Annotated in this window: 52 protein-coding genes and 4 pseudogenes (1 of these 56 cut by a window edge); 33 read left to right on the top strand and 23 right to left on the bottom strand. The window is 67.4% G+C overall.

All coding sequences use genetic code 11. The features are described from left to right. Positions 1-97: 97 nt before the first annotated feature. The 4 genes from ACYVD0_RS11170 to ACYVD0_RS11185 all read right to left on the bottom strand — a co-directional run bounded on the left by ACYVD0_RS11170 (position 98) and on the right by ACYVD0_RS11185 (position 3,679). Positions 98-643: a tetratricopeptide repeat protein gene (locus tag ACYVD0_RS11170; protein ID WP_460426883.1), complete on the bottom strand. Its 546-nt coding sequence runs from the start codon at positions 641-643 to the stop codon at positions 98-100. A 154-nt stretch (positions 644-797) separates the two neighbouring features. Further along, positions 798-2,087, bottom strand: coding sequence for a glutamate-1-semialdehyde 2,1-aminomutase (hemL, locus tag ACYVD0_RS11175; RefSeq protein ID WP_460426884.1), 1,290 nt, complete (start codon positions 2,085-2,087; stop codon positions 798-800). 59 nt (positions 2,088-2,146) lie between these two features. Beyond that, positions 2,147-2,776: a thiamine phosphate synthase gene (thiE, locus tag ACYVD0_RS11180; protein WP_460426885.1), complete on the bottom strand. Its 630-nt coding sequence runs from the start codon at positions 2,774-2,776 to the stop codon at positions 2,147-2,149. A gap of 105 nt (positions 2,777-2,881) precedes the next feature. Beyond that, positions 2,882-3,679, bottom strand: a complete 798-nt coding sequence (locus ACYVD0_RS11185) for a hydroxymethylpyrimidine/phosphomethylpyrimidine kinase (protein WP_460426886.1) — start codon at positions 3,677-3,679, stop codon at positions 2,882-2,884. A 112-nt stretch (positions 3,680-3,791) separates the two neighbouring features. Between ACYVD0_RS11185 and ACYVD0_RS11190 the strand changes: the two genes are divergently transcribed. After that, entirely contained in the window at positions 3,792-5,441 is a 1,650-nt protein-coding gene (locus tag ACYVD0_RS11190) for an acyl-CoA dehydrogenase family protein (RefSeq protein ID WP_460426887.1), read from the top strand. Positions 5,442-5,448: 7 nt separating this feature from the next. Here the strand turns inward: ACYVD0_RS11190 and ACYVD0_RS11195 are convergent, their stop codons facing one another. The 8 genes from ACYVD0_RS11195 to ACYVD0_RS11230 all read right to left on the bottom strand — a co-directional run bounded on the left by ACYVD0_RS11195 (position 5,449) and on the right by ACYVD0_RS11230 (position 15,369). Beyond that, on the bottom strand, positions 5,449-6,633 hold the full coding sequence (locus tag ACYVD0_RS11195) for a type III PLP-dependent enzyme (RefSeq protein WP_460426888.1): 1,185 nt from the start codon (positions 6,631-6,633) through the stop codon (positions 5,449-5,451). Further along, positions 6,630-8,393, bottom strand: a complete 1,764-nt coding sequence (locus ACYVD0_RS11200; protein WP_460426889.1) for an IucA/IucC family protein — start codon at positions 8,391-8,393, stop codon at positions 6,630-6,632. Before ACYVD0_RS11200 ends, ACYVD0_RS11195 begins: the two co-directional genes overlap by 4 nt. Continuing rightward, the gene (locus ACYVD0_RS11205) at positions 8,390-9,532 is read right to left on the bottom strand and encodes an MFS transporter (protein WP_460426890.1); all 1,143 of its coding nucleotides are present in this window, start codon (positions 9,530-9,532) and stop codon (positions 8,390-8,392) included. The genes ACYVD0_RS11200 and ACYVD0_RS11205 overlap by 4 nt, the downstream gene beginning before the upstream one ends. Continuing rightward, positions 9,517-11,295, bottom strand: coding sequence for an IucA/IucC family siderophore biosynthesis protein (locus ACYVD0_RS11210; RefSeq protein ID WP_460426891.1), 1,779 nt, complete (start codon positions 11,293-11,295; stop codon positions 9,517-9,519). The genes ACYVD0_RS11205 and ACYVD0_RS11210 overlap by 16 nt, the downstream gene beginning before the upstream one ends. Further along, complete coding sequence (locus ACYVD0_RS11215; protein ID WP_460426892.1) at positions 11,292-12,491, bottom strand: ATP-grasp domain-containing protein; 1,200 nt, start codon at positions 12,489-12,491, stop codon at positions 11,292-11,294. Before ACYVD0_RS11215 ends, ACYVD0_RS11210 begins: the two co-directional genes overlap by 4 nt. A gap of 77 nt (positions 12,492-12,568) precedes the next feature. Further along, positions 12,569-13,132 carry a TonB-dependent receptor domain-containing protein gene (locus ACYVD0_RS11220; RefSeq protein ID WP_460426944.1) on the bottom strand — a complete coding sequence of 188 codons (564 nt, stop codon included), beginning with the start codon at positions 13,130-13,132 and terminating at the stop codon, positions 12,569-12,571. Next, positions 13,056-14,678, bottom strand: coding sequence for a TonB-dependent receptor family protein (locus ACYVD0_RS11225; protein WP_460426893.1), 1,623 nt, complete (start codon positions 14,676-14,678; stop codon positions 13,056-13,058). Before ACYVD0_RS11225 ends, ACYVD0_RS11220 begins: the two co-directional genes overlap by 77 nt. Positions 14,679-14,685: 7 nt before the next feature. Then, positions 14,686-15,369, bottom strand: a complete 684-nt coding sequence (locus tag ACYVD0_RS11230; protein WP_460426894.1) for an HpcH/HpaI aldolase family protein — start codon at positions 15,367-15,369, stop codon at positions 14,686-14,688. 253 nt (positions 15,370-15,622) lie between these two features. On the opposite strand from ACYVD0_RS11230, the pseudogene ACYVD0_RS11235 reads away from it, so the two are divergent. From ACYVD0_RS11235 to ACYVD0_RS11250, 4 genes and pseudogenes are all read left to right on the top strand, one after another. Beyond that, positions 15,623-16,029 (top strand): annotated as a pseudogene (locus tag ACYVD0_RS11235) (AMP nucleosidase); the annotation flags it as partial. Between the two features lie 126 nt (positions 16,030-16,155). Next, positions 16,156-16,986: a hypothetical protein gene (locus tag ACYVD0_RS11240; RefSeq protein WP_460426895.1), complete on the top strand. Its 831-nt coding sequence runs from the start codon at positions 16,156-16,158 to the stop codon at positions 16,984-16,986. Then, on the top strand, positions 16,958-17,188 hold the full coding sequence (locus tag ACYVD0_RS11245) for a hypothetical protein (RefSeq protein WP_460426896.1): 231 nt from the start codon (positions 16,958-16,960) through the stop codon (positions 17,186-17,188). The genes ACYVD0_RS11240 and ACYVD0_RS11245 overlap by 29 nt, the downstream gene beginning before the upstream one ends. A 772-nt stretch (positions 17,189-17,960) precedes the next feature. Beyond that, positions 17,961-18,350: pseudogene (locus tag ACYVD0_RS11250) on the top strand (acyl-CoA dehydrogenase family protein); the annotation flags it as partial. Between the two features lie 567 nt (positions 18,351-18,917). Here ACYVD0_RS11250 and ACYVD0_RS11255 read toward each other — a convergent pair. Then, on the bottom strand, positions 18,918-21,668 hold the full coding sequence (locus ACYVD0_RS11255) for a sensor histidine kinase family protein (protein ID WP_460426897.1): 2,751 nt from the start codon (positions 21,666-21,668) through the stop codon (positions 18,918-18,920). Positions 21,669-21,991: 323 nt separating this feature from the next. Here ACYVD0_RS11255 and cysM point away from each other — a divergent pair, with 323 nt between their 5' ends. The 13 genes and pseudogenes from cysM (at position 21,992) to mazG (ending at position 35,361) form a co-directional block, all read left to right on the top strand. After that, positions 21,992-22,891, top strand: coding sequence for a cysteine synthase CysM (gene cysM / locus ACYVD0_RS11260; RefSeq protein ID WP_460426898.1), 900 nt, complete (start codon positions 21,992-21,994; stop codon positions 22,889-22,891). Positions 22,892-22,938: 47 nt separating this feature from the next. Continuing rightward, positions 22,939-24,303, top strand: coding sequence for a 23S rRNA (uracil(1939)-C(5))-methyltransferase RlmD (rlmD, locus tag ACYVD0_RS11265; RefSeq protein ID WP_460426899.1), 1,365 nt, complete (start codon positions 22,939-22,941; stop codon positions 24,301-24,303). Positions 24,304-24,417: 114 nt separating this feature from the next. Further along, positions 24,418-26,667, top strand: coding sequence for a RelA/SpoT family protein (relA, locus tag ACYVD0_RS11270; RefSeq protein ID WP_460426900.1), 2,250 nt, complete (start codon positions 24,418-24,420; stop codon positions 26,665-26,667). A gap of 91 nt (positions 26,668-26,758) precedes the next feature. Then, on the top strand, positions 26,759-27,460 hold the full coding sequence (locus ACYVD0_RS11275; protein ID WP_460426901.1) for a response regulator transcription factor: 702 nt from the start codon (positions 26,759-26,761) through the stop codon (positions 27,458-27,460). After that, complete coding sequence (locus ACYVD0_RS11280) at positions 27,461-28,786, top strand: HAMP domain-containing sensor histidine kinase (RefSeq protein ID WP_460426902.1); 1,326 nt, start codon at positions 27,461-27,463, stop codon at positions 28,784-28,786. A 190-nt stretch (positions 28,787-28,976) separates the two neighbouring features. Next, positions 28,977-31,235: a TonB-dependent siderophore receptor gene (locus ACYVD0_RS11285; RefSeq protein ID WP_460426903.1), complete on the top strand. Its 2,259-nt coding sequence runs from the start codon at positions 28,977-28,979 to the stop codon at positions 31,233-31,235. 24 nt (positions 31,236-31,259) lie between these two features. Beyond that, positions 31,260-31,397: a hypothetical protein gene (locus ACYVD0_RS11290; RefSeq protein ID WP_460426904.1), complete on the top strand. Its 138-nt coding sequence runs from the start codon at positions 31,260-31,262 to the stop codon at positions 31,395-31,397. Positions 31,398-31,421: 24 nt separating this feature from the next. Beyond that, a pseudogene (locus tag ACYVD0_RS11295) lies at positions 31,422-31,514 on the top strand (hypothetical protein); the annotation flags it as partial. A 160-nt stretch (positions 31,515-31,674) separates the two neighbouring features. Next, entirely contained in the window at positions 31,675-32,763 is a 1,089-nt protein-coding gene (locus tag ACYVD0_RS11300) for a methyltransferase regulatory domain-containing protein (RefSeq protein ID WP_460426905.1), read from the top strand. A gap of 49 nt (positions 32,764-32,812) precedes the next feature. Continuing rightward, complete coding sequence (locus tag ACYVD0_RS11305; RefSeq protein WP_460426906.1) at positions 32,813-33,121, top strand: iron transporter; 309 nt, start codon at positions 32,813-32,815, stop codon at positions 33,119-33,121. Further along, a pseudogene (locus ACYVD0_RS11310) lies at positions 33,121-34,112 on the top strand (PepSY domain-containing protein). Before ACYVD0_RS11305 ends, ACYVD0_RS11310 begins: the two are co-directional and overlap by 1 nt. Then, positions 34,106-34,558 carry a DUF3325 domain-containing protein gene (locus ACYVD0_RS11315; RefSeq protein ID WP_460426907.1) on the top strand — a complete coding sequence of 151 codons (453 nt, stop codon included), beginning with the start codon at positions 34,106-34,108 and terminating at the stop codon, positions 34,556-34,558. Before ACYVD0_RS11310 ends, ACYVD0_RS11315 begins: the two are co-directional and overlap by 7 nt. Then, on the top strand, positions 34,528-35,361 hold the full coding sequence (mazG, locus tag ACYVD0_RS11320) for a nucleoside triphosphate pyrophosphohydrolase (protein ID WP_460426908.1): 834 nt from the start codon (positions 34,528-34,530) through the stop codon (positions 35,359-35,361). The genes ACYVD0_RS11315 and mazG overlap by 31 nt, the downstream gene beginning before the upstream one ends. Before the next feature lie 4 nt (positions 35,362-35,365). Here mazG and ACYVD0_RS11325 read toward each other — a convergent pair whose 3' ends face one another. Further along, positions 35,366-36,298 carry an aspartyl/asparaginyl beta-hydroxylase domain-containing protein gene (locus tag ACYVD0_RS11325; RefSeq protein WP_460426909.1) on the bottom strand — a complete coding sequence of 311 codons (933 nt, stop codon included), beginning with the start codon at positions 36,296-36,298 and terminating at the stop codon, positions 35,366-35,368. Positions 36,299-36,545: 247 nt separating this feature from the next. On the opposite strand from ACYVD0_RS11325, the gene ACYVD0_RS11330 reads away from it, so the two are divergent. Further along, entirely contained in the window at positions 36,546-37,085 is a 540-nt protein-coding gene (locus tag ACYVD0_RS11330; protein ID WP_460426910.1) for a DUF2058 domain-containing protein, read from the top strand. Between the two features lie 236 nt (positions 37,086-37,321). Here ACYVD0_RS11330 and ACYVD0_RS11335 read toward each other — a convergent pair whose 3' ends face one another. From ACYVD0_RS11335 to purM, 3 genes are read right to left on the bottom strand one after another with little or no spacing between them, the layout of a single operon-like run. Beyond that, on the bottom strand, positions 37,322-38,038 hold the full coding sequence (locus ACYVD0_RS11335; protein WP_460426911.1) for a DUF3108 domain-containing protein: 717 nt from the start codon (positions 38,036-38,038) through the stop codon (positions 37,322-37,324). Between the two features lie 13 nt (positions 38,039-38,051). Further along, the gene (purN, locus tag ACYVD0_RS11340) at positions 38,052-38,699 is read right to left on the bottom strand and encodes a phosphoribosylglycinamide formyltransferase (protein ID WP_460426912.1); all 648 of its coding nucleotides are present in this window, start codon (positions 38,697-38,699) and stop codon (positions 38,052-38,054) included. Further along, a complete protein-coding gene (gene purM, locus ACYVD0_RS11345) occupies positions 38,699-39,754 on the bottom strand; it encodes a phosphoribosylformylglycinamidine cyclo-ligase (RefSeq protein WP_460426913.1) in 1,056 nt (351 codons plus the stop codon). The genes purN and purM overlap by 1 nt, the downstream gene beginning before the upstream one ends. A 232-nt stretch (positions 39,755-39,986) precedes the next feature. Between purM and ACYVD0_RS11350 the strand changes: the two genes are divergently transcribed. The 4 genes from ACYVD0_RS11350 to hda are packed head-to-tail and all read left to right on the top strand — an operon-like array spanning position 39,987 to position 43,391. Then, on the top strand, positions 39,987-40,991 hold the full coding sequence (locus tag ACYVD0_RS11350) for a DUF2066 domain-containing protein (protein WP_460426914.1): 1,005 nt from the start codon (positions 39,987-39,989) through the stop codon (positions 40,989-40,991). A 47-nt stretch (positions 40,992-41,038) separates the two neighbouring features. Next, on the top strand, positions 41,039-41,587 hold the full coding sequence (locus tag ACYVD0_RS11355) for a CDP-alcohol phosphatidyltransferase family protein (RefSeq protein ID WP_460426915.1): 549 nt from the start codon (positions 41,039-41,041) through the stop codon (positions 41,585-41,587). Then, positions 41,584-42,690, top strand: a complete 1,107-nt coding sequence (locus ACYVD0_RS11360) for an AI-2E family transporter (protein WP_460426916.1) — start codon at positions 41,584-41,586, stop codon at positions 42,688-42,690. Before ACYVD0_RS11355 ends, ACYVD0_RS11360 begins: the two co-directional genes overlap by 4 nt. Then, positions 42,687-43,391, top strand: coding sequence for a DnaA regulatory inactivator Hda (gene hda / locus ACYVD0_RS11365; RefSeq protein WP_460426917.1), 705 nt, complete (start codon positions 42,687-42,689; stop codon positions 43,389-43,391). The genes ACYVD0_RS11360 and hda overlap by 4 nt, the downstream gene beginning before the upstream one ends. 84 nt (positions 43,392-43,475) lie before the next feature. Here hda and ACYVD0_RS11370 read toward each other — a convergent pair whose 3' ends face one another. The 3 genes from ACYVD0_RS11370 to arsC are packed head-to-tail and all read right to left on the bottom strand — an operon-like array spanning position 43,476 to position 44,831. Further along, positions 43,476-43,883, bottom strand: a complete 408-nt coding sequence (locus ACYVD0_RS11370) for a DUF2069 domain-containing protein (protein ID WP_460426918.1) — start codon at positions 43,881-43,883, stop codon at positions 43,476-43,478. A gap of 1 nt (position 43,884) precedes the next feature. Next, positions 43,885-44,481, bottom strand: a complete 597-nt coding sequence (gene wrbA, locus ACYVD0_RS11375) for an NADPH-dependent FMN reductase family protein (protein WP_460426919.1) — start codon at positions 44,479-44,481, stop codon at positions 43,885-43,887. After that, on the bottom strand, positions 44,478-44,831 hold the full coding sequence (gene arsC, locus ACYVD0_RS11380) for an arsenate reductase family protein (protein ID WP_460426920.1): 354 nt from the start codon (positions 44,829-44,831) through the stop codon (positions 44,478-44,480). Before arsC ends, wrbA begins: the two co-directional genes overlap by 4 nt. A gap of 96 nt (positions 44,832-44,927) precedes the next feature. Here arsC and ACYVD0_RS11385 point away from each other — a divergent pair, with 96 nt between their 5' ends. From ACYVD0_RS11385 to ACYVD0_RS11395, 3 genes are all read left to right on the top strand, one after another. After that, a complete protein-coding gene (locus tag ACYVD0_RS11385; RefSeq protein ID WP_460426921.1) occupies positions 44,928-46,154 on the top strand; it encodes a YihY/virulence factor BrkB family protein in 1,227 nt (408 codons plus the stop codon). A 113-nt stretch (positions 46,155-46,267) separates the two neighbouring features. Further along, on the top strand, positions 46,268-46,738 hold the full coding sequence (locus ACYVD0_RS11390) for a TlpA disulfide reductase family protein (protein ID WP_460426922.1): 471 nt from the start codon (positions 46,268-46,270) through the stop codon (positions 46,736-46,738). 1 nt (position 46,739) lies between these two features. Further along, positions 46,740-47,015, top strand: coding sequence for an acylphosphatase (locus tag ACYVD0_RS11395; protein ID WP_460426923.1), 276 nt, complete (start codon positions 46,740-46,742; stop codon positions 47,013-47,015). Between the two features lie 13 nt (positions 47,016-47,028). On the opposite strand, the gene ACYVD0_RS11400 is transcribed toward ACYVD0_RS11395, so the two are convergent. The 3 genes from ACYVD0_RS11400 to ACYVD0_RS11410 are packed head-to-tail and all read right to left on the bottom strand — an operon-like array spanning position 47,029 to position 50,281. Next, positions 47,029-47,598, bottom strand: coding sequence for a lytic transglycosylase domain-containing protein (locus ACYVD0_RS11400; protein WP_460426924.1), 570 nt, complete (start codon positions 47,596-47,598; stop codon positions 47,029-47,031). 10 nt (positions 47,599-47,608) lie between these two features. Continuing rightward, positions 47,609-48,556 (bottom strand): hypothetical protein, encoded by a 948-nt coding sequence (locus tag ACYVD0_RS11405; RefSeq protein ID WP_460426925.1) that lies wholly within the window; start codon positions 48,554-48,556, stop codon positions 47,609-47,611. 9 nt (positions 48,557-48,565) lie between these two features. Further along, positions 48,566-50,281: a proline--tRNA ligase gene (locus tag ACYVD0_RS11410; protein WP_460426926.1), complete on the bottom strand. Its 1,716-nt coding sequence runs from the start codon at positions 50,279-50,281 to the stop codon at positions 48,566-48,568. A gap of 131 nt (positions 50,282-50,412) precedes the next feature. Between ACYVD0_RS11410 and ACYVD0_RS11415 the strand changes: the two genes are divergently transcribed. The 7 genes in view from ACYVD0_RS11415 to ybgC are tightly spaced (at most 55 nt apart) and all read left to right on the top strand, a layout consistent with a single transcriptional unit that may run on beyond the window. Beyond that, the gene (locus ACYVD0_RS11415) at positions 50,413-50,610 is read left to right on the top strand and encodes an FmdB family zinc ribbon protein (RefSeq protein ID WP_460426927.1); all 198 of its coding nucleotides are present in this window, start codon (positions 50,413-50,415) and stop codon (positions 50,608-50,610) included. Positions 50,611-50,653: 43 nt separating this feature from the next. Continuing rightward, positions 50,654-52,429 carry an aspartate--tRNA ligase family protein gene (aspS, locus tag ACYVD0_RS11420; RefSeq protein ID WP_460426928.1) on the top strand — a complete coding sequence of 592 codons (1,776 nt, stop codon included), beginning with the start codon at positions 50,654-50,656 and terminating at the stop codon, positions 52,427-52,429. Positions 52,430-52,480: 51 nt separating this feature from the next. Next, on the top strand, positions 52,481-53,230 hold the full coding sequence (locus ACYVD0_RS11425; RefSeq protein ID WP_460426929.1) for a YebC/PmpR family DNA-binding transcriptional regulator: 750 nt from the start codon (positions 52,481-52,483) through the stop codon (positions 53,228-53,230). A gap of 55 nt (positions 53,231-53,285) precedes the next feature. Continuing rightward, positions 53,286-53,810 carry a crossover junction endodeoxyribonuclease RuvC gene (gene ruvC / locus ACYVD0_RS11430; RefSeq protein WP_460426930.1) on the top strand — a complete coding sequence of 175 codons (525 nt, stop codon included), beginning with the start codon at positions 53,286-53,288 and terminating at the stop codon, positions 53,808-53,810. Between the two features lie 16 nt (positions 53,811-53,826). Continuing rightward, a complete protein-coding gene (gene ruvA, locus ACYVD0_RS11435) occupies positions 53,827-54,432 on the top strand; it encodes a Holliday junction ATP-dependent DNA helicase RuvA (protein ID WP_460426931.1) in 606 nt (201 codons plus the stop codon). Further along, entirely contained in the window at positions 54,433-55,491 is a 1,059-nt protein-coding gene (gene ruvB, locus ACYVD0_RS11440; protein ID WP_460426932.1) for a Holliday junction branch migration DNA helicase RuvB, read from the top strand. It abuts the gene before it with no gap. 52 nt (positions 55,492-55,543) lie between these two features. Continuing rightward, positions 55,544-55,594: the 5' end (the start) of a tol-pal system-associated acyl-CoA thioesterase gene (gene ybgC, locus ACYVD0_RS11445; protein ID WP_460426933.1), read on the top strand. It continues 396 nt past the right edge of the window; 51 of the gene's 447 nt are visible here — the first part of the coding sequence; it begins with the start codon at positions 55,544-55,546; its stop codon lies off the right edge, out of view.

The following is a 55,594-nucleotide window of genomic DNA, read 5'->3' on the forward strand; positions in this document are numbered from 1 at the left end:
TCGATCCGGCACAGATCATTGCCTGGTCATGTTGGCGAAGGGCTCATCAGGCCGGGGCCAGGCGGGCTCATCTCATTTCAAAAATGCAACTGTAGTGCTAGGGCAGCGGCGCGAACGGCGAGCGGCCTTCGAGGGCCTGCAGCTCCATAAGGTAATTGCGGAAGATCTGGCCGAGCACTTGGGTGGCGATTTCCATCTCGTTACGGCTCATCTGTTCGGCGACCAGGTCGGCGCTGTCCAAGGCCTCCTCCGAGCCGTTCACCGCGGCCATCTTCAGCACTATATAGGCCTGCACGTTATTGGCCGGCACCCCCTCGCCACGGAAGAACATCAGCCCCAGACGATGCTGGGCCAGGGCGTGGCCCTGCAGCGAGGCCTGTTCGAACCAGGTCAGCGCGCGGGATAGATCGCGAGGGGTGCGCTTGCCGTCGTAGTAGAACTCGCCCAGCTCGTACTCCGCCTGGAAGTCACCGTTCTGCGCGGCTTGTTCGCAACGCGACAGCGCCGCGGGCAGCTCCTCGGCAGGACTGTCCAGGGCGCAGCTGCCCGGCGCCGGGATCAGCAGGGTGTTCTCCCCCGCCAGGGCCGGCAGGGAGAAGGAAAATAGCAACAGGCAACCCAGGGTCAGGTTACGGCAGGTCATGAAATCGCTGCGCCTCGAGTCGGAGCGGGCGGTCGCCCGGCCGGCAAAGTGTGCCGGCCGCCACATTATGAATAAGCGGCGCCGGCCTTACAAAGCCTTTGCCGCCTTTCCCTACCCCGAAGCCGGCAAACCGCTGAGGACAGCGGTTTGCCGTTCAGCCCTTGGCGAGCGTGGCGAAGGCACGCTCGGCGGCGTCGAGGGTGATCGCTAGCTCGGTCGCGCCGTGGGCGATGGAAGTGAAGCCGGCTTCGAATGCGCTGGGTGCCAGGTACACGCCGCCGTTCAGCATCAGGTGAAAGAAGCGCTTGAAGCGCTCGGCGTCGCTGGCCATCACATCATTAAAAGTGACGATGTCGTCGGCGCCACTGAAGTACAGGCCGAACATACCGCCCGCCTGGGTGGTGACGAAGGGGATGCTGGCGGCATCGGCGCGGTCCTGCAGGCCCTGCAGCAGGTGGTTGGTGTAGTCGGAGAGCTCCTGATGGAAGCCCGGACGGCTGATCAGCCTGAGGGTGGTCAGGCCCGCGGCCATGGCCAGCGGGTTGCCGGAGAGGGTGCCGGCCTGGTAGACGGGCCCCAGCGGGGCGATGTGTTCCATGAGCGCCTGCTTGCCGCCGAAGCAGCCGACCGGCATGCCGCCGCCGACGATCTTGCCGAAGGTGGAGAGATCCGGGGTGATGCCGTAGTGGGCCTGGGCGCCGCCAAGGGCGACGCGGAAGCCGGTCATCACCTCGTCGAAGATCAGCACCACGCCGTGCGCATCGCACAGGGCGCGCAGGCCTTCGAGGAAGCCCGGGGCCGGCGGTACGCAGTTCATGTTGCCGGCCACCGGCTCGACGATGATGCACGCCACGTTCTGGCCGCCCTCGGCGAGGGTCTTCTCGACTGCGGCCAGGTCGTTGTAGGGCAGGGTCAGAGTGTGCTTGGCGAAGTCCGCCGGTACGCCCGCGGAACTGGGCACGCCCTGAGTCAGGGCGCCGGAGCCGGCCTTGACCAGCAGGCTGTCGGAGTGGCCGTGGTAGCAGCCCTCGAACTTGATGATGCTGTCCCGCCCAGTGTAGCCACGGGCCAGGCGGATCGCGCTCATGGTCGCCTCGGTGCCGGAGCTGACCATGCGCACCATGTCCATCGACGGCACCAGCGAGCAGACCAGATCGGCCATCTCGGTTTCCAGGGCGGTCGGCGCGCCGTAGGAGAGGCCGTGCTCCAACTGGCGGCGCACCGCGTCGAGCACCTCGGGATGGCTGTGGCCGAGGATCATCGGGCCCCAGGAGCCGACGTAGTCGACGTAGCGCTTGTCGTCCTCGTCGATGACGTAGGCGCCTTCGGCGTGCTTGAAGAACAGCGGGGTGCCGCCAACGCCGCGGAAGGCGCGCACCGGCGAGTTGACGCCGCCGGGGATGTGCTTCTGGGCGTGGGCGAAGAGGGTTTCGGAACGGGACATGCGTGGGCCTCTGCAAGCTGGGGTGGAGTCCGCGCGGCGTGCTCCACCGTGAGGGGGAATCAGGAGTCGGCGAACAGCTGGCTGAAGGCGCGGGCGCGGCGCTCGACCTCAGTGGCGTTCGCGGCAGCGAACAGCGCATGGATCACCGCGACCATGGTGGCGCCGCGGCGGATCAGCCCGGGGGCGTTGTCCAGGGTCACGCCGCCGATCGCCACCAGGGGCTGGGCGAAGCGCGTGCGGGCCTGCTCCAGCAATTCGGGTGTGGCGGGTGGCGCGCCGGGTTTGGTCGAAGAGTCGAAGAAGCGGCCGAAGGCGAGGTAGCTGGCGCCGTCGGCGGCGGCCTGCTCGGCCAGCGCCAGCTGACCGTGACAGGTGGCGCCGATGATGATCTTGGGACCGAGCAGGGCGCGGGCGGCGGACAGCGAGCCGTCCTGCTGGCCGAGGTGCAGGCCGACGCCCAGGCGCACGGCCAGCTCCAAGTCGTCGTTGATGATCAGCTGTGCGCCATGGCGCAGGCAGAGATCGCGCAGCGCCTCGGCCTCGCGCAGCCGGCGGGCGTCTTCGTTCGACTTGTCGCGGTACTGCAGCAGCCGGGCGCCGCCCTTCAGCACGGCTTCGACGTAAGGCAGGAGCTTGCCGCCCTGCAGCAACTGGCTGTCGGTGATGGCATAGAGACCGCGTAGCTTCATGATGGGTTCGCCTCATCTGCGAATGGCCTGCGGGAGTTGCCGGGGACGGACCGTCCCCGGCCAGAGTCAAGCCGATACGCCCGGCCTTCGCCAGGCGCCGGTGAATCAGTCGCCGAAATCCAGCGGCAGGCGGCGCGGCACGTACTGGCCGCGGCCCGGCGCCTCGGCGTCGCGCAGGGTGCGCCAGGTGTAGTCGAGCGCTGAGCGCACCGCACTGGTCAGCTCTTCGCCGAGGGCCAGGCGGCCGGCCAGGGCGCTGGCCAGGGTGCAGCCGGAGCCGTGGTAGCTGCCCGGCAGGCGCACGCAGGTGAAGGTCTGCCGGCTGCCGTCGCGGGAATACAGGCGGTTGTGCACCTCGCTCTCGTCGCCGTGGCCGCCGGTGATCAGCAGGTGTTCGCACCGCTCGAGCAGCCTGGCGGCGCACTGGTCGGCGCTGCCCTCGGGCAGTTCTGCGAGGATCCGCGCCTCCGGCAGGTTCGGCGTGGCGATGCGGCACAGTGGCAGCAGGCGCTCGCGCAGCGCCTGGCCGACCTCGTCGCGGCCCAGCGCACCGCCGCCGCCGGCACGCAGCACCGGGTCGCAGACCAGCGGCACGCCGGGCAGGCGCCCGACGATCCCGACCACGGTGTCGAGCATCTCCAGTGAGCCGAGCATGCCCAGCTTGATCGCGGCGACCGGCAGGTCGGCGAGCACCGCCTCGGCTTGGGCCAGCACCCAGGCCCGGTCGAGCACGCGGAAGTCGCTGACGTTGCGGGTGTCCTGCACGGTCAGCGCGGTGACTGTCGGCGCGGCGTGGCAGCCCTGGGCGAGCAGGGCCTCGATGTCCGCCTGCAGGCCGGCGCCGCCACAGGGATCGTGGCCGGACAGGCAGAGGACGACGGGACGAAAGTTCGGCATGTTCATGGCGTGCGAGCTTACCACTAATCGCCCGGGCCGAGCCCCCGTCGGATGCATCCGACGCGCCGCGCCCCGCATGCTTCACTCAACGAGGCAACCGCCGCCGAGGAATGCCGCCATGCAGCTGCACCAGTACGCCGAAACCCACGAGGTGACCAACCAGGTACCGCCCCTGGACGGCGCCAATCTCTACCGCATCGACCGGCCGCTGCAGGAATGGCTGCGCCTCTACGACGGCGACTGGGCGGACGGGCAGCTGGAGGCCTACGGCGCGCTGGCCGGCGGGCCGCTGCTGGCGGCGGGCTTTCTGGCCAACGAGCACCGCCCGCTCTTTCGCAGCCACGATCGCTATGGGCACCGCATCGATCTGGTGGACTTCCACCCCGCCTATCACGAGCTGATGGCCACGGCCATCGCCCACGGCCTGCCGGCGCTGCCCTGGCGCGAACCGCGCCCCGGCGCCCAGGTCGCCCGCGCCGGGCTGATGTACCTGCACAACCAGGTGGAGGCCGGTACAGCCTGCCCCCTGACCATGACCTTCGCCAGCGTGGCGGCGCTCCGGCAGCAGCCGGAGATCGCCGAGCGCTGGCTGCCCAAGGTGCTGGCCGGCAAATACGATCCGCGCAACCTGCCGATGGAGTGCAAGAGCGGCGTCACCCTCGGCATGGCAATGACCGAGAAGCAGGGCGGCACCGATGTGCGTGCCAATACCACCCGCGCCTGGCCGGTCGGCGCCGCGGGGCCGGGGCAGGCCTACGAGCTGCTCGGCCACAAGTGGTTCTGCTCGGCGCCGATGAGCGACGCTTTCCTCACTCTGGCCTACAGCGACGGCGGGCTGTCCTGCTTTCTGCTGCCGCGCCACCGCCCGGACGGCGGGCGCAACCAGCTCTACATCCAGCGGCTGAAGAACAAGCTGGGCAACTGGTCGAACGCCTCCGCCGAGGTGGAATACCGTGGCGCCCTGGCCTGGATGGTCGGCGAGGAGGGGGGCGGTGTGCGGACCATCCTGGAAATGGTCGGCCTGACCCGCTTCGACTGCATGATCGGCTCCAGTGCGCTGATGCGCCAGGCCCTGAGCCAGGCGCTGCACCACTGCGCACACCGTCTGGTCGGCGGCCAGGTGCTCGTCGAGCACGCGCTGATGCAGAACGTGCTGGCCGACCTGGCTCTGGAGAGCGAGGCTGCGCTGGCCCTCACCCTGCGCCTGGCACGGGCGCTGGACCATGGCGAGGAGGAGGGCGAGCGGCGTCTCGTCCGGCTGCTCACCGCCATCGGCAAATATTGGATCTGCAAGCGCGCCCCGGAAATGATCGGCGAGGCCGCCGAGTGCCTGGGCGGTGCCGGCTATGTCGAGGAGAGCATCCTGCCGCGACTGTACCGCGAGGCGCCGGTCAACTCCATCTGGGAAGGCTCGGGCAACGTGCAGTGCCTGGATGTGCTGCGCGTCCTCGGCAAGGAGCCGGGAGCGCTGGAGGCATTGTTCGACGAGCTGGACGGGGGCCATGGCGATGCGCGGCTCAGGGCGCGCATCCAATGGCTCAGGAAGGCGCTGGCCGACCGCGCCGAGATCCACTACTGTGCCCGCCGGTTGGTCGAGGAGCTGGCCGTGACCCTGCAGGCCGGGCTGCTGCTGGAGGCCGGCAACGCAGCGGTGTCGGATGCCTTCATCCATAGCCGGCTGGGCGAGGGTGGCCGGGTCTACGGCACCCTGCCGCGCGGCCTGGACGTGGCGGGACTGCTGGCGCGCAGCGCGCCGCAGCTGGCGTAGTCGGCGTTCAGGGTTCGAGGAACAGCATCTGCGGCGGCTCGTGCATCAAAAAGTGCTGGTGCGAGATGTTCCAGGCGTAGGCGCCGGCCAGGGTGAACACCAGCAGGTCGCCGACCGCCAGGGCGGCCACCGTCTGCTGGCGGGCCCGCACGTCCTTGGGCGTGCACAGCTGGCCGACCAGGGTCACCGGCTGGTTCTCCAGCTCCGCCGGGCGCTCGCCGCGCACCACCACGAAGGGATGGTCGTGGCCCTGGGCCGCCGGGGTGCGGAAGTGGTGGGTGCCGCCGCGGGCCACGGCGAAGTACTGGCCGTGGTTGCGCTTGATGTCCAGCACCTCCATCAGGTAATAGCCGCAGGCGGCGGTGAGGAAGCGGCCGATCTCGAAGCGGATGCGCGTTCCGGCCATGCCTTCCTCGGCGATCAGCGACTTGAGTCCTTCGCAGAAGCCCGGCCAGTCGAAGGAGCGGGCGTGGTCCTGGTAATTGATGCCCATCCCGCCGCCGACGTTGAGCAGTTCGAGGTTCAGGCCGTGGCGCGCGTTCAACTGGCGGAAGCAGCGGAAGTAGCTGCGCATCAGCTGCAGGTGGGCGGCGGTGTCCAACTGGTGGGAGAGCAGATGGAAGTGCAGGCCCTGGAGCTTCAGCCAGGGCTCGCCGGCGAGCAGCGCCAGGGCCTCGTCCAGGGCCTCCTCGTCGAGGCCGAAGGGGGTCGGCTTGCCGCCCATCACCAGTCGGCTGTCCGGCGCCTCGTCGAGCTTGAGGTTGAGCCGCAGCAGCACCGGGGCCGGTCGGCCGTGCGCCTGGGCGACGGCCGCCAGGCGGCGCAGCTCGCCCAGGCTCTCCACATGGAAGGCGGCGATCCGGCAGTCCATGGCAGCGGCCAGCTCGCTGTCCAGCTTGCCGGGGCCGCCGAAGATCAGCGGCTTGTCGGGATGGCGCTCGTAGAGCCAGCGCAGCTCGCCACCGGAGGCTGCCTCGAAGCCATCCACCCAGGGCGCCAGGGTGCGCAGGACCGGCGCCTCGGGGTTGGCCTTGGCGGCGTAGAACAGCTCGCAGTTGGCCGGCAGCGCCGCGCGCAGGGCGCGCGCATGGCGCTTCAGCGCCGCCAGATTGTAAAGGTAGGCGCACAGCGGCTCGCCGCGGCGGCGGCGCAGCTCGGCGATGGCTTGGGCGACGGGGGCAGGCAGGCTCATCGGCAGTCTCCACAGGCGGCGGTCAACGGATTGGGCAGGGCGGTGTAGCCGGCCTCGCGATCAGCACGCATCAGGAGGCGGGTCATGAAGTTCTCCTTGCTCGGCAGGGGCGCGCCGGCGCACAGCTCGCGCAGCGCCTGCGGATCGCCGAGTGGCGCACGCTGTGCCTCGAGCAGGCTGGCAATCTCCCGCCACAGGCGCCTTTCCAGCGCCGCGTCGCCGTTGGCCAGGTGAAACACGGCCTCACCGAGGTTGTTGACCAGGGCGCAGTAGGCGAAGCGCTTCCAGGCCTTGTCCGCGTCGTAGTGGAGCGAGGCGCGGGTGCGTTCGTCGAGGTGGACGAGACGGGCTGCCGGCCAATGCTCGGGGACCAGCTTGGTGCCTTCCAGGTCGCGGATCCACACCCGGCAGGGCAGGCCCTGCTCGTCGAAGCCGAGCAGGGTGTTCTGCAGGTGTGGCTCGAGCACCACGCCGTGACGGAACAGGCAGTGCAGCGAGCCGCCCAGCAGCAGCCCGGCATAGGCGCGCAGCCAGCGCACGGCGGCCTCGGCCGGGGCCACGCCGAGCTGCGCCGCGCAGTGCGCGAGGAGCGACTGGCAGGCACTAACCCCATCCAGCGTCCAGGTGAACAGAGCCATGGCGACCCGCGGCTGGTAGCGCTCGCGGCTGGCTTCGTCGAGGTTCTGCCGGTAGAGGATACCGAAGCATTCGGTGACCTCGCGGGCCTCCTCCGGGCTGCCGTAGGCGGACAGGTCCAGGGTGCTGGCGGCCGGCTCGGGCATCAGTGCAAAGCCCGGCTGGCTGTCGTCCAGCTCGGCCATCAGCGGGCTGAGCAGGCGGGTCAGGGCCACCGCACTGTCCAGCTCGTACCAGGCGTTCTTGCGTACGCAGTTGGTCAGCCGCACGTGTATCGAGAATTTCAAAAAATGGCTCAGCTCGGGATGGTATAGGGTGCGCACCGAGGAAGTCGGATAGAGCGCCAGACCCTGCGGGCCGAGGTATTCCACAAGGCCCAGGCGGCGTACCCGCTCGATCAGCGGGTCGGCCAGCACCCGCTGCACTTCCCAGGGATGACAGGGATAGAGGTTGTCGGCCCTGGCGATCTGCGCAAGGAGGCCGCGCGGGTCGTCGCCCAGGTGGCGGATCAGCGCAGGATCGACACGGAACCAGTGCAGCGGGAAGCGTGCGCCGACCTCTGGCGAGCAGGCCAGCAGGTCTGCCTCGGAGACGCCGTCGCGGCTTTTCGGCGTCGGGTGCAGGGCATGGCCCCAGACCTGGCCCTGCTCGGAGCGCAGCAGGCTGTCCGTGTCCTCGTGGTTGGCCGCACGGGCGTGGCGCAGGAAGGTGCGGGTGATGCGCAGGCTGTTGTCGATCTGCTCGAGCAGCTCGCCGTGACGCTCCGGGCCGTTCAGCGGGGCGAGCAGCAGGCGTGCCAGCTCGGCAACGTCCAGCGCCCGCCAGCCTTGGCCGAGTCCCTTGAAATAGGGTGCACTGACGAAGCGGCAGCGCCCGAGCACGCTGGTGCGGTCGGCAAGCAGCGCCAGGCGCGAGCCGTCGGCCAGGCGGATGCCGACCCGCCGGCCCTCCGCCTGGCGCAGGCGCATGGGCAGGTCCTGCGCCAGGCAATCCAGGCAGGCCTCGCCGCGCGGCAGGGCGTATTCGCGCAGGTAGCAGTTGAGCAGGCAGTCGATGGCATGGCGCTGGGCCTCGCCGTCGAGGGCGCGCTCGCGGGGGGAGATGCGATTGGCGACAAGGGTCATGGGTCAGTCTCCGGCGAACGGACGAGAAGGGGGTGGGCCAAGGCCAGCGCGGCGAGCGCGGCCAGGCAGGCGATCAGAAAAGGCAGGGCGCTGCCGTAGTGCTGGCAGGCCAGCCCGGCGACCAGGCCGGCGGCGGTGCCGGCCCACTTGCCGCTGGCGTCATACCAGCCGAACAGGCGCCCGGCGCCGCCCGCGTGGCGGCGCGCGGCGAGGCAGCGGTGCAGGCCGACGAAGCACAGCAGCATGCCCAGTCCGGCGAGCAGGCGCAGGGCGAACAGCAGCTCGGCCGGCAGGCGCAGGAACTGCAGCAGGTTGCCCAGCGCCAGCAGCGCGAGCCCTGCCGGCAGCAGCGGGCCGCTGCGGCGCTGGACCCAGGGCAGGGCGAGCAGGTAGACCAGGTGCGGCAGGCTGTAGAGCAGGCCGATCAGCGCGTCGTTGGCTATCCCTAAGGCTTCGCCGTAGGGCACGAAGTAGGGGAAGGTCACCACCATGGCGAAGCTGAACAGGAACTGCACGGCGAGCAGGCGCAGCAGGTCCGCCGGCAGCTCGCCGCTGGCGGCCTTGTCCCCTGTGGCCGGGACCGAGCGCGGCGCATCGGCCGGCAGCGGCAGGACCAGCAGGAAGGCGACCAGCGGCATCCAGGCCAGGTAGCGGTACAGCTCCAGACCCAGGCCGGCGCTCGCCAGCAGGCCGACCAGCACTGGGCCACTGAGCATCGCCAGGCGCGCCGAGTACTGGGTCAGGTTGAGGGCGCGCGACAGGCCTTCGCCTTCGAACTGGCTCGCCAGGTAGGCGTTCGACGCCGCCATGGCGCCGCCGAAGGTGCCCTGGACGATCAACGCGAGGCTGAGGACCGTGAGGTTCGGGCTGAACCCGGCGAGCAAAAAGCCTGCGGCGAGGCCGGCGTGGGCGCGCAGCAGCGACAGCCGGCAGCCGTGGCGGTCGGCCAGGCGTCCCCAGAGCGGCGCCGCCAGCGCGGTGCACAGGGTCGGCAGCACATAGAGCACGCCGATGCTCCAGGTCGGCGCCGGTTCGCCCAGGTCGGCGAGGATGCGCGGCAGGAACAGCGGCGCACCCAGGGCGGTGAAGGCCGACAGATAATGGCCGAGCAGGACGCTGGCGGTCAGGCGCCGGGACATGGGGCCTCACCCTGCAGGAAGTTCGCCGCGCTGTAGCCATAGAATTTGTTGATGTCGGCCGCGCCGGAGTGCTCCTTGCTGAACAGGCTGCCGGCGCTCAGCAGGTACTTCACCGGCAATTCAGGGCTGTCGAGCAGGAACCGGCGCGCCTCGTCGACCGCCACGCCCTCGCCCGCCAGCGCGTCAAGGCAGGCGCGCAGGCGCTCGCGCAGGCCGGCATAGAGCGCCTCGCGTTCGGCCAGGCCGGCCTCGGCGATGGCTTCCAGGGGCGCGACGATGTTCAACTGCAGGGTGATGGTGCAGAACATCTCCGCCAGCGGTCGCACCTCGTCGACGCGAATCCGCTCGTCGAGCAGCTCGGCCAGGCGTGGCGCCAGGTCCGGGCGGGCCTCGGCGAAGCGCGGCGGCCAGAGGCGCGCGGCGTCGTTGTCCTTCATCAACAGGCGCAGTGGCCGGCCGGACTCGAAGAGCAGCACGGCGTTCTGCTGGTTGGCTTCCAGGGCGATACCGTAGACCAGCCAGAGGCGCAGGTGCACGACGAGCAGCAGGTCGAGATACTGTCGCCACCAGCCCATCAGGTCGCTGCCGTGGAAGCGCTCGACCAGTGCCTCGACCAGCAGCCGGCCGTCGGGCAGGCGGCTGGCCAGGGCGGCGACCGGTACCGGCGTGGCGTTTTCCAGGCCGTCCGGGTAGCGGCGCAGGATATAGGCCAGGTGGCGCTCGCCGGCGGCGTGGCCGCCGTGCTGCTCGTCCACATGCAGGTAGCGGGCGCCAAGCTGGCTGTCGTGCGCGGCGAGGGCTTCGAGGACGGTCTGGAACCAGTGACCATCGTACAGGGTGCTCGGCTTGATCAGCCGCAGGTTGCGCGCGCCCAGGGTGCGTACCAAGAGCGGCAGCTTGATATGGCAATGCGGCTCGGCGACGCACATCAGGGTGCGCACCGAGAGAGTTGGTTCTACCTCGAGCGCGCTCGTGGGCGCGCGCAGGCAGCGTGCCGGCAGGCCATGGGCATCCAGCTCGGGCCAGGTCAGTGGGTGCACCGGCAGCAGCGCATGGCTGTCGGCCAGCGCCGGGGCCAGGCCGACCTCGGCGAAGCTCGGCCAGAAAGCCGGTGGCGGACTGGTGCGTTCGAGGATCGTCTTCGGCACTGCCAGCCAGTTGAGGAGAAAGCGCGGAGCGAACTCCGGGGCATGGGCCTGCAGGGCCGTTGCGTCGAAGCCGCTCTTGGCCCGGGCGGTGGGGTAGAAGGGGTGGTCCAGGTAGCTGGCCAGGCGGTCGATGCCGAGCAGGCGCCGGCCCCAGTCGGCTTCGTCGAGGATTTCACCCAGTCCGGCGGTGTGGCTGGCGAAGGCCTCGCGGCACAGGCGGCGATGCTCCACCGCGCAGTCGGCCTCCTCGGCGTAGGCGGCGAACAGCGCCAGGCTCTCGGCATCCAGGCCCGTGGCCAGGTGCTCGAGCCAGCGGCGGTAGCCCTGCTCCAGATGCACACTATCGCCCTGGCGCCGCAGCCAGCGGTCGCCGACGGCGCTCCATGCCTGCAGCGGCGCGCCGCGGCGCACCGGCAGCCAGAGTTCACCGCTGCCCAGGTGATCGATGCACAGCCAGGTCGGTTCCGGCGGCTGCGGCCAGTGGGCGGCCAGCTCCGCCGGCAGGGCGGCCGGCCGGGCCTGGCCGAGCAGCCCGCGGATGTCCTCGCGCAGGCAGCAGTCGAGGATGCGCTGGCCGATGGCCACGCGGTCGTGACCCGTCATATCGAGGTTCATGCCAGCTCCCAGCGCAGGTCGCTGCGCACGGCGGCGAAGTGCGCCTGCAGCGCGGCCTCGTTTGGGGCGATCAGGCGCAACACGCCCAGGTAGTCCTTGTTCGAGTGGCTCAGGCGGATTTCCTCGCCGACCTCGCGCAGCGCGCAGTAGTCGGTCCAGTGGCCGTCGCCTTCCTCGCGGAAACTGGCGCTGGCTTGGCACAGGCGGCCGCTCTGCGGAGCCACCAGGTAGTGCACCAGGGCTTCGCCGCCACCGCCCCGGTTGTCGGCCAAGGGCTCGCCCAGGTGCAGGGCGAGGATGCGTTCGAACCAGCCCTGCGGCAGCAGGCGGTCGAGGAGGAACTCGCGGCCGTCGCCGATGCTGCGGTAGTTGATCTCCACCAGCACCGGCCCTTCGGCGGTGAGGATGAACTCGCTGTGGCAGACGCCGAAGTTGACGCCGAAGGCGGCCACCTGGGCCAGGGCCGTGCTGCGGTTGGCGCGGCTCAGCGGACCGTTCCAGCGCGCTTCCAGTTCGACGAAGTACGGCGGCGGCGAGAGGGTCACGTCGAAGCCGCCGATGGCCTGCAGGCGCTGGCCGTCGCCGAGGGTCTCCAGGGTGAACAGCGGTCCTTCCATATAGACTTCGAGCAGTAGCGCGCGATTCGGCTGACGCTGCCAGAAGGCCGCGCAGTAGTCGGCCAGTTCGGCGGCATCGCGGCACAGTTGCACGTCCAGGCTGGCGACGCCCTCGCGTGGCTTGGCCACCACCGGAAAGGGCGCGTCCTCCGGCAGCGCCGCGCCGGGGCTCAGCACCTGGAACCAGGGGCCGGGCAGGCCGAGGCGCTGCAGGCGCTCGCGCATCTCCGCCTTGTTCTTCGCCGCATGGCAGACTCGCCAGTCCTTGCCGGGGCAGTCGAAGGCCGCCGCCACCAGGGCGCAGCTGGTCTGCAGGTGATCGCTGTTGGAGAACACTGCCAGCGGGCGCTGGCCATGGGCATGTAGCAGCTCGATCACCGCCAGCGGATTGAAGACGTCGCATTCGAGAATCTCCAGCCCGTCGGCGGCGATATCGGCGTCGGCCAGATGGCGCCAGTGTTCCTGGGCGTGGTCGGTGACGAGCAGCAGCGGATGCCCGCGCCGCTGCGCGGCGGGCAGGAAGCCTTCGCAGACGGCATGGGTGGCGACGTGGCTGAGAATGACGATGGGTCCTTGCATGGTGTTCTCCCGGGCAGGCGCCGCCCTGCCGTAAGGCTGGACGGCGCTGCCTGCATGTGGATGCGGTGTTTTTGGGGTTAGAAGCGGTAGCTGGCGGCGACCGTGACGGCGCGGCCGGGCGCCGGCTGACGGCCCCAGGGGCTGGTGTCCATGCCGCGGAAGTAGTACTCGCGGTCGAACAGGTTGCTGACGCCGACCGAGGTGGTCAGCTCGTTATCGTTGAACTTGAATTTGCGCTCGAGGGAGGTGTTCCAGATCCAGTAGGAGGGCAGCTCGCCGACCGAGGCGCCGGCATCCTCGTAACGGGAGTTGGCCGTGTCCGTATAGGCCTCGCTGACGTACAGGCCGTCCAGGGTGAAGGCCCAGTTGTTGCCGAAGCGGTAGCGACCGTCGATGTTGAACTGGCTCTGGGAGGAGAAGGGTACTTCGTTGCCTTCGTCCTGGCCGGTGCGGATCTTGGCGTCGAGGAAGGCGTAGCTGGCGTGCAGGTCGAGATTGGGCACGGCCGCCGGGGTCCAGAAGACTTCCGTCTCGAAGCCCTGGTGGCGGGTCTTGCCGATGTTTTCAAAGGTGTCGTGGGTACGGTTGTACTCGATCTGATCTTCGAAATCGATGCGGTACAGGTTGAAGTTCAGGCTCAGGTTGGGCTTCGGGGGTGTAGCGGAAGCCGGCCTCGTAGTTCCAGGCGACCTCGGCGCTGACGTCGCCGCCCTTGACGATGGAGGTGATCTGCGGCACGCGTAGCGAGCGCTGGGCATCGGCGAAGAGGAACCACTGGTCGGTGAGCTGGTAGCCGACGCTCAGGCCGGGCAGCCATTCGTCGGTGAGGTTGCCGGTGTCCTTGCCGCTGACCGCGTCCGAATAGTCCATGTGCACGCGCTCGTGGCGAATGCCGGGGGTCACGACCAGGCGGCCGTCGAGCATGCTGATGGCGTTGCTGAGGTACATGGCCCGGCCTTCGGTGTCGAAGTTCCAGTCGCGGATGACGCTGTATTGGCCGGTGGCGAGATTGGTGCGATTGACCTCGAACTCGGTGTCCTCGCGGACCCAACGGCCGCCGAACACCCAGGTCTGGTCGAAGGTGTCGCCGTAGATGCTGAAGCTCACGCGCGGCTCGAGACCCCAGACCTTGAAGTCGCGGGGCGCGTCCTGCAGGGTGGTCGGCTCGGCGTCGGGGGTGAAGGGCAGGCCGATGATGAAGTTGCGGTAGTCGTGGTGGCCGAAGGCGGTGAAGCTGAACTCCACGTCATCGGCGAAGCCGACCTTGCCCAGGTATTGGCTGTAGGTGCCCCAGAGACGGTCGGTGTCGCCCTCGAAGCGATCGATGTGGCGGGTGGAGTCGCGGCGGTCGTGCTCGTAGTCGTCCCGGCTGAGGGCGCCGGCCAGGTCCATGTCGGCATCGTAGCGCTGGATGCCGAAGCTCAGGCTGCGAAATTCGTCGATGTCCCACTGGCCGCGCAGGCGGATGTTCTCCACGTCGGTGTCGGAATGGTCGCGTTCGTAGTGGCCGCTCTTGGCGTTGTACTCGAAGAACAGGCCGAGGTTGTCGGTCACGTGGCCGCCGGTGCTGAAATAAGTGTCGTACAGCTGGTGACCGCCTTCGTAGAAGGTGATGCGCTCGCCGAGGTTGCTTTCCCACTCCCTGGGAATCGGCTTGCTGATGAAGTTGATCACCCCGCCGACGTTGTTCGGGCCGTACTGGACGGCGGCGCCGCCGCGCACGATGTCGATCCGCTCGACGGTCGCCAGGGTCTGCGGGAACAGCGACAGGCTGGTCTGGCCGTAGGGCGCCAGGGACAGCGGAATGCCGTCGGAAAGCACCTGCACCTTGCCGCTGCGGCTCTCGTAGAGGCCGCGCACGGAAATCTGCGGCAGCACGCCGGTGCCGGTCTCGTCGAAGATCTTCACGCCGGGGACGCGCTGCAGGGCGTCGTCCAGGCCGCGCACGCTGGCCTTCTCCAAGTCTTCCGACTTGACCACGCTGCGACTGCCGGCGTAGGTGCGGACTTCCTCATCGGTGGCCTGGCCCAGCACGTCTCCCTTGATGACCGTGGGGGCGAGCGAGACCTTCCCCTCCTTGGAGGTCTCCTTTTCCTGGCGCTCGTCGGCGAGCGCGGGTTGAGCCAGTGCCACGGCCACAGCCAGCAGGCTGAAAGGCCAGTAGAACTGGCGAGTGGTGTTTTTCATGAAATAGTCAGACTTCTGTTGGGGATTGGAAACTGTTCAGGCGGCTCTTCAGGGCATTGAGCAGCAGCCCCCGGTCTTCGCCAGCAAGAAAGCTGCGGATGCCCCGGGCACGCCAGTGGCGCTGTTGCTCCGGGGTGCGGGGATTGGCGCAGAAGGGCACGCCGGCGGTCGCGCAGGCGGCGGCCATGTCCTGCAGCGCCTGCCAGACCCGAGGGTGGGTCGGCTGGGGGCCGAGCTGCAGGTCCAGGGCCAGGTCGAGGGCGCCCTCGAGGATCATGCCGACCCCCGGCAGGGCGAGAATTTCCGGCAGGGCCGCGAGGCCGGCGGCGCTTTCGATCATCGGCACGATGCGTGGCTCGCCGTTGGCCAGCGCGATGTACTCCGGCAAGGCCAGGGCCCCGAAGCCGGTGACCCGCCCGCCGCTGATGCCGCGCCGGCCACGGGGCGGAAAGCAGGCGGCGGCGATGGCACGCTCGACTTCTTCGGCGCTTTCCACCCGCGGCAGCACTATGGCCTCGACGCCGGCGTCCAGGGCCCGACCGATCAGCTTTTCGTCCGCCTCTGGCAGGCGCAGCCAGGGAGCGATGCCGGCGCTTTCGCAGGCGCGCAGGCAGTGCATCAGCTCCTCGCCGGAGCGAAGCAGATGTTCCATGTCGAGGATCACGAAGTGATAGCCGGCCGCGGCGATCATTTCGCAGAGCAGGGGGAGGGCACCGAATTGAGCAAACCAAAGACTTCGTCGCCCTGCCGCAGCCGGGCGAACACAACGGATTGTTGGAGCATATGTATAAATGTATGTGAATCTGTATTAATGAGAATTGTTATTGTTTTTGCTGGATTTCGTCAAGCTTTCAGTTTTGTGCCGCTCGAACGGGACCGCAGGCCGGCTGCCGGAGCGCCTGGCGTGTAAGATAGAACGTGACAAAAAGACAGAAATTCCAATCGTGAATACCGACACCGAAGCCTTTATCGTCGCGGCTACTGCCGAGGAAGCGGTCGACCGTCTCGCTGCCCTGCACCAGCGCGCCACCTCCGCCCTGCGCCAGGCGCTCAAGCGCTACCTGACCGAGCGGGTCGAGCTGGATGCCGCGCAGCGCAGCCTGTTCCGCTACCCGAGCTGCGTCTGACCCATCTGCCGCAAGGCAAGGTGCCCTTCACCGTCCGTGCCTGCGCCAAAGTCCAGGCGCCGGGCGTCTACAGTGTCACCGTGACCCAGCCGCAGGCCTTCCGCCGCTATCTGCTCGATCAGCTGCGGCCGCTGATGAACGACTTCAACGTGCAGGTCGAGGTCGGCGTGGGGATGCAGGACATTCCCTATCCCTATGTGGCTACCGTATGCACACATCTCGCCCTCAATCGGTGAGCCAAGAAGAATGGGGGCGTGTTTGGCAGTGAGGTGACAGGTCAATGGCACAGGTACTGCACGTGGAGTTTGGCGACGCTCGGTTAAAAAACTGCGCAGGCTTTGCACGCGGTAATGGTCGAGCAGCAGAGCGTGTGCCTGCGCCGGTTGGGGCGGGAGCGTAGCGGGGAGGTGCGCTTCGGGCGGCTGCTGCGTAACGAGCGGGTCACCGTGGGCAAGCTGATCGAGGGGGGCTGCGCCGGCGTAGGCCCGCGCACCGCGGGAACTCATGTCCTGCTGATCGAAGACACCAGTGAGCTGAACTACCAGGCTCATGCCCGGCGGGTCCGGGCGCTGGGCACGGTGGACAATGGCGCGGATGTGGGGTTGTTCGTGCATCCGGTGTTGGCGGTGGAGGCCGACCAGGGTGTGTGCCTGGGGCTGGCGCACCTGCACCTGTGGCGGCGCACCCAGCCCAAGGCGGCGAATTATCGGCAGTTGCCGATCGAGCTCAAGGAGAGCCTGCGCTGGATCGAGGCGGCGCAGCGCGGTCGCGCCCAGGTGCCCCAGGCACGTCAGGTGACGGTGGTGGCCGACCGCGAGGCCGACATCTACGAGATGTGGGCACGCCTGCCCGACGAGCGCACGCACTTGCTGATCCGGGCGTGCCGTGATCGCAAGGTGGCCGGCGGTTCGCTGTTCGAGTGGTTGTCGGGCCTGCCCGAGCGAGGTCGCTATGCGGTCGAGCCACCGGCGGTGGCCGGCAAGCGCAGTGCCCATCGGGCGGTGTTGCAGGTGCGCTTTGCCCGCACGCGCATCGTCCGTCCACGGTACTGTTCGGACCGGCACGCTCCGCGCTGGCTGGAGCTGGCGGCTATCGAGGGCGGCCATCGAGGTGCGGGAGGACCCGGCCTCGGTGGTGGGGCAGGAGGCGCCCGTGCACTGGCGGTTGCTGACCACCCATGAGGTCGACGACCTGGCGCAGGCCTGCCAGTGCATCCAGTGGTACTGCCAGCGCTGGCACATCGAGCAGTTGTTTCGCACGCTCGAGCGTCAGGGGCTGGACATCGAGTCCAGCCTGGTCGAAGACGGTGGGAGACTGGAGAAGCTGGAGGTGCTGGCCACCTCGGCGGCCGTGCGCACGCTGCAGCTGACCCTGGCGCGCTAGGGAGGCGGTCCGCGCCCGGCCTCGGACTGCTTCGAGGGCGACGAGATCCGCGTGTTGCAGGACATCGGCCCCCGCCAGGAGGGCCGGACCACCAGGCAGAAAAACCCGCATCCGCCCGGCAGCCTGGCGTGGGCGAGCTGGATCATCGCCCGCCTGGGTGGCTGGAAGGGGTACGCCAGCGAGCGCAAGCCCGGCCCTGTCATCCTGTTCCACGGGTTGCAGACGTTTGCCAACATCCACCGCGGATGGGCTCTGGCCCGCGGGGGTGAAAGATGTGTGCATACGGTAGCCCTATGTGGTGGAGCAGGGCGATGAGCTGGCCGGCTCGGGCGTCACCGCCGCCGAGCTGGCGCGGGTCTTCCCCAGCACCGACCTGGCCGCGGCTTCCGACGATGTCGCCGACGGGCTGCACGCCTGGGCCGGCGCCGTGTCCTTCCCGCTGGCGCTGTTCGACGCGGCACGGGTGGACTTCTCCCTGCGCCGCCTGGTGCACTACACCGGCAGCGACTGGCGCCACATGCAGCCGTGGGTCCTGCTGACCAACTACCACCGCTACGTCGACCAGTTCGTCCGCCACGGGCTCGAATGCCTGCGCAAGGGCGGCCGCTTCGTGCGCCTGGTGCTGCCCGGTAACGTGGTGATCGATCGAGGTATGGCCGAGAGCGAGGCCCAGGCGCTGGTCGAGGGGATGATCTGGCACCGCTACCAGATGCCGGCCTACCACCGGGTCGCCGAAGGCGGCCACGGCATCACCCTGGTGAACATCGGCGTCGGCCCGTCCTGCTTTCTGCTGCCGCGCCACCGCCCGGACGGCGGGCGCAACCAGCTCTACATTCAGCGGCTGAAGAACAAGCTGGGCAACTGGTCGAACGCCTCCGCCGAGGTGGAATACCGCGGCGCCCTGGACTGGATGATCGGCGAGGAGGGGGGCGGTGTGCGGACCATCCTGGAAATGGTCGGCCTGACCCGCTTCGACTGCATGATCGGCTCCAGTGCGCTGATGCGCCAGGCCCTGAGCCAGGCGCTACACCACTGCGCACACCGTCTGGTCGGCGGCCAGGTACTCGTCGAGCACGCGCTGATGCAGAACGTGCTGGCCGACCTAGCTCTGGAGAGCGAGGCTGCGTTGGCCCTCACCCTGCGCCTGGCGTGGGCGCTGGACCATGGCGAGGGTGGCCGGGTCTACGGCACCCTGCCGCGCGGCCTGGACGTGGCGGGACTGCTGGCGCGCAGCGCGCCGCAGCTGGGGTGAGCCCGTTCACGGGGACGTCGGGCGGCAACCCGCCCGGGGCACTCTCCAGCCCACCCCTTTCAAGGTCTTTTGTTTCTTGAAGCCTTGATTACACGGGTGGTGGAGACATGGGCGCGGGTCGTGGCTCCGTCGACCCCCCGGCTTGTCCGCCTTGGGACTGCGCTTGCCGGTGGTGACCTGTTTGGGCAGGATGCGTTGCGCCAGCGCCGCCGATAGAGCCGGGCGATCAGCAGGGCGTCGATCTCCTCGGGCAGGTTGCTCCCCTGATCATAGTCACTCATGAGATGCGCTTTGCCCACGATATCGGCAACAAGCATGATCTTCATGCACCAGGGGCGCATCCCTGAGAGCGGCGATCCGCAGGAGTCTTCGCCAACCCGGGCAGCCCGGAGCTGGCGAGCTTCATCGGCTCGGTGCAGGCCGCCTGAGCGGCCGGCACGGGAAGCCTGGCGATCGGAGGGCGTCTCGGGTCCACTCTCAGGCGCCGAGTTTCGCCTCGCCGGCCAGGCGGAGGATGGCCGCGTCCAGCTCGTCCAGCGCGGTGTCGGCCGCCGGGGCGTGCTGTTTGAGCAGGGTTTCGCTGTGCTGGCAGGCGGCGCGCAGCTGAGGCACGCCGCAATAGCGGGTCGCCCCGTGCAGGCGATGCACCCGTTCGATCAGTGCGGCGCGATCGCCGTCCCTGCGTGCCTGGCGGATCGCCTGGCGGTCGGCATCCAGCGAGGCGAGCAGCATGGTCAGCATGTCGGCGGCCAGGTCGGGTTTGCCGGCGGCCAGGCGCAGGCCCTCCTCGGGATCGAGCACGCTGAGATGACCGATGGCTGCCGGCCGGGCCTCGTCGGCCTGGGTGTCGGGTGAGCGCAGGTGCAGCTTGGTCCATTTGTGCACGATCTGGGCCAGTTGGCGTTCGTTGATCGGCTTGGTCAGGTAATCGTCCATGCCACCCTGCAGCAGGGCACGCCGCTCGTTGGCCAGGGCGTGGGCGGTGAGGGCGATGATCGGCGTGTGGTGGTGCTCCTGCTGTCCGGCCTCCCACTGGCGGATCGCCTTGGTGGCCTGGCGGCCGTCCATGCCAGGCATCTGCACGTCCATGAAGATCAGGTCGAAGCGTTCCCGCTGCGCGGCCTCCACGGCGGCCTGGCCGCTGTCCGCCATGCTGACCGTGGCGCCCATGTCTCCGAGCAGGGTCTGCACCAGTAGCAGATTGGCCGGGTTGTCGTCGACGCAGAGCAGGCGCGGCGAGCGGTTGCCCAGCGGGCCGAGTGCCTGCTGTCCGGCCGGCTGCGGAGCGAGCAGCCCGGCGAGGGCCGCCTGCAGCTTGTCGCGGTGTGCCGGCTTGCTCTGCAGCTGGATCGGCGCCTCTGGCAGGGCCTCCTGGTAAAGCAGCTGTTCGGTGGTGGGGCAGAGCACCAGGCACTTGCAGCCGAGCCGGTCGAGGTCGGCGACGCGCTGGGCCAGCTCCTGGGCGCCGCTGTCTCGGCTGGTCAAGCCGAGCACCGCCAAGCTGATCGGGCGGTTTTCCTGGCGCGCGCCGGCGACGCCGGCCAGCAGGCTGTCCAGCTCGGCGAAGGGCAGCACCTCCAGGCCGCAGTCCTCCAGTTGGTACTGTATCGATTGGCGGGCCAGCTCATGCTGTTCGAGTAGTGCCACTCGGTGGCCGTGCAGGGCGGTCGGTGGTTCGTCCTCGCTGTGATCGTCGAGCGGCAGGGACAGGCGGATCCAGAACTCGGAGCCTTCGCCCGGCACGCTGTTGACGCCGATCTCGCCGCCCATCTGCTCGATCAGGCGTTTGGAGATGACCAGGCCCAGTCCGGTGCCGCCGGCCTGGCGGGTCAGTGAGTTGTCGGCCTGGCTGAAGGCCTGGAACAGCGCGTTCAGGTCCTCCTGGGACAGGCCGATGCCGGTGTCGTGCACGCTGATGCGCAGCTGGGCGAACTCCTCGCCGATCTCCTCGACCATGGCGCGCACGGCGATGGTGCCTTCGCTGGTGAACTTGATGGCATTGCTGATCAGGTTGGTGAGGACCTGCCTGAGCCGCTGGGGGTCGCCGTTCAGCGCCAGGGGCGTGTCGCGGTAGATCAGGCTGACCAGTTCGAGGTGCTTGGCGTGGGCCGCCGGGGCGAGGATGGTGAGGGTGTCCTGGATGAGTTCGCGCAGGTTGAAGGGGGTGTGCTCGAGGACCAGCTTGCCGGCCTCGATCTTTGAGAAGTCGAGGATCTCGTTGATGATGTCGAGCAGGCTGTCGGCGGACTTCTGGATGGTGTTCAGGTAGTCGTGCTGGCGCGGCGACAGTTCGCATTTCTGCAGCAGGTTGGTGAAGCCAATGATGCCGTTCAGCGGGGTGCGGATCTCATGGCTCATGTTGGCGAGGAACTCGGACTTGATCCGGCTCGCCTCCAGGGCCTCGCGGCGCGCCATGTCCAGCTCGATGTTCTGGATCTCGATGGTTTCCAGGTTCTGGCGGACGTCCTCGGTGGCCTGGTCGATGCTGTTCTGCATCTCCTCCTGGGCGTGCTGCATGACCTCGGCCATGCGGTTGATGCCGGCGGACAGTTCGTCCAGCTCGTGGCTGCGCAGGGCGGGCAGGCGGGTTTCCAGATGGCCGTCGCGCAGATGCGACACGCCCTGCTGGATGCGTCGCAGCGGGTCGCTGATCGAGCGTCCCACGCGCAGGGCGAGGAGGGCGCTGACCAGCAGCACGGCAATGATCAGCAGCAGGCTGGCGAGCAGGTTGCGATAGCCCTGCAGCAGGGCGTTGTGGTGCGACACTTCCAGGGCGATCCAGCCGAGCAGGCGGTCGTCCTGGCTGCCGTTGCCGCTGCTCAGGTTCTGGTGGTAGCCGAGTACCGGCATCAGCAGGTGGGTGACGTTGTGGTCGCGGGTCATGGTCAGTTGGGCCGGGTCCTGGGGCGGCAGCGGACTGGTGAGGCTCGGCCCGGCATGCACGATGGTTTCCAGCTTGCTGTCGAGAAAGCTCACTGCACGGATGTCAGCCTGGTCGAGCACCCGGTTGGCGATCCGCTGCAGGCGATTGTGATAGCTCTGCGCCAGGGAGGGTGCGGCCAGGGGCGCGAGCTGCTGGACGATCAACTGGCCGCGCTCCACCAGATTGCCGTGCATCTCGGTCAGTTGCTGCCAGGTGAAATAGCCGCCCAGGACCAGCGCCAGCAGGCTGCTGGGCAGCAGGGTAAGCATGACGATGCGGGCCTTGATGCTGAAGTCGTGAAACACCCCGATTCTCCATGATGGATTTGGGGCGCAGTGTAGCCACAGACTCCAATGGGGCAACAGGAGGCAGTGTCATAGCTATTTGGAATATGTATGCGCTATTTCCGGGTGATGGCCTCCAGCGCTTTGCCGGCTATCATAGGTTTCCCCTGTGGCCTGGATGACTCGCTTCCCGAGTCGATGTCCGCTCCTCGACGGATGAGCGGAGCTTGTTGTCAGGCCGGGCGTCGCAGGGGCGCATGGCGAGCGGCGCCCACGCAGCATGGCGGCAAGGATGCCGCCCGGATCGAGCAGCCTATTTCTGATTCAGGATACCGAGTGTTTCCATGACAGTGCATTTCCCCACCATCGCCGAGTGCATCGGCAATACCCCGCTGGTGCGTCTGCAGCGCTTGCCGGGCGAAACCTCGAACACCCTGCTGGTCAAGCTGGAAGGCAACAATCCGGCCGGTTCGGTGAAGGACCGGCCGGCACTGTCGATGATCACCCGCGCCGAGCAGCGCGGCGACATCCACCCCGGCGATACCCTGATCGAGGCCACTTCCGGCAACACCGGCATTGCCCTGGCCATGGCGGCGGCGATCAAGGGCTACCGGATGATTCTGATCATGCCGGACAACATGAGCGCCGAGCGCAAGGCGGCGATGACCGCCTATGGCGCCGAGCTGGTGCTGGTGAGCAAGGCCGAGGGCATGGAGGGCGCCCGCGACCTGGCGTTGAAGATGCAGGGCGAGGGGCGCGGCAAGGTGCTCGACCAATTCGGCAACCAGGACAACCCGCAGGCCCACTACGAAGGCACCGGTCCGGAAATCTGGCGCCAGACCCAGGGCCGCATCACCCACTTCATCAGCTCCATGGGCACCACCGGCACCATCATGGGCACCTCGCGCTACCTCAAGGAGCAGAACCCGGCGGTGCAGATCGTTGGCCTGCAGCCCCAGGAAGGCTCGGCGATTCCCGGTATCCGCCGCTGGCCGCAGGAATACTTGCCGAAGATCTTTGACGCGACCCGCGTCGACCGGGTGATCGACATGGCCCAGACCGAGGCCGAGGACTGCATGCGCCGCCTGGCACGCGAGGAGGGCATCTTCTGCGGCGTGTCTTCGGGCGGGGCGGTGGCGGCCATGCTGCGCCTGTCGCGTGAGGTGGAGAATTCGGTGATGGTGGCGATCATCTGCGACCGCGGCGATCGCTACCTGTCCACGGGTGTTTATGACCAGCCGTAAGCCGGCCCCTGCCTTGTGGGGTAGCACGCGACGCGAGGCCTTCTGCCGTGGCTAGACGCACTACCGGCCTGCGCTTCCAGCCCAGCGGCGGCGCCCGCACGGCGTCCCTGCAGGTGGGCAGGAAGCAGGTCTTGACCATCGAGCGCCTGGCCCACGACGGCCGCGGCATCGCTTTCGTCGACGGGCGCACCTGGTTCGTCTCCGACGCCCTGGCTGGCGAGCAGGTCGAGGCCCGTGTGCTCGGTGCGCGCAACCGGGTCGTCGATGCCCGTGCCGAGCGCATCCTGGCGGCCAGTCCGCTGCGCCGCGTCGCGCTCTGCGCGCATGCCGGGTGCTGCGGCGGCTGTACCCTGCAGGCGCTGCCCCATGCCGAGCAGCTAGCCCTGAAGCAGCGCACCCTCGCCGAGCAGCTCATGCGTTTCGCCGACCTCGCACCGGAGGAATGGGCGCCGCCCCTGGTAGGTCCGGAGTTCGGCTACCGCCGCCGGGCGCGCATTGCGGTGCGCTGGGATGCCGCCACGGGCCGGCTGGCGGTGGGCTTTCGCGCCGCTGCCAGCCAGGCGATCGTCGCCATCGACGATTGCCCAGTGCTGGTACGGCCGTTGCAATCCATCCTGCGCGCCCTGCCTGCGCTCCTGTACGGCCTGGCGCGGCCCCAGGCGTTGGGACATATCGAATTGTTCCGTGGCAATACAAGCGCCATTCTGGTGCGTCATACTGCGCCACTTGTGGGCGACGACCTGCAGCGCCTGCGTGCCTTCTGCCGCGAGCACTCCGCCCAGCTCTGGCTGCAGGGCAAGGGCGAGCCGCAGGCGGACTCGCCAGAAGCCCTGCTGGGCTACAGCCTGGAGCAGTGGAACCTCGAGCTGCATTACCGCCCCGGCGACTTTGTGCAGGTCAACGCCGAGGTAAACGAGGCGATGGTCGCCCAGGCCCTGGAGTGGCTGGCACCGCAGCCTGGGGAGCGGGTGCTGGACTTGTTCAGCGGACTGGGCAACTTCGCCCTGCCTCTGGCGCTGCGGGCGCGCGAGGTGGTGGCGGTGGAGGGCGTGGCGGCGATGGTCGAACGGGGCAGGGAAAACTCGGCCGGCAACGGCCTGGGCAACCTGCACTTCTGCCAGGCGGATCTGTCGAAGTCGCTGGCCGAGGCGCCCTGGGCGGCCGCTGGCTTTGCCGCGGTACTGCTCGATCCGCCGCGCGACGGCGCGCTGGAGGCGGTGCGGCAGATGGGCGCCCTGGGCGCCGGACGGGTGCTGTACGTCTCCTGCAATCCGGCGACCCTGGCCCGGGATGCCGCGGAGCTGGCTGGGCAGGGCTACCGGCTGCGGCGTGCCGGAATTCTCGACATGTTTCCGCAGACCGCCCATGTCGAGGCCATGGCGTTGTTCGAGGGGGGGCCTGCCTCGCGCTGAGGTGGAACGCCGAGACTTGCCGGCAGGGATGGTTACATTTTTCGTTTCCAGGCAGCCTGATCCGGCTGATGTTTGTTCGGCATGGAGTCCATGCTGGGGGAAAGGTAGATATACATGGTACAGGTGAGAGCGCAGCAGCCGGTCAACACCGACGGTAGCATCAACCTTGAGGCCTGGCTGGATCATGTCCTGAAGATGGACCCGGCCCTGGAGCGTAAGGCGCTGAAGAAGGCCTGCGAGTACGCCCGCGAGGCCGAGCAGCGAGCCAGGTCGGAGCCGGATACTCCCGCCGCCGGCATATCCAGTTTTCTGGTCGGGCTGGAGATCGCAGAAATCCTCGCCGATCTCAAGCTGGATCAGGATTCGCTGGTCGCTGCCGTGCTCTATCGCGGCGTGCGCCAAAAGCAGATCGCCCTGGAAGAGGTGCAGCGGCACTTCGGCCAGGTGGTGGCCAAGCTGATCGAGGGCGTGCTGCGCATGGCGGCGATCAGCGCCAGCCTCAACCCCCGTGAATCCCTGGTGCTGGATGCCCAGACCCAGGTGGAGAACCTGCGCAAGATGCTGGTGGCGATGGTCGATGACGTGCGCGTCGCGCTGATCAAGCTGGCCGAGCGCACCTGCGCGATCCGTGCGGTGAAGCATGCCAGCGAGGAACGCCGCCAGCGCGTCGCCCGCGAGGTCTCCGCCATCTATGCGCCGCTGGCCCACCGCCTCGGCATCGGCCACATCAAGTGGGAGCTGGAGGATCTGTCCTTCCGCTACCTGGAGCCCGAGCAGTACAAGCAGATCGCCAAGCTGCTCCACGAGCGCCGGCTGGATCGCGAGCAGTTCATCGCCAAGGTCGTCCAGGAACTCAGGGAAGCCCTGGCCTCCGCCGGCATCAAGGCCGACATCAACGGCCGGGCCAAACATATCTATTCGATCTGGCGCAAGATGCAGAAGAAGGGCCTGCAGTTCAGCCAGATCTACGACGTGCGCGCGGTGCGCGTGCTGGTCCCGGAGGTGCGCGACTGCTATACCGCTCTCGGCATCGTCCATTCGCTGTGGCGGCACATTCCCCGGGAGTTCGACGACTACATCGCCAACCCCAAGGAGAATGGCTACCGCTCGTTGCACACCGCAGTGATCGGCCCGGACGGCAAGACCCTGGAGGTGCAGATCCGCACCCACGCCATGCACGAGGAGGCCGAGCTGGGCGTCTGCGCCCACTGGCGCTACAAGGGCACCGACGTCAAGTCCACCTCCAGCCACTACGAGGAGAAGATCTCCTGGCTGCGCCAGGTGCTTGAATGGCACGAGGAACTGGGCGACATCGGCGGCCTGGTCGAGCAACTGCAGGTCGACATCGAGCCCGACCGGGTCTACGTGTTCACCCCCGACGGCCATGCCATCGACCTGCCCAAGGGCGCTACGCCGCTGGACTTCGCCTACCGCGTGCACACCGAGATCGGGCATAACTGCCGCGGCGCCAAGATCGACGGGCGGATCGTGCCGCTCAACTACAGCCTGCAGACCGGCGAGCAGGTGGAGATCATCACCGGCAAGAACGGCTCGCCGAGCCGCGACTGGCTGAACTCCAACCTCGGCTACGTCACCACCTCGCGGGCCCGGGCGAAGATCATCCACTGGTTCAAGCTGCAGGCACGCGACCAGAACGTCGCCGCCGGCAAGACGCTGCTCGAGCGCGAACTCTCCCGTCTCGACCTGTCGCCGGTGGACTACGACCGGCTAGCGGAAAAGAGCAACCTGAAGACCGCCGAGGACCTGTTCGCCGCCCTCGGCGCCGGCGACCTGCGCCTGGCCCATGTGGTGGGGCTGGCCCAGCAGCTGGTCGAGCCGGAGCGCAGCACCGAGCAGCTCGAGCTGATTCCGCGCAAGTCCGGCACTCCGTATAGGTCCGGCAAGCACGACGACATCCAGATCCAGGGAGTGGGCAACCTGCTGACGCAGATGGCCGGCTGCTGCCAGCCGCTGCCGGGCGATCCCATCGTCGGCTATATCACTCTGGGTCGCGGCGTTACCATCCACCGCCAGGACTGCGCCAACGCCCTGCAACTGGCCAGCCGCGAGCCGGAGCGGATCATTCAGGTCAGCTGGGGGCCGGTGCCGGTGCAGACCTATCCGGTGGACATCTTCATCCATGCCTACGACCGTTCCGGCCTGCTGCGCGACGTGTCCCAGGTGCTGCTCAACGAGCGGATCAACGTGCTGGCCGCCAACACCTTGTCGAACAAGGAGGACAGCACGGCGCAGATGGTCCTGACCATCGAGATCCCCGGACTGGGCGCTCTCGGCCGGCTGCTGGCGCGCATCGCCCAGTTGCCCAACGTGATCGAGGCACGCCGCCACCGCGCCGCCCCCTGACTCCTGGCGCCGGCAGTACCTGCCGGCCTTTCAGGTAGACGTACTCCGCAGGATATTAAGTAGAATTATTCGCATTTTGCGGAGCCGACGGATGACTTCCTTTCCCAATCGCCACATCCTGGCCATCGAGGACGATCCCCTGCTGGGCGTCCACCTGAACGATCATCTGGCGCGCCAGGGCTTTGCCGTGACGCTGTGCGGCGACGGCCGCGACGGCCTGGTGCTGGCCAGCGAGCGCGAGTTCGACCTGATCCTGCTGGACATCCTGCTGCCCGGCCTCGACGGCCTCGAGGTGCTGGCTCGCCTGCGCCGGCGCCGGCATGCCCCGGTCATCCTGATCTCTGCACTGGGCGACGAGCAGGATCGTATCACCGGTTTCAGTCGCGGGGCCGACGATTATCTGCCCAAGCCTTTCGGCATGGGCGAGCTGCAGGTGCGCATCGAGGCCATCCTGCGTCGCATCGCCTATGAGCGTGGGCAGCCCATGCCCTCGGCCAATTTTCCGTTGCACTTCGATGAGGGATGTTGCGACATCCGCCATGGTGATGCCTGGGCCGGCTTGACCCCTACCGAGTACCGTCTGCTGGAAACCTTCGGGCGCCATCCGGGAGAGGTGCTGAGCAAGCCGTTCCTCTACCAGCAGGTACTGCGCCGCGGCTATTCCCAGCATGACCGGAGCCTGGACATGCATGTCAGCAACATCCGGCGCAAGCTGGCCACCCTCGGTCTGCATGGTGTCCGGCTGGAGGCCGTATGGGGCAAGGGCTATCTGCTGAAGCTGCAGGAGACCTGAATGCCGGGTCGTCATTCGCTGTTCTGGCGGCTGGCCGCGTTGCTGGTCACTTTCTGCCTGCTGGTGATTTCCCTGAGCGGCTCCTGGGGAGACTGGATCGATCTGCAGACTTCTTACCTTTCCGGTGAAGCCCGTCGGCTACTCCGGGGTTATGCCGGCGAGGCCGGACGCGTGGCGTGGGAGGGTCCCGAGGCGGTGGATGCCTTTCTGCGCGACCTGAAGCAGCGGGAGCCGGGGCCGGTCGATCTGCTGGATGGCAATCTGCAGTCGCTGGGGAGCCGGCCGTTGATCGAGGGTGTACGGCTGACCTTCATGCGTCAGCTGGATTGGCCGATGAGTCGGCGTAGCCAGGAGTTGCCGCTGATCTCCATTCCGCTGGTCGAGGGGCGCGGCTATCTGGCCATCCAGTTGCCCGAGCGCTATCGCCCCTGGCGTTACCGTGCGCTGCTCCAGGCCGTGGCCCTCTATCTGATTCCTGCCGGGCTGGCGCTGCTGTTCTGTATTGGACTGTACCGGGTACTGATTGCGCCGCTGGCGCGCCTGCGCGAGCAAGCCAATGCCCTGCATGCGGACAACCTGGGGGCGCGCGTGGATCCGGAAGTCGCCCGTCGTCGCGACGAACTGGGCGAGCTGGGACGCGCCTTCGATCACATGGCCGAGCGCCTGGACGAGTCGCTGGGCCTGCAGCGCCAGTTGCTGCGCGATCTGTCCCATGAGCTGCGCACGCCCCTGAGCCGCCTGCAGGTGGCCAGCGAGGCCGGGCTGAGCGGCGCCGAACTGGAGGAGAGGGTCCGCCGCGAGGTCGGTGCCATGCGGACCTTGGTGGACAGCACCCTGGAGCTGGCCTGGATGGATACCGAACGGCCGCAGCCGGCGCTGGAGCCGGTGGAGGTCGGCGCCCTCTGGGAGATCCTCTGCGAGGACGCCTGTTTCGAGAGCGGCTGGAGCCCGCAGCGTCTTCCCTGCCGGCTGCCGGCGGACTGCCGGGTCCTGGGCAGTCTGAACGGGCTGGCGCGGGCGCTGGAGAACATCCTGCGCAACGCCATCCGTCATTCGCCGGAGGGCGGCTGCGTCTGTCTGGACGGCCGTCGCGAGGGCGACGAGTGGCTGCTGTGGGTCGAGGATCGGGGGCCCGGGGTGCCGGAGGGCGAGCTGGAACGCATCTTCCAGCCCTTTACCCGGCTGAATGCCGCACGGCCGGGCGGCGACGGCTTCGGCCTGGGACTGGCGATCGCCCGCCGGCTGATTCGTCAGCAGGATGGCTGGCTGTGGGCGGAGAACCGTCATCCGGGGCTGCGGCTGGTGCTGTCCCTGAAAAATGTATAGATCGTAAATGAGCCTTATTATTAAATAAGAATAAATAGTATTTGCCTACAACTTTGTAGTGCGTCGCCATCGCCGGGTCGAGAGTCCCGGTCGGGCCGACCGTCGGGACCCTGTTCTTCGTCGCTCGTGCTCGATCCCGACTCGCCTGGACAGATGGCCGGCTCGCCCATGCGTAGAAGTGAGGTAAGGCATGTACTCGCGTTTCAGGCTCGCACATCTGCCCCTGGCATTGCTGGCGGTTTCTTCACCCTCCCTGGAAGCGGAGGAGGCTGCCGAGGAGGGCGCCCATGACAGCGGCGCCTATCAGGAAGGCGAAGGCAGCGTCCTCGCCCTGGATGACGTGCTGGTTACCTCCGAGCGGGAGCTGAAACAGGCCCCCGGCGTTTCCATCATCACCGCCGACGACATCAGGAAGCGTCCGCCGGTCAACGACCTGTCCGACATCATCCGCAAGATGCCCGGCGTCAACCTCACCGGCAACAGCGCCAGCGGCCAGTACGGCAACAACCGGCAGATAGACATCCGCGGCATGGGCCCGGAGAACACCCTGATCCTGATCGACGGCAAGCCCGTGCGCTCGCGAAGCTCGGTGCGCATGGGGCGCAGCGGCGAGCGCAACACCCGCGGCGACACCAACTGGGTGCCGGCGGAGCTGGTAGAGCGCATCGAGGTGCTGCGCGGTCCGGCGGCGGCGCGCTACGGTTCGGGGGCGGCCGGCGGGGTGGTCAACATCATCACCAAGGCACCGACCGAAAAGACGCATGGCTCGCTTTCCTGGTACGCCAACAGCCCGGAAAGCGAGTACGAGGGACAGACCCGGCGCTACAGCTTCAGCCTGACCGGCCCTGTGGTCGAAGGCCTTTCCTACCGCCTGAGCGGCAATCTCAACAAGACCGACGCCGACGAGCCGGGCCTGAACAGCGCCTACGCGACCGATACCACCATCACCCCGCCGGCCGGCAAGGAGGGGGTGCGCAACCGCGATCTCAACGGCCTGCTGCGCTGGGACCTGAATTCGCAGCAGACCATCGAGGTCGAGGGCAGCTACAGCCGCCAGGGAAACATCTACGCCGGCGACCGGGCTGTCAGCTCGACGGGCTCTGCACTGCTGAACGAGCTGATCGGTCGGGAAACCAATATCATGTATCGTCGCGCCGGCTCCATCACCCACCGCGGCAACTGGGACTGGGGCAGCTCGCAGCTGGTCTTCTCCTACGAGAACACCCGCAACCGGCGCCTCAACGAGGGCCTGGGCGGCGCCCCTGAGGGCAGCATCAACAGCGGCGACAAGTCCACCTCCGAATACGACAACTATGCGCTGAGCGGCGAGGTGAGCATTCCCTTCACCTTCGGCTTCAGCCAGGTGGCGACGCTGGGCTTCGAGTACACCAAGGAAGTGCTGGACGACCCCTACTCGATGAGCCAGAGCACCGCGGGCGGAGGCGCCATTGCCGGGGTCGGTTCCGGCCCCCGCGACAGCGAGGCGACCAACGAGAACGTCGCCTTCTTCGCCGAAAGCAACGTTCATCTGACCGAGCGCTGGACCCTGACGCCCGGTCTGCGCTTCGACAACCACACCCAGTTCGGCAGCAACTGGAGCCCGAGCCTGAACACCTCCTACCAACTGACCGATGCCGTCACCGTCAAGGGCGGTCTGGCGCGGGCCTTCAAGGCGCCCAACCTGTACCAGTCCAACATCAACTACATCTACTTCACCATGGGCATCGGTTGTCCGGCCGACTCGCCGAGCCTGGGCGGCGGCTGCTACGTGCAGGGCAACGACAGCCTGGATGCGGAAAAGAGCTGGAACTTCGAGCTGGGCGTCGCCTACGAGCAGGCCGGCTGGAACGCCGGGGTGACCTATTTCCGCAACGAATACGAAGACAAGATCGAGGCCGGCCTGAACCCCACCGGCCTCACCGAGGGGACCGCCGGCACCGGGCAGATCCTCATGTGGGAGAACGCGCCCAAGGCGGTGGTGGCCGGCTGGGAAGGCACCCTGAACGTCCCGCTGATGGGCTTCGAGGGTGACATCCTGAGCTGGAACACCAACTTCACCTACATGATCGAGAACAAGAACAAGAAGACCGGCGAGCCGCTGTCGGTCATTCCCAAGCTCACCGTCAACTCCATGCTCGACTGGCAGGCCAGCGAGGCGCTCAACCTGAGCCTGAGCATGACCCTCTACGGCTACCAGGATCCGCGCCGGCTGAGCGGCACGGGCGCCGCGGAAAGCGGCGATGCCCTCAAGCAGCGGGGCGGCTATACCCTGTGGGCGATCAACGGCAACTACGAGCTGGACAAGAACTGGAGCTTCGGCGCGGGCATCAACAACCTGTTCGACAAGGAACTCAAGCGCGAGGGCACCAACTCCTCCACCGGCGCCGGGGCGGCCAGCTACAACGAGCCGGGCCGGGCCTACTACGCCTCGGCCAAGTTCTCCTTCTGACCGCCTGCCAGGAGCCGAGCAGCCATGCCGCAAGACACCGGCTACGTACTGGACGTGCCCTATCCCCACCATTTCCAGCGCGAGTCGACGCCGCTCTGGCTGTCCTTCGTCGCGACGGCGCTGGGCGTCGCGGCGCCGGACATCGCCCGGCCCTATTCCTGATGCGAGCTCGGCTGCGGCCAGGGGCTGGGCGCGGCGCTCAACGCCGCGGCCAACTCCCAGGGGCGTTTCGTTGCCGCCGACTTCAATCCGCGCCATATCGCCCACGGCCGCGAGTTGGCGCAGGCCGCCGGGCTGGACAACCTCGAATTCGTCGAGGCCGATTTCGCCTCCCTGGCCGGAATGGCCGAGGCGCAGGGGGGCGCAGCACGACTTCATCGTCCTCGGCGGCGTCTACTCGTGGATCTCCGCATCCGACCGCGAGGCGCTGCATCGCTGCGTGCACCACTGGCTCAAGCCGGGCGGCATTCTCTACCTCGGCTACATGTGCCAGCCCGGCATGGCGTTTCTTTCCGCGATGCAGCGCTTCCTGCGCTGCCAGGGCGACTGCGCGCCGGGCGACTCGGTGGCCCGGCTGCAGGCCGGCCTGGGCCTGCTCGAGCGCATGGAGCAGGGCGGTGCCGGCTTCTTCCGCGAGCATCCGGCCGCGGGAAGCTATCTGGCGGCGGGCCGGCGGGAAGATCCGCGCCAGCTGGCCCACGAGCTGCTCAACGCGCACTGGGAGTCGCTGCACGTGGCCGATGTCATCGAGACGCTGTCTGCCTGCGGCTGCGAGTACCTGGGCAGCGCCACGCCGCTGGAAAACATCGACGCGCTGTCCCTGCCGGGCAACCTGCTGCCCCTGCTGAGCGAGCTGCGCACCCCGGCCGCGCGGGAAACCTTCAAGGACCTGGCGCGCAACCAGTCCGAACGCCGCGATCTCTACCAGTGCGGCGTGCGCCGGCTGGACGAGCAGGCCCATCGCCAGGCGCTGCTCGACCAGGTGGTGACGGCCCTGCCGGGAGCGCCGCAGGGCGGCGGCATCGACTTCGACACCCGCATCGGCCCGGTGCAGGGACAGGCCGGCCTGTTCGGTCCCCTGCTCGAGGCCCTGGCAACGGGGCCACGCTCCTTCGCCGAGCTGGCCCGCCTGCCGGCCCTGCAGGGGCAGACCGGCCTGATCAGCCCGGCCCTGCAGATGCTCGCCTGGGCCGGGCATGTCCATCCGCTGCTGCCGGGCAAGGTCGCGGTCGAGCGTTGCCGGGCCCTGAACCTGGTACTCGCCGAGCGGGTTCTGCAGGGCGCGGATTATGGCCATCTGGCGGCGCCCAGCCTGGGTTCCGCGGTACGCGCCGATCGCCTGCAGCTGATCGCCCTGCGCGTCCTGCTGGAGTACCCCGGCCTCTCCGGCCGAATGCTGCAGGAAACGCTGCGCGCCCTGCTGGGCGACGCCGGCCTCGATCCGGGCGGCAATTTCGGGACGCGCCTGCAGAGGTTCGAGAGGACCGTGCTGCCGCACTGGCGGTGGATGGGACTGTTGGGCGCCTGACGGTGTCGTGTGCCGTCCGACGAATGCGATTTCCCGAGGAGGAGGAGTCTTGAGTACGCAACTGCCACAACGAGCACCCTGGCGGGTCAGGCTGGACACGGGACTGCGGGTCGTCGCAGCCGTCTTCGGCGGCTACGCCTTCACCTACGCCGCCACCGCGGCTCTGGCGCGGCTGTTGCCGCTGGCTCGCTTCGATGCCTTCATGATCGCTACGCTGCTGTCCTTCGCCGCCTATACGGTGTTCATTCTGTGGGCGTTCTCGGCATCCTCGGTGTGGCGCGTCTGGCTGGGCCTCGGCCTGGCCCTGCCGCTGGCTGCCGTCGGCTTCTGGCCGGTCTGGTTCGGAGATGCATTCTGATGCCCGGGAACAGAACCTTCCGGCAGTCCATGACCTGGCTGCATACCTGGGCGGGGCTGCTGCTCGGCTGGCTGCTGTTCGCCATTTTCCTCACCGGTACCCTGACGGTGTTCGACAAGGAGATCAGTTGGTGGATGCAGCCGGAGCTGCGCGACAGGGGTGTCGACCAGCAGAAGGCCGCACGCGTTGCCCAGGACTGGCTGACGCGCGAACACGGTGAGGCCCAGGTATGGAACATCGATCTGCCCACCGAGCGTTCGCCGGTACTGAAGGTGTCGACCGACGAAGATCGCCATGCCGCCCGCCTGGTGCTCAACTGCTGGGCAGTCGCATCGCCCTGACCAAGGGCGATGCGGCGGTCTTCGACGGGGTTTCCGGCAGGCTCCTGCAGGCGCCGCCGGAGAAGCGCCTCAGTGCCCTGACCCAGCGGGTCATGGCCGGACTGCATTTTGCGCAGTTCGGCGGCTATCCGATGCGCTGGCTGTATTTCCTCTGCAGCGCGGTCAGCTGCGCGATGATCGCCACCGGTCTGGTGCTGTTCGTCATCCGCCAGCGCCTCAAGGTGGCCGAGGCGAATGCCGGACAGGGCTTCCGCCTGGTCGAGTGCCTGAACGTCGGCACGGTGGCCGGCCTCATGCTGGGGTGCGTCGTGCTGCTCTGGGCCGGTCGCCTGCTGCCGGCGGATCTGGCCGGCCGTGCCGGCTTGGAAGTGCGCCTGTTCTTCGCCGTCTGGGCCCTGGCGTTCGCCCATGCCTGGCGGCGTCCGCCGATGGCGGCCTGGCGCGAGCAGTTGTGGGCGGTTGTCCTGCTGTGCATGGGGCTGCCGCTGCTCGGGGGCTTCAGCGCGCTGTCCCTCGATAGAACCCGTCTGCTCCTGGAGCTGTGCGTCTTCCTGTGTGGCGCCGTGCTGGGCTGGGCGGCCTGGCGGGTCGGCCGGGCGGATGCCGCCGCTGGAGTGTCCCGTCCGCTGGAAGGAGTCGTGCGATGCTGACCGGATTCACTGCGGGCATGCTGCTCGCCTACACGGGCATGCTCGGGCTCTGCCTGGGGCTCGAACGCCACTACCGCCAGGTCTGGCAGCGGGCGCCGTCGATCTGGCTGCGGCGGACCCTGCGCATCGCCGGCTGGCTGGCACTGGGGCTGGCCTTCCAGGCCTGCGTTCTGGCCTGGGGGGCGGCCATGGGGCCGGTCGGCTGGTTCGGCCTGGTGTCCCTGACGGGCTTCGCCCTGGTGCTGCTGCTGCCCCATGCGCCGCGTCTGGCTGCCGGCCGGGGGCGGGCTGCTCTGGGCGGTTTTCCTGGGCGCCGGTCTCTGGCGTGGCAAGCCGTTCTGAGTCCCTGGCGGCAGCCGCGGCGGGATCGCGTTATGCTCGCGGCTTCCGCCCCCGGACCGAACAGGAAGATTCCATGTATCGACTCGACGACCTGCTGCACCTGATGGCCCGCCTGCGTGATCCGCAGCACGGCTGTCCCTGGGACCTGCAGCAGTCCTACGCGAGCATCGTCCCGCATACCCTCGAGGAGGCCTACGAAGTTGCCGATGCCATCGAGCACGGTGACTTCGAGCACCTGCCGGGCGAGCTCGGCGACCTGCTGTTCCAGGTGGTCTACTACAGCCAGCTGGCGCGGGAGGAGGGGCGCTTCGACTTCGCCGCGGTGGTCGACGGCATCACCCGCAAGCTGATCCGCCGGCATCCCCACGTGTTCCCCGACGGCGATCTGTACGGCGCGCCGGATCTGCCGAAGCTGGCCGAAGCGGCCATCCGCCAGCGCTGGGAGGAGATCAAGGCCGAGGAGCGGGCGGAGAAGGCCGCCGCGCCCGAGCAGCTGTCCCTGCTCGACGACGTGCCACAGGCCCTGCCGGCATTGTCCCGGTCGGTCAAGTTGCAGAAGCGCGCCGCCCGGGTCGGTTTCGACTGGCCGGAAGCGCTGGTGGTGGTGGACAAGCTGCGCGAGGAGCTGGACGAGCTGCTGGAGGCGATGAGCGGGAACGACCGGCAGGCCATCGCCGATGAGCTCGGCGATGTGCTGTTCGCCGCGACCAACCTGGCGCGGCATCTCGCGGTCGATCCGGAGGCTGCTTTGCGCGGTGCCAACCGCAGGTTCGAGTGGCGTTTCCGCTTCATCGAGCAGGCCCTGCGCGCCGACGGACGCAGCCCCGAGGGCTGCAGCCTGGACGAGCTGGAGGCCCTGTGGGCCGAGGCCAAGCGTGTCGAGCGCGACGAGTCGGGCTGCGCCTGAGCCTTCAGCCGATGAGCCAGAGGTACAGCAGTGTCGCCAGCAGTGCAGCGAGGACCGGGCGCAGCGCCCGATAGGCCTTCGGATGACGGCGCTTGAACGTCCGGACCCGTCCGCCCAGGGCGTTGCCGATGCGCTTGAAGCCGCCGTAGGCGCGGTTGATCGCGCCGACCCGTTCTCCCTCGACGTTCTGCGGCGCTGTGGCCCGGCCAAGGACGTCGCTGATCCAGCGGTTGAGCTGGCGCAGCGGCACCGGTAATGGCCGTTCGACATCGCAGAACAGGATCAGGCGCGACTGGTTGGTCTCGTTCAGCACCCAGTGTACGTAGGTCTCGTCGAACATCACGTCCTCGCCGTCGCGCCAGGCATAGGGCTCGCCATCGACATGGATGCGGCAGGCGTCAGAGTTCGGCGTGGCCAGACCCAGGTGGTAGCGCAGCGAGCCGGCGAAGGGGTCGCGATGCGGATTGAGGTGGCTGTGGGCCGGCAGCCGGGCGAACATCGCCCCCTTCACCGAAGGGGTCCGGGCGAGCAGTTCGAGGGTCCTGGGGCACAGCCGGCGGGCTGACGGCAGTTCGCCCTCGGCGTACCAGGTCAGGTAGAAGCGTTTCCAGCCCTTCTTGAAGAAGCTGCCGAAGCCGGCCTCGTTGTCGTGCAGGGCGGCACGGATGTAACCTTCGTCGAACAGCGCCTGGGCTTCGTCGCGGATGGTCTGCCAGTTGTCGCGCAAGAGGTCCAGTTCGGGAAAGTCGCGGCGTTCCACATAAGGCCGTGAAGGCGTCCGGGAGAAGAGCTGCATCAGAGCGTTGTACGGCATGAACAGCGCCGAGTAGTTGACCATCTGGCGCAGCAGGGGCAGGCGGGCGCGGCCGCGAAAGTGTATGAAGAGGATGCTGGCGAGAAAGGTGCCCAGTAGCGAGGCTTTGATGAAAAGTGGCATGGCTTTGATCCGTCGAGACTACCGCGAGGTGCTGATGAAATGTATAACCCTTGTCCGGGGGTCGCCAGTGGCTGTGTCGCCGGCCATTAGTGGGCTTGCACTCCGGACCTTCAGGCTGGAGGATTGACCCCCAGCCGGCAGGTAGCGGAAAGCGCCAGTTCATCCTTTCCCCGGTCTGCCCGTGTCGCTGAAGTTTGCCCCTGAAAACGAACGCCCGCATCGCCGGGCTGTTGGAAGATCTCTTACGATGAGTATGTCATTGCGCGACCAGTTGCTGAAAGCCGGGCTGGTCAACGAGAAGCAGGCCAAGCAGGCCGGCAAGCAGAAACAGAAGCAGGAGCGCCTGGAGCGCAAGGGCCAGATCGAGAAGGACGATGCGCAGCGCCAGGCGGCGCTCCAGGCCCAGGCCGAGAAGCTCGCCCGCGACCAGGAGCTGAACCGCCAGCAGCAGGAGAAGGCCGAGCAGAAGGCGCGTGCCGCGCAGGTCAAGCAGCTGATCGAGGTTTCCCGCCTGCCCAAGCTGAGCACCGACGACTACTACAACTTTGTCGACGACAAGAAGGTCAAGCGCCTGCCGGTGAACACCATGATGCGCGACAAGCTCAGTCGCGGCTCGCTGGGCATTGTCCGCCACGGCGGCGGCTACGAGGTGGTGCCGCGCGAGGCGGCGCTGAGGATCCAAGAGCGCGATCCGCGCCGGGTGGTGCTGCTCAATACCCCGACCGAGGCTCCGGACGAGGACGATCCGTACGCCGCCTACCAGATTCCCGACGATCTGATGTGGTAGGGCTGCAGAAACGACAAAGCCGGCGCAAGGCCGGCTTTGCTGCAAAATGCTGGGCTCAGAGGTTGTGAAAAATTCAAGCGGCTGCTGCGCCCCCCTTCAAAACAGCCGCTAAAACGTTGCGCTACGTGAAAAGTAAGACCATTTGGCTCATAAACTCTCCCGCTTTTCACATGGCACGCCTTTTTGAAGGGGATTGGAGAGGCTCTCACGGCACTGTTCGATTTTTTCACAACCTCTCAGTCGAGCCGCCCCTTCACCGGGCGGCCGTCGACCGTGCCGTCCTTGAGCATGATCTGGTATTCCTTGCCGTCCTCTTCTACCTGGTGCAGGCGCACTAGCAGGTAGTCCCAGTCCTTGGCGAGCCAGAACACTGTCTTGCGGCCGCTCTGGGTCGGGTCGCGCACGCGCTCGACCTTGATCGCTTCGATCAGTCCGGCCCGGGTGCGCACGTTCTCGCTGCCCAGCACGCGGAAGTCGTAGGTTTCGACCTCGTCGCCGTCGAGCACCTGGTAACTCATGCTCTTCTTGCCTTCGGCGACGTCCTGCTGCAGCACCAACTGGTAGAGGGACTTGTCCAACAGGCCGCGGTTGAGTGGCAGGCTCACGGCTTTGCCGCGGTCGCTGCCCTGGACCTTCTTGGTCTTCCAGTCGAAATCGTGCTTGACCTTCTTGCTCTTGCCCATTCCGCCGCGCTCGTAGCGGTAGGCGAGCGGCACGAGGCGACCGTTCTCGACGGTGAAGGTGCTTTGCTCGGTCACGCTGGCGACCAGCATGCTGGCCTCGAACTCGTACTCCCAGCGCGTGCCGTCCAGCTGCTTCAGCGTGCGCTCGGCGGAGCCGCTGACCGGCAGTTGCTTCCAGTCGGCGGTATAGCTGGCGAAGAACGGCTTCAGCTCGAAGGCATAGGTGGGTGCTGCCAGCAAGGCAAGGATGAACAACAGGGCGCCACGCATAACGTCTCCTATCCTAGGTTCGAATGAGATGGCCGGTGGTCGGCAGTATTTCTCCATCCAGCATGGCTCCTTCCGGAGCCAGCCGCAGGCGACCCTCGGCGAACCAGCGCACGGCCTGCGGGTAGATCCGATGTTCCTGCAGATACACGCGCAGGGCCAGGCTTTCCACGGTGTCGCCCGGCTGTACCGGAACCACCGCCTGGATGATCAGAGGGCCGCCATCGAGCTCTTCGGTGACGAAGTGCACGCTGCAGCCATGTTCGCTGTCCTGGGCCTCCAGCACGCGGCGATGGGTGTGCAGGCCCTTGTGGCGAGGTAGCAGGGATGGATGGATATTCAGCAGGCGGCCAGCGTAGTGGCGGACGAAGGCGGGGGTGAGGATGCGCATGAAGCCGGCGAGGATCACCAGGTCGGTCTGGAAGACGTCGATCGCTGCCATCAGTGCGGCATCGAAGGCCTCGCGGCCTTCGTAGACTTGGTGGTCGAGCACCTGAGTGGCGATGCCGGCGTTCTTCGCCCGGGTCAGACCGTAGGCATCGGCGCGGTTGGAGAGCACCGCCCGGATCTGCAGCGGATTGCCTTCGCCCTGGCTGTCGATCAGCGCCTGCAGGTTGCTGCCGGAGCCGGAGATCAGCACCACGGCATTGCAGGGGCCGGCCATCAGTGCGCCTTCAGGTTGTTCAGCAGGACGCGCTCGGCGCCTTCGCCGGCGGCGATGCTGCCGATGAGCCAGGGCTGTTCGCCAGCCTCGCGCAGCACGGCGAGGGCCTGTTCGACCTTGTCCTGGGCAACGCAGACGATCATGCCGACACCGCAGTTGAGCACGCGGTGCATCTCGCGCTCGTCGACATTGCCTTTCTCCTGCAGCCAGTCGAATACCGCCGGCCGGGTCCAACTGGCCACATCGATCATCGCCTGGGTGCCCTGCGGCAGCACGCGAGGGATGTTCTCGGTGAGGCCGCCGCCGGTGATGTGGGCCATGGCCTTGACCGCACCGGTTTCCCCGATGAGTTTCAGCAGCGGCTTGACGTAGATGCGCGTCGGCGCCATCAGCAGGTCGGCCAGCGGCTTGCCGTCCAGGCTGGCGCTGGCCACTTCGGTGCCGCTCACCTCGAGGATCTTGCGGATCAGCGAATAGCCGTTGGAGTGCGGGCCCGACGAGGGCAGGGCGATCAGTGCGTCGCTGGCGACGACCTTCGAGCCGTCGATGATCTCGCTCTTTTCCACCACGCCGACGCAGAAGCCGGCCAGGTCGTAGTCCTCGCCCTCGTACATGCCGGGCATCTCGGCGGTCTCGCCGCCGACCAGGGCGCAGCCGGCCATCTCGCAACCTTCGCCGATGCCGGTGACCACGCGGGCGGCAACGTCGACGTTGAGCTTGCCGGTGGCGTAGTAGTCGAGGAAAAACAGGGGCTCGGCGCCGCACACCACCAGGTCGTTGACGCACATGGCCACCAGGTCGATGCCGATGCTGTCGTGCTTGCCGAGGTCCATTGCCAGGCGCAGCTTGGTGCCGACGCCGTCGGTGCCGGAGACCAGTACCGGCTGCCTGTAGCCGGCCGGGATTTCGCACAGGGCGCCGAAACCGCCCAGGCCGCCCATCACTTCAGGGCGCGCGGTGCGCCTGGCCACGCCCTTGATGCGTTCGACCAGTGCTTCACCTGCGTCGATGTCTACACCGGCGTCCTTGTAGCTCAGGGAGGGTTGCTTGCTCATGGATCAGGCCTTCAGGGAAATTCGGGATTCGACCGGGGCTGAGGGCCGGTCTGCAGGACAGGCGATTCTATCAGGCTTGTCCGATAGCGACCACAGAGCGGCCCGGCCAGCGGCGCCACGTGCCCCGGAATGCGGCCTGCGCGGCTGGTGCTCGCGGTTGCCGGGGAATCGACGGCTGTTTAATGTATACCCCCATTCGCGGCCCCTGCGCCGCCAAGCCGAGATTTTTGTCATGCGCCCGATCGCCCGTCTGCTCCTGCTTTGCCTGTCGCTGCTCAGCCTGCCTGCTCTTGCCGAGCCGTTCGCCGGCCTCTATCAGGTCCGTGAGCCGGTCGCCAGCCAGCGGCCGGCGGCGCGCGACCAGGCTCTGCGGCGGGCCCTGGACACCCTGCTGGTGCGCCTGACCGGCAATCCGGCAGTGCTGCAGAATCCGGCCCTGGCCGCCGCGCGCCAGGATCCACAGCAGCTGATCTTCAAGTATGGCTACGAAGGGCAGGCGCTGGTGGTCGATTTCGATCCGGCTTCCATCCAGAGCCAGCTGCGCCAGGCCGGCCTGCCGCTGTGGGGGGCCAACCGTCCCAGCCTGCTGGTCTGGTGGCTGAACGAGGCCGGTGGCGCCGCCCAACTGGTCGGCGACGGCCAGGACAGCGCGCAGCCGTTGCGTGATGCCGCCCAGTATCGCGGGTTGCCGCTGCGCCTGCCGATGGCCGACCTCGACGAGCAACTGGTCGCCACTCCAGAGAGCCTGGCCAGTGGCACGGGCCTGGAGAATGCGTCCGGACGCTACAGTGCCAATGCCATGCTCGCCGTGCGAGCCCGACAGGAGGGTGGCAAGTGGCTGGCGCAGTGGCGTCTGTCGGCCGACGGCAGCCAGTCGGAGGGGACCGCCGAGGCGCCGGATGGCGTCGCCCTGGCCGATGCCGTGATGCTGGCGGCGAGCGAGCGGCTGGCGGAGCGCTTCATGGGCAAGCAGGAGGCGACCGAGCGCCTGACCCTGCAGGTGGGAGGCGCCAACCTGGCCCGCTACGCAGAGCTGGAGCGCACCCTCGAACCCTTCGGCGCCCGCCTGCGCCGGGTCGAGGGCGACCGGCTGGTCTACCAGCTCGAGTCCACGGTCGCTCAGGTGCGCTCCCAGCTGACACTGATCGGCCTGCGCGAGGAGGGCGCTGCACCATCGGCGCCCGGCCAGGCGCCGATGGTGCAGCCACGCGAAACGACGTTGAGCTTTCATTGGTGACTAGCCATTGAGATGCTGAAGGGCCGAAGCAGCGGCCGGAGCCGTCCATGCATCACTTGCCCAATCTCCTGACCCTGCTGCGCTTTCTGCTGGTGCCTCCGGTCGCCTGGCTGATTCTCTCCGAGGCATACGGAGCGGCCCTGCTGGTGTTCGTCCTGGCCGGCCTCAGTGATGCGCTGGATGGCTTTCTTGCCCGCCGCTTCGCCTGGGGCAGCCGGCTTGGAGCCCTGCTCGATCCGCTGGCGGACAAGCTGCTGCTCATCGTCAGCTGCCTCTGCTTGAGCCTGGTGGGACTGATTCCCTGGTGGCTGACACTGGTGGTGCTGATGCGGGATGTGCTAATCGTCGTCGGCGCCGTCTGCTACCGCTGGCGGGTCGGCTCCCTGGAGATCAGTCCGAGCCGGCTGGGCAAGCTTTCCACCTTTCTGCAGACCACCCTGGTGAGCGTGGTGCTGCTGCAGGCGAGCCTGCTGCCGGCCTCCGCCGTGCTGCGTCCGCCGCTGATCGCGCTGGTGGTGCTGGGCAGCCTGGCCAGCGCCGTCAACTATGTGCGGGACTGGACCGACAAGTATCGCAGGCACAAGGATTCCACATGACCGATTCGAACCGCTGGCTCTGGCTGGCCGGCCTGTTCTTCGCCGGCTGGCTGATCTATCTGCTGATGCCGATTCTTTCGCCCTTCCTGGTCGGCGTACTGCTGGCCTATCTGGGCGATCCCCTGGTGGACCGTCTGGAGAGCCGCGGGTTGTCGCGGACCTGGGCAGTGGTGGCGGTGTTCGCCCTGTTCGGCCTGCTGCTGCTGCTGGTCCTGCTGTTCCTGGTGCCGATGCTGGGCCGGCAGCTGGTGCATCTCTACGAGTTGGCGCCGTTGATGCTCGACTGGCTGCAACAGGTGGTCCTGCCGTGGGTCCAGGTCAAGCTGGGGCTGGCCAAGGGCTTCTGGCATCTGGACCAGCTCAAGGCGATGTTCGCCGGGCAACTGGACAAGACCACCAACATCGTCAGCCAGCTGCTCAGCCAGGCTACTGCCTCCGGCCTGGCCCTGCTCGCCTGGCTGGGCAATCTGCTGCTGGTGCCGGTAGTGAGCTTCTACCTGCTGCGCGACTGGGACATTCTGGTGGCCAAGCTGCGTACTCTGCTGCCTAGGCGGCGAGAAGGCATGGTGGTGGGGCTGACCGGCGAGTGCCACGAGGTGCTCGGCGCCTTCCTGCGCGGGCAGTTGCTAGTGATGCTGGCGCTCGGCGTCGTCTATGCACTGGGGCTGATGCTGATCGGCCTTGACCTGGGTCTGCTGATTGGCCTGCTGGCCGGGCTGGCGAGCATCGTGCCCTACATGGGCTTCGTGGTCGGCATCGGCGCCGCCCTCATCGCTGCGCTGTTCCAGTTCGGCGGCGATCTCTATCCCCTGCTCGGCGTGGTGGCGGTGTTCACCGTCGGCCAGTTGCTCGAAGGCATGCTGCTGACACCGCTGTTGGTTGGCGACCGGATCGGCCTGCATCCGGTGGCGGTGATCTTCGCCGTCCTTGCCGGCGGCCAGCTGTTCGGCCTCACCGGCGTACTGCTGGCCCTGCCGGTCGCCGCGGTGATCATGGTCTTGCTGCGTCATGTCCACGATTTATATAAACTTTCCGTCATTTATGGAGAGTCCAGCCACGGAGACTCCAGCGGCGGTTCCGTGGAACCGCCCGGGCCGACATGAAACCGATCCAGTTGCCCCTTGGGGTGCGTCTGCGCGACGACGCCACCTTCGCCAATTTCTATCCCGGCGCCAACGCGGCGGCGCTTGGCTATGCCGAGCGACTCTGCGAGCCCGACGCAGGCTGGACCGAAAGCCTGATCTACCTATGGGGGGGCGAGGGCGTCGGGCGCAGTCATCTGCTGCAGGCTGCCTGCATCCGCTTCGAGCAGCGCCGCGAGCTGGCGATCTACCTGCCGCTGGCCGAGGTGGCGGACTACGGTCCTGTGCTGCTGGACAATCTGGAGCAGAGCGAGCTGGTCTGCCTGGACGATCTGGAAGCGATCGCCGGGCGTACGGACTGGGAGGAGGCGCTGTTCCACCTGTTCAACCGCCTGCGCGATTGCGGCCGTCGCCTGCTGCTGTCCGCCGCGGTGCCGCCGCGCGAACTGCCGGTCAAGCTGCCGGACCTGAAATCGCGGCTGACCCTGGCGCTGGTCTTCCAGCTCCAGGGGCTGTCCGATGAGGACAAGCTGCGTGCCCTGCAACTGCGCGCCTCGCGCCGCGGCCTGCACCTCACCGACGAGGTCGGGCGCTTCATTCTCACCCGCGGTTCGCGCAGTATGGCGGCGCTGTTCGAGCTGCTCGACAAGCTGGATCAGGCCTCGCTGCAGGCCCAGCGCAAGCTGACCATTCCCTTCCTCAAGGAAACCCTGGGCTGGTGAAGAACCGGCCGCAGGCTGCTGCCGTACCTGCACGCTGGATCTTGCGCTGCGCTGCGCTGCGCTGCGCGGTTCGCGGAATGGCGCTTATTCCCCCGCCAGCTTGCGCTCGTACTGGAAACGCCAGCGGGTGTAGAGCAGGGCACTGCAGAACAGGGCCAGGCTGAAACCGGCCTCCAGCGTGCCGAACAGCAGGCGGCCTGGTTGAAAGGCGGTGACCACGCCCTGGATGAAGTACAGGTTGACCACGTAGCAGGTCCAGGCATGCACGCGGGCATTGCCGAGCAGCATGCCCGGGGCCAGGATCGCCAAGGGCAGCCAGTGTACGCTGAGGATCACCCAGGGGCGCGCGCCGTGCAGGTCGACGATCAGCAGGTACCAGACGCTGAGCAGCACCACTAGGGCCAGAAATAGTGCCAGGCTGAGCCAGCGGGCCAAGCGCTGGCGCGGCTCCAGCCAGTCCAGTGCCGGCAGCGGTTTGTTCTTCTTGGCCATTTCAGCTTCCCAGTTTGCGCGCAGTCTGCACCAGACGCCGTCCGAGGGCGCGGCAGAGGGCGATTTCATGCTCGTCGAGGGGCCGCTTGCCGTCGCTGCCGGCGTGGTGGCTGGCGCCGTAGGGCGTGCCGCCGCCCTGGGTCTCGAGCAGCGCCGTCTCACTGTACGGCAGGCCGCAGACCAGCATGCCGTGGTGCAGCAGGGGCAGCAGCATCGATAGCAGGGTGGTTTCCTGGCCGCCGTGCAGGCTGGCGGTGGAGGTGAACACAGCCGCTGGCTTGCCGACCAGCTCGCCGGTCAGCCACAGGCTGCTGGTGCCGTCGAGGAAGTATTTCAGCGGGGCGGCCATGTTGCCGAAGCGGGTCGGGCTGCCGAGCGCCAGTCCGGCGCAGTGGCGCAGATCGTCCAGACTGGCATAGAGGGCGCCCTCGACGGGGATTGCCGGAGCCACGGCCTCGCACTCGGCGGAAACCGCTGGCACCGTACGCAGGCGCGCTTCGAGGCCGCCGAGCTCGACGCCACGGGCGATCTGCCGGGCCATCTCGGCAGTGGCGCCGTGGCGGCTGTAATACAGCACCAGGATATAGGATGCGCTCACGGCAGCAACTCCAGGACCTTCTCCGGCGGACGGCCGATCACCGCGCGGTCGCCGGCCACCAGAATCGGCCGCTCGATCAGCCGGGGATGGGCGGCCATGGCCTCGATCAGCTGTGCCTCGCCCAGCGCGGGGTTGGCCAGGTTCAGGGCCTGGTATTCCTCTTCGCCGCTGCGCAGCAGCTGGCGGGCCGGGATGCCGAGCTTGCCGAGCAACTCCTCGAGCTCTGCGGCGCTGGGCGGGGTTTCCAAGTAGCGCACCACCCTGGGTTGCAGGCCGCGGGCCTCAAGCAGTTCCAGCGCGCTGCGGGACTTGGAACAGCGGGGGTTGTGATAGAGCGTCAGATCGGTCATGGGTAGATCGCATCCAGCGGGGTGGGGCCGCTATTCTAACCACCCCGGCGCATGGGTGAACCCTGTGCTCGTTATCGCTCACGATAAGGAAAGGGCATGCGTCAACGCTTTGTCGATATCTTGGATTTCTGGCGTTATCTGTTCGAGCGCTTTCTGGCCGATCATGGCCCGAAGAGCGCCGCAGCGCTGACCTATACGACACTGTTCGCGGTGGTGCCGATGATGACCCTGATCTTCGTCGTGCTCTCGGTCATCCCGGAGTTCCAGGGCGTGGGCGAGCAGATCCAGGGTTTCATCTTCCGCAACTTCGTGCCCTCCAGCGGTGCCATGCTGCAGGATTACCTCAAGACCTTCATCGAGCAGGCGCGCCATCTGACCTGGCTCGGTGTGGGGCTGCTGATGGTCACCGCGCTCCTCATGCTGATGACCATCGAGCATACTTTCAACACCATCTGGCGGGTGCGCCAGCCGCGCCGTGGCCTGTCCAGCTTCCTGCTCCACTGGGCGATCCTCAGTCTGGGGCCGCTGCTGCTGGGGACGGGCTTCGCGCTGAGTACCTACATCACCTCCCTGGCGCTGTTCTTCGATCCCTATGCCCTGGCGGGGGCGAGGATGCTGCTGAACTTCATGCCCCTGGTGTTCAGCGCGGCGGCCTTCACTCTGCTCTATGCGGCGGTGCCCAACACCGTGGTGCCGCTACGCCATGCGCTGCAGGGCGGGCTGTTCGCCGCCGTGCTGTTCGAGGCGGCGAAGGCGCTGTTCGGCCTCTATGTCAGCCTGTTTCCCACCTATCAGTTGATCTACGGGGCCTTCGCCACCGTGCCGCTGTTCCTCCTGTGGATCTACCTGAGCTGGATGATCGTGCTGCTGGGCGCCGAGCTGGTCTGCAACCTGTCCGCCTCTCGGCGCTGGCGGCGCAATCCGCTGCCGCACCTGCTGGTACTGCTGGGCGTGCTGCGGGTGTTCCACCAGAGCCAGCAGTCCGGCCAGGTCGTCCGCCAGCCTGATATGCAGCGTGCCGGCTGGCCGCTGCCCGATGCGGTCTGGGATGAGATCCTCGATTTCCTCGAGCGCGAGCAACTGGTCTACCGCACCAGCGATGGCGGCTGGGTGCTCTGCCGGGACCTGAATCGCTACAGCCTGGAGTTACTGCTGAGTCGTTCGCCTTGGCCGCTGCCGCACCTCGATCAGCTTCCCGAGCGTCTTGACGAGCCCTGGTTCCCGGCCTTGCGCTGTGCCTTGGAGCGACTCCAGCGGGAGCGCGCGGCGCTGTTCGGCGAGAGCCTGGCGCACTGGCTGCAGCCGCCTCCGCCGGAGTCCTGAGCGGCCGCTCCGGATGGGGAGGGTAGATTATATTTACGTGGGAGCCAGCTTGCTGGCGATGCTTTGTTCGACAAGATGTCTGCTGGATCATGGATCGTCGTGGGAGGAGCCTTATGGGAAGGCGAGTGGGAGTCGTCCTGGCGCTGGTCGCCGGACTGGCGCTGGCCGGTTGTAGCGAGGACTGGGGGGTCGACCAGCATGGGCGGACGGTCGCCGCCGAACAGCTGGAAGGCCAGTGGCTGGTGATCAATTACTGGGCGGAGTGGTGCTCGCCCTGCCGCGGCGAGATTGCCCAGTTGAACGCCCTGGCCGAGCAGTATCGGGGCCGTGGCGTGCGCGTCGTCGGGGTGAACTTCGACGGTCTGCAGGGCGCCGAGCTGGCCCGTGCCAGCGAGGCGCTGGGCATCCGCTTCAGCGTGCTGGCGCAGGACCCGGGCGAGCGTCTGCAGTTGCCGCCTGGCGAGGTGTTGCCGGTCACCTATATCGTCGATGCGCAGGGCCGGCTGCGCGAGCGACTGCTCGGCGAGCAGACCGCTGCCGGCCTGACTGCACGCCTGCGGACACTGCGTGGGGAGGAGTCCTGAGATGGCGCGAATCGGCTTGCATGCCTTGGTCAGCGGCAGGGTGCAGGGGGTCTGTTACCGGCAGAGCACGGCGTTGCACGCTGAGCGCCTGGCGCTGGCCGGCTGGGTACAGAACCTTGCCGACGGGCGGGTCGAGGCCTGGGTCGAGGGCGAGGAGACGGCGGTGCGCGAGCTGGCGGACTGGCTGTGGAAAGGCCCCCAGCATGCACGGGTCGACGGGGTGGAGCTGGAGAACGTGACCTTGCAGGGGTTCGTGGATTTTCGCGTGCTGCTCTGAATGGGGTTCGTCGCTACTTGACGTACCAGAAGTCGTGCCACAGGCCGATTACCCGCGATGGGTAGCGGTATTGCCCCAGGCTGCCGTTATAGCGAGCCAGGGCGCGGCTGAGGTCGCCCTTCTCCTTCTTCAGGTAATAGCTGAGGATGGTGCAGCCGTAGCGCAGGTTGGTGGCGTTGTCGGTGAGGTTGTCCTGCGGGCGGCCCAGTTCAGTCTTCCAGAACGGCATGACCTGCATCATCCCCTGAGCGCCGACCGGGGAAATGGCGAAGCGGTCGAAGCGGCTTTCCGCGTGGATCACCGCCAGTACCAGGTCGGGGCGCAGGCCGGCCTTGTTCGCCTCGCGATGCACCGTGCGCAGCAGGCTCAGGCGCTCGGCGTGATCCGGCAGGTAGCGGTTCAGGCGGGTCGACATGTCCAGCAGCCAGACCTCCGCCTCGAAGCGATCAGCGAAACTGTCCGCCTCAGCGACCGTGCGCTGCAGCAGGGTGCGCAGTTCCGGCTCCGGCGCCTGCGGCAGGCTGGCGGCGGCCGGCAGTGGCAGGGCGAGCAGGCAGCGTAGGGCGAGTCGCTGGAGCTGCATGCCGCCGCCCTCAGTGGCCGGAGGGAGCCACCACCCGGCGGCCGCTCTTCTTCAGCAGGCTGTCGAGAAACTCCTGCTGCAGCTCCGGGTCGTGGCGGGTCAGTTCGATCAAGCTCTGTTCCAGCTCGCTGGCTTCCTCCTCCAGGCCGAGTTCTGCGAGTCGCTTGACCCGGTGCACCCATTGCCCGACCTCGTCGCTTTCGAGATCGGCGTAGACCAGGTCGTGGGCCTCACGCAGCTTGCCGCCCAGGCTGCGGCTGACTGGCAGGACGGCTTCCGCGCGGGTGCCGTCCTGGGGGTCCTCCACGTTCAGCTGCAGCCTGGCGACACGGGCGTCCTGCAGGCTGAAGGGGCTGTCGAGCAGGTTCAGGTGCAGAGCGCCGTGGCGGTCGGTGAGTAGTTCGTAGGTCCGTGCCCCGGCCCTGACCGACACCGGCCGTTCGGCCCAGGGCAGGCTGGAGTACTCCGTACGCTCGTCCTTCAGGCGCTCGTCCAGGCGGGCCAGGTTCTGCTGGGAGCGGCCGTTGGACTCGATGTTCATCGCCGGGTTGAGCCCGGCGAAGCCATAGTCGATCCAGCCCTTGGTGGCAAGGTCGGGCAGGTTGCCGAGGGCGACCACGTTGAGCACGTTGGCGGCGATCCCGGCCACCACCGTCATCGCCCCCAGGGGGATCTCGTAGAGTTCCCGCCAGGGCTGGTAGGGGGTATAGCGGTCGTAGCGGCGGCTCACCTCGAACTCGCGGACCTCGAAGGTCCGCTGGTCATGGATGCGGATGCGCCGCTGCGGCAGCTCCAGCATGGCCGGCTCGCCGAGCTCGATCTGCAGGCTGTGGCTCAGGAGTTTGCGTTCGACGCGCTCTTCATGCTCGCTGCGCTGGGGCAGCTGGTTGGCGCAGCCGGCGAGCAGGAGGGCGCCGCAGAGCGCGGCGCCGAGGCACGGGGAGCTTCGGGTGGGCATGGAGTGGAATCAGCGGCCAATGCGGTTGCTAAGGAAGGACGGGAGGTCGGCGGCCGGGATGGCCTGGACTTCGGTCTCGCGGCGGCTCTTGTATTCCAGAGTGCCCTCGGCTAGGCCGCGCTCGCTCACCACGATGCGGTGGGGGATGCCGATCAGTTCCATGTCGGCGAACTTGACCCCGGGGCTGGTCTTCTTGTCGCGATCGTCGAGTAGCACTTCGTAGCCAGCGGCGACCAGCTCGGCGTACAGGCGGTCGGTGGCTTCCTTGACCACGGCGCTCTCGTACTTCATCGGCACCAGCGCGATCTGGAACGGCGCCAGCGCCTCCGGCCAGAGGATGCCGCGCTTGTCGTAGTTCTGCTCGATGGCGGCAGCGACCACGCGGGACACGCCAATGCCGTAGCAGCCCATGAGCAGGGTCACCGGCTTGCCATTCTCGCCGAGTACCTTGCAGTTCATCGCCTCGCTGTACTTGGTGCCGAGCTGGAAGATGTGCCCAACCTCGATGCCGCGCTTGATCACCAGGGTGCCCCGGCCGTCCGGGCTCGGGTCGCCTTCGATCACATTGCGCAGGTCGGCGATTTCCGGCAGCGGCAGGTCGCGCTCCCAGTTGAGGCCGAAGTAATGCTTGCCGTCGAGGTTGGCGCCGGCGCCGAAGTCGCTCAGCAGCGCCACCGAGCGGTCGACGATGCAGGGGATCGGCAGGTTCAGCGGGCCCAGGGAGCCCGGGCCAGCACCGATGGCGGCGCGGATCTCGGCTTCCGAGGCGAATGCCAAGGGGCTGGCGACCTGCGCCAGGTTGGCGGCCTTGATCTCGTTCAGTTCATGGTCGCCGCGGACGATCAGGGCGATCAGCTGGCCTTCCTCGATGCCGTGTACCACCAAGGTCTTGACGGTCTTCTCGATGGGCAGATTGAATTGCCGGACCAACTCGTCGATGGTCTTGGCGTCGGGGGTATCGACCAGGCGCAGTTCCTCGGTCGGCGCACCACGCACTTGCTCGCGGGGGACAGCTTCGGCTTTCTCGGTATTGGCGGCATAGTCGGAGATATCGCTGAAGGCGATATCGTCTTCGCCGGACTCGGCCAGCACGTGGAACTCGTGGGAGCCGGTGCCGCCGATGGAGCCGGTGTCGGCCTGCACTGGGCGGAAGTCAAGGCCCAGGCGGCTGAAGATGTTGCAGTAGGCCTGGTGCATGCGGTCGTAGGTTTCCTGCAGCGATTCCTGGGTGAGGTGGAAGGAGTAGGCATCCTTCATCAGGAATTCGCGGCCGCGCATCAGGCCGAAGCGCGGGCGGATTTCGTCGCGGAACTTGGTCTGGATCTGGTAAAAGTTGATCGGCAGCTGCTTGTAGCTGTTCAGCTCGTTGCGTGCCAGGTCGGTGATCACTTCCTCGTGGGTCGGGCCGACGCAGAACTCGCGGCCATGCCGGTCTCGGATGCGCAGCAGTTCGGGGCCGTATTGTTCCCAGCGACCGGACTCCTGCCACAGTTCGGCGGGCTGGATGGCCGGCATCAGCACCTCCAGGGCGCCGGCCTTGTTCATTTCCTCACGGACGACCGCCTCGGCCTTGCGCAGAGCGCGCAACCCCAGCGGCAGCCAGGTGTAGAGACCGGAGGCCAGCTTGCGGATCATTCCGGCGCGCAGCATCAGCTGGTGGCTGATCACCACGGCATCGGAGGGGGTTTCCTTGAGGGTCGAGAGCAGATACTGACTGGTGCGCATGTTGGGCCGTTCTGTCCGTTGCGGGGGCGGAAAAGTGGCGGGCATTGTACGGCGGCGGATACTGCGCGTACAGAATCGGCGGGGCCTGGGCGGGCTGCACGGGGTCGATTAACCATATATAATCCCCCGCTTTGCCGCTGGTCGATTGTCCGAGCTGCAAGTCGCCCGAGCTGAAGAAGCTGTTCTCGGTGCCAGGCTTCCGCCTCAAGGGCGGCGGCTGGTACGAGACCGACTTCAAGACCGGCGCGAAGAAGAACCTCGCCAGCGGCGACAATGCACCCGCCTGTGCAGCCGGCGGTTGCGGCGGCGCCTGCGCGGCGGCCGAGTGAGCCGCTCCACCCGAATTCAAGAATCGAGAGAAGAAGCACCATCATGATGCGCAGCCACTATTGCGGCCAACTGAACGAAAGCCTGGAAGGCCAGGAAGTCACCCTCTGCGGCTGGGTACACCGTCGCCGCGACCATGGCGGGGTGATCTTCCTCGACATCCGCGACCGCGAAGGCCTGGCCCAGGTGGTGTTCGACCCGGACCGTGCAGAAACCTTCGCCAAGGCTGACCGGGTGCGCAGCGAATACGTGGTCAAGATCACCGGCAAGGTGCGTCTGCGCCCGGCCGGCGCGGTCAATCCAAACATGGTCAGCGGCGCCATCGAGGTGCTGGGTTACCAGCTGGAGGTGCTGAATCAGGCCGAGACTCCGCCGTTCCCGTTGGACGAGTACAGCGACGTCGGTGAGGAAACCCGCCTGCGCTACCGCTTCATCGACCTGCGTCGTCCGGAGATGGCCGCCAAGCTGAAGCTGCGTTCCAGCATCACCTCGAGCATCCGCCGCTACCTGGACGAGAACGGGTTCCTCGACGTGGAAACCCCGATTCTGACCCGCGCCACCCCGGAAGGCGCGCGCGACTACCTGGTGCCGAGCCGCACCCACGCCGGCAGCTTCTTCGCCCTGCCGCAGTCGCCGCAGCTGTTCAAGCAGTTGCTGATGGTTGCCGGCTTCGACCGCTACTACCAGATCGCCAAGTGCTTCCGCGACGAGGACCTGCGCGCCGATCGTCAGCCGGAATTCACCCAGATCGACATCGAGACCAGCTTCCTCGACGAGGCGGACATCATGGGCATCACCGAGAACATGATCCGCAAGCTGTTCAAGGAAGTGCTGGATGTGGACCTGGGCGACTTCCCGCACATGCGCCATGAGACGGCCATGCGTCGCTACGGCTCGGACAAGCCAGACCTGCGCATCCCGCTGGAGCTGGTGGACGTGGCCGACCAGTTGACCAATGTCGAGTTCAAGGTGTTTGCCGGCCCGGCGAACGATCCCAAGTGCCGCGTGGCCGCCCTGCGCGTTCCGGGCGGGACCAGCATGCCGCGCAAGCAGATCGACGAGTACACCAAGTTCGTCGGTATCTACGGCGCCAAGGGCCTGGCTTACATCAAGGTCAACGAGCGCGCCAAGGGCGTCGAGGGCCTGCAGTCGCCGATCGTGAAGAACATCCCGGAGGCCAACCTCAGCGTGATTCTCGATCGCGTCGGGGCGGTCGATGGCGATATCGTGTTCTTCGGTGCCGACAAGGCGAAGATCGTCTGCGAGGCGCTGGGGGCGCTGCGCGTCAAGCTCGGTCATGACCTGAACCTGCTCACCTGCGACTGGGCGCCGCTGTGGGTGGTGCACTTCCCGATGTTCGAGGAGAGCGACGACGGCAGCCTGAGCGCGCTGCACCATCCCTTCACCGCGCCGAGCTGCTCTGCGGAAGAGCTGGAAGCCAATCCGTCCGCGGCGCTGTCGCGCGCCTACGACATGGTGCTCAATGGTACCGAACTGGGTGGCGGCTCCATCCGCATCCACCACAAGGACATGCAGCAGGCGGTGTTCCGCGTGCTCGGCATCGGCGAGGCGGAGCAGCAGGAGAAGTTCGGCTTCCTCCTCGATGCCCTGAAGTTCGGTGCGCCGCCGCACGGCGGCCTGGCCTTCGGCCTGGACCGCCTGGTAATGCTGATGACCGGCGCCCAGTCGATCCGTGAAGTCATTGCCTTCCCGAAAACCCAGAGCGCCGCCTGCGTCATGACCCAGGCACCCGGCGCGGTGGACGCCAAGGCACTGCGCGAACTGCATATTCGCCTGCGTGAACAACCGAAGGCCGAGTAATCGGCATCGCCGGCAAGAGCACATCGAACAGATAGAAAGACGGAGTGAGTTATGGCTGGTCATTCCAAATGGGCCAACATCAAGCACCGCAAGGAGCGTCAGGACGCCAAGCGGGGCAAGATCTTCACCAAGCTGATTCGCGAGCTGACCGTCGCCGCCAAGCACGGCGGCGGCAACCCGGCGGACAATCCGCGCCTGCGCCTGGCCGTGGACAAGGCTCTGACCGCCAACATGACCCGTGACACTATCGACCGGGCCATCGCCCGCGGTGCCGGCTCCAACGATGCCGACAATATGGCCGAGTTGAGCTACGAGGGTTACGCGCCGAGCGGCGTGGCCATCATCGTCGAGGCGATGACCGATAACCGCAATCGCACCGCCGCCGAAGTGCGCCACGCCTTCAGCAAGTCTGGCGGCAACCTGGGGACCGATGGTTCGGTGGCCTACATGTTCGAGCGCAAGGGGCAGATCAGCTTCGCCCCGGGTGTCGACGAAGACGCCCTGATGGAGGCGGCCCTGGAGGCCGGCGCCGACGATGTGGTGACCAACGACGACGGTTCGGTGGACGTGTTCACCAGCTTCGCCGACTTCCTTGCGGTAAACGAGGCGCTGACCGCGGCCGGCTTCAAGGGCGACGAGGCCGAGGTGGCGATGATCCCCTCGACCACCGCGCCGATTGCCAATCTGGAAACCGCGCAGAAGGTGCTCAAGCTGCTCGACATGCTGGAAGACCTGGACGATGTGCAGAACGTCTACCACAACGCCGAGATTCCCGACGAGATCATGGAGCAACTCGGCTGATGGCGGGTTTGAGGCTTGAAGCCAGGCCTTTTTTTCGGCTTCAAGCTTCCATCTCATGACGCTTATTCTGGGTATCGACCCTGGTTCGCGGATCACCGGTTTCGGCGTGGTGCGCGACAGTGGGCGTGGTTGCGAATATATTGCCTCCGGCTGCATCCGCACCGGCAGCGGTGCCTTGCCCGAGCGTCTGCAGGCAGTGTATCGCGGCGTGCGCGAGATCATTCGGAGTCAGGGCCCGGTGACCATGGGCATCGAGCATGTATTCATGGCGCGCAACGCCGATTCCGCTCTGAAGCTCGGCCAGGCGCGCGGCGCAGCGATCGTCGCGGCGGCGGAGGCGGGCCTGGAGATCGCCGAGTACACGGCCACCCAGGTCAAGCAGGCCATCGTTGGCAGCGGTGGAGCAGACAAGCAGCAGGTGCAGATGATGGTGATGCATCTGCTCAGGCTGGTGCAGAAGCCACAGATCGACGCCTCCGACGCCCTGGCCATCGCTCTGTGCCACGCCCACCACCGGCAGAGCCTGATTCCCCATGGTCTGAATGGCGCCAGACGGCGGAGCGGGCGGTTGCGTTTGTGAACAAGGAAAGCGGATCTTGATCGGACGTTTGCGCGGTATCCTGGTGGAGAAGCAGCCGCCGCACCTGCTCGTGGAGGTCAATGGTGTCGGCTATGAGGTCGAGGTACCGATGACCACCCTCTATCGTCTGCCTTCGCTGAACGAGGCGGTCACCTTGCATACCCATGTGGTGGTGCGCGAGGATGCTCATCTGCTCTACGGTTTCTGCGAGAGGCGCGAGCGCGAGCTGTTTCGCGAGCTGATCCGTCTCAATGGCGTCGGCCCCAAGCTGGCGCTGGCGCTGATGTCCAGCCTGGAGGTGGACGAGCTGGTGCGCTGCGTGCAGGCCCAGGACACCTCGGTGCTGACCCGGGTGCCAGGGGTCGGCAAGAAGACCGCCGAGCGCCTGCTGGTCGAGCTCAAGGACCGCTTCAAGGCCTGGGAAAGCCTGCCGGCCATCGCCCCGTTGGCGCTGGAGTCTCACCCTGGCACCCCAGTCACAAGCGCGGAAAGCGATGCGCTGAGCGCGCTGGTCGCCCTCGGTTTCAAGCCGCAGGAAGCCAGTCGCGCGGTCGCCACCGTGCAGGAGGAAGGTTTGAGTAGCGAGGAACTGATTCGCCGGGCGTTGCGGGGGATGGCCTAAGTGATTGAAGCGGACCGTCTGATCACCGCGACCGGCCGTGATCGCGAGGAGCAGCAGGACCGGGCCATCCGCCCGCTGAAGCTGGCTGAGTACATCGGCCAGCCGGTGGTGCGCGAGCAGATGGAGCTGTTCATCCAGGCGGCCAGAGGACGTCGCGAAGCCCTCGACCATACCCTGATCTTCGGCCCGCCAGGGTTGGGCAAGACCACCTTGGCCAATATCATCGCCCAGGAGATGGGGGTGTCGCTGAAGAGCACCTCGGGTCCGGTACTGGAGCGCCCCGGCGATCTCGCCGCGCTGCTGACCAATCTGGAGTCCGGCGACGTGCTGTTCGTCGATGAAATCCACCGCCTCTCGCCCGTCGTCGAGGAGGTGCTCTATCCGGCCATGGAGGACTTCCAGCTCGACATCATGATCGGCGAGGGGCCGGCCGCGCGCTCGATCAAGCTCGACCTGCCACCGTTCACCCTGGTCGGCGCCACCACCCGTGCCGGCATGCTGACCAATCCGCTGCGTGACCGCTTCGGCATCGTCCAGCGCCTGGAGTTCTATTCCATCGCCGATCTGTCGATCATCGTCAGTCGCTCCGCCGGTATTCTCGGCTTGCCGATCGAGGCCGAGGGCGCCTTCGAGATCGCCCGCCGCGCCCGCGGCACGCCGCGCATCGCCAACCGCCTGCTGCGTCGGGTGCGGGATTTCGCTCAGGTGCGCGGGGACGGGCGGATCACCCGGCAGATCGCCGACCTGGCGCTGAATCTCCTGGACGTCGACGAGCGCGGCTTCGATCATCAGGACCGGCGCCTGCTGCTGACCCTGATCGAGAAGTTCGACGGCGGCCCGGTCGGTGTGGACAGCCTGGCTGCGGCGATCAGCGAGGAGCGCCATACCATCGAGGACGTCCTCGAGCCTTACCTCATCCAGCAGGGCTACATGATGCGCACCCCGCGCGGGCGGGTAGTCACGCGCCATGCCTACCTGCATTTCGGCCTGAACCTGCCTACCCGAATGGAGGCGGTGACGGCCGACCCGTTCGCCGACGAAACGGCTGGTGGCGAGTGAGGGAAAATTGTTTTACCGCCCGATTGGCAACCTTGAGAGCTGGCACTAGAGTATGCGCGCGCAAAGCGGAGTACCGTCGTTCATCCACCGCTGTCGGGTATAT

It is taken from the genome of Azotobacter armeniacus (genome assembly GCF_054779355.1).

Coding starts and splice junctions, on each gene's coding strand:
- ACYVD0_RS11330 (WP_460426910.1), top strand. CDS start 36,546: ATGAGTATGTCATTGCGCGACCAGTTGCTGAAAGCCGGGCTGGTCAAC.
- ACYVD0_RS11405 (WP_460426925.1), bottom strand. CDS start 48,556: ATGCCCACCCGAAGCTCCCCGTGCCTCGGCGCCGCGCTCTGCGGCGCC.
- ACYVD0_RS11335 (WP_460426911.1), bottom strand. CDS start 38,038: ATGCGTGGCGCCCTGTTGTTCATCCTTGCCTTGCTGGCAGCACCCACC.
- hda (WP_460426917.1), top strand. CDS start 42,687: ATGAAACCGATCCAGTTGCCCCTTGGGGTGCGTCTGCGCGACGACGCC.
- ACYVD0_RS11210 (WP_460426891.1), bottom strand. CDS start 11,295: ATGAACCTCGATATGACGGGTCACGACCGCGTGGCCATCGGCCAGCGC.
- ACYVD0_RS11360 (WP_460426916.1), top strand. CDS start 41,584: ATGACCGATTCGAACCGCTGGCTCTGGCTGGCCGGCCTGTTCTTCGCC.
- ACYVD0_RS11350 (WP_460426914.1), top strand. CDS start 39,987: ATGCGCCCGATCGCCCGTCTGCTCCTGCTTTGCCTGTCGCTGCTCAGC.
- hemL (WP_460426884.1), bottom strand. CDS start 2,087: ATGTCCCGTTCCGAAACCCTCTTCGCCCACGCCCAGAAGCACATCCCC.
- ACYVD0_RS11225 (WP_460426893.1), bottom strand. CDS start 14,678: ATGAAAAACACCACTCGCCAGTTCTACTGGCCTTTCAGCCTGCTGGCT.
- relA (WP_460426900.1), top strand. CDS start 24,418: ATGGTACAGGTGAGAGCGCAGCAGCCGGTCAACACCGACGGTAGCATC.
- ACYVD0_RS11185 (WP_460426886.1), bottom strand. CDS start 3,679: ATGAACATGCCGAACTTTCGTCCCGTCGTCCTCTGCCTGTCCGGCCAC.
- ACYVD0_RS11285 (WP_460426903.1), top strand. CDS start 28,977: ATGTACTCGCGTTTCAGGCTCGCACATCTGCCCCTGGCATTGCTGGCG.
- ACYVD0_RS11240 (WP_460426895.1), top strand. CDS start 16,156: ATGGTCGAGCAGCAGAGCGTGTGCCTGCGCCGGTTGGGGCGGGAGCGT.
- arsC (WP_460426920.1), bottom strand. CDS start 44,831: ATGACCGATCTGACGCTCTATCACAACCCCCGCTGTTCCAAGTCCCGC.
- ACYVD0_RS11230 (WP_460426894.1), bottom strand. CDS start 15,369: ATGATCGCCGCGGCCGGCTATCACTTCGTGATCCTCGACATGGAACAT.
- aspS (WP_460426928.1), top strand. CDS start 50,654: ATGATGCGCAGCCACTATTGCGGCCAACTGAACGAAAGCCTGGAAGGC.
- ACYVD0_RS11425 (WP_460426929.1), top strand. CDS start 52,481: ATGGCTGGTCATTCCAAATGGGCCAACATCAAGCACCGCAAGGAGCGT.
- ACYVD0_RS11200 (WP_460426889.1), bottom strand. CDS start 8,393: ATGACCCTTGTCGCCAATCGCATCTCCCCCCGCGAGCGCGCCCTCGAC.
- ACYVD0_RS11385 (WP_460426921.1), top strand. CDS start 44,928: ATGCGTCAACGCTTTGTCGATATCTTGGATTTCTGGCGTTATCTGTTC.
- ACYVD0_RS11215 (WP_460426892.1), bottom strand. CDS start 12,491: ATGCAAGGACCCATCGTCATTCTCAGCCACGTCGCCACCCATGCCGTC.
- cysM (WP_460426898.1), top strand. CDS start 21,992: ATGACAGTGCATTTCCCCACCATCGCCGAGTGCATCGGCAATACCCCG.
- ACYVD0_RS11195 (WP_460426888.1), bottom strand. CDS start 6,633: ATGAGCCTGCCTGCCCCCGTCGCCCAAGCCATCGCCGAGCTGCGCCGC.
- ACYVD0_RS11290 (WP_460426904.1), top strand. CDS start 31,260: ATGCCGCAAGACACCGGCTACGTACTGGACGTGCCCTATCCCCACCAT.
- ACYVD0_RS11280 (WP_460426902.1), top strand. CDS start 27,461: ATGCCGGGTCGTCATTCGCTGTTCTGGCGGCTGGCCGCGTTGCTGGTC.
- ACYVD0_RS11325 (WP_460426909.1), bottom strand. CDS start 36,298: ATGCCACTTTTCATCAAAGCCTCGCTACTGGGCACCTTTCTCGCCAGC.
- purN (WP_460426912.1), bottom strand. CDS start 38,699: ATGGCCGGCCCCTGCAATGCCGTGGTGCTGATCTCCGGCTCCGGCAGC.
- ACYVD0_RS11395 (WP_460426923.1), top strand. CDS start 46,740: ATGGCGCGAATCGGCTTGCATGCCTTGGTCAGCGGCAGGGTGCAGGGG.
- ACYVD0_RS11400 (WP_460426924.1), bottom strand. CDS start 47,598: ATGCAGCTCCAGCGACTCGCCCTACGCTGCCTGCTCGCCCTGCCACTG.
- thiE (WP_460426885.1), bottom strand. CDS start 2,776: ATGAAGCTACGCGGTCTCTATGCCATCACCGACAGCCAGTTGCTGCAG.
- ACYVD0_RS11170 (WP_460426883.1), bottom strand. CDS start 643: ATGACCTGCCGTAACCTGACCCTGGGTTGCCTGTTGCTATTTTCCTTC.
- ACYVD0_RS11410 (WP_460426926.1), bottom strand. CDS start 50,281: ATGCGCACCAGTCAGTATCTGCTCTCGACCCTCAAGGAAACCCCCTCC.
- ruvC (WP_460426930.1), top strand. CDS start 53,286: ATGACGCTTATTCTGGGTATCGACCCTGGTTCGCGGATCACCGGTTTC.
- mazG (WP_460426908.1), top strand. CDS start 34,528: ATGTATCGACTCGACGACCTGCTGCACCTGATGGCCCGCCTGCGTGAT.
- ACYVD0_RS11370 (WP_460426918.1), bottom strand. CDS start 43,883: ATGGCCAAGAAGAACAAACCGCTGCCGGCACTGGACTGGCTGGAGCCG.
- ACYVD0_RS11315 (WP_460426907.1), top strand. CDS start 34,106: ATGCTGACCGGATTCACTGCGGGCATGCTGCTCGCCTACACGGGCATG.
- ACYVD0_RS11390 (WP_460426922.1), top strand. CDS start 46,268: ATGGGAAGGCGAGTGGGAGTCGTCCTGGCGCTGGTCGCCGGACTGGCG.
- ACYVD0_RS11205 (WP_460426890.1), bottom strand. CDS start 9,532: ATGTCCCGGCGCCTGACCGCCAGCGTCCTGCTCGGCCATTATCTGTCG.
- ACYVD0_RS11190 (WP_460426887.1), top strand. CDS start 3,792: ATGCAGCTGCACCAGTACGCCGAAACCCACGAGGTGACCAACCAGGTA.
- purM (WP_460426913.1), bottom strand. CDS start 39,754: ATGAGCAAGCAACCCTCCCTGAGCTACAAGGACGCCGGTGTAGACATC.
- ACYVD0_RS11275 (WP_460426901.1), top strand. CDS start 26,759: ATGACTTCCTTTCCCAATCGCCACATCCTGGCCATCGAGGACGATCCC.
- ACYVD0_RS11355 (WP_460426915.1), top strand. CDS start 41,039: ATGCATCACTTGCCCAATCTCCTGACCCTGCTGCGCTTTCTGCTGGTG.